Here is a 57671-nt window from a genome sequence, read left to right on the forward strand (position 1 = left end):
GGCGATGCCGTCAGCGACCGTGCCGACGCCTCGGCGACTCTCCTGATGGAGACGGTGCGGGGCGACTGGCATGACGGCATCCTGGCAGCCTGCGGCATCGACCGGACGCGGCTGCCACGCCTCGTCGACAGCACCACCGTCTCGGGCACGCTGCGCAGCCCGCTGGCGCGCCGGTGGCGCATGCCGGCAGGAACGCCGGTGGCGGGCGGCGGCGGCGACAATATGTGTGCAGGCGTCGGCGTGGGCGCCGTGCAGCCCGGCACGGCCTACATCAGCCTGGGAACGTCGGGCGTGTACTTCGTCGCCAACAACCGGTTCGTTCCAGCGCATAGAGGCGGCATGCATACCCATCGTCACGCCGTGCCCGGTCTCTTCTGCCAGCATGCTGTCGTCTTGAGTGCCGGCAGCGCGCTCGCCTGGATCGCCGGCTTGCTCGGCCGCGACATTGGCGGGCTGATCGCCGAACTCGATGCACGGGAACTGTCGCCAGACACCACGCCGGTCTTCACGCCTTATCTTGCCGGCGAGCGCACGCCACACGACAACCCCCTGCTGACCGGCACATTCTCGCGCCTGACTCACATGACGGGGCCACTTCATCTTGTGCAAGCCGTTCTGGAAGGCGTGGCAATGGCCATGGCCGATGGTCACGCCGCGCTCACCGGCGCTGGCGCCAGGATCGATCGTGTCTTCCTGACCGGTGGCGGCGCTCGAAGCGCGTTGTGGACGCGCCTGATCGCGGCCACGATCGGCCGGCCGCTTCATCTCGTCGCCGATCAGCGCTCCGGCCCTGCGATCGGTGCGGCGCGTCTGGCGCGTGCCGCCATCGGCGGACCGTTGATCGCGCCAGCAGCGAACCAAGCTTCGGTGGCCGTCATTCCGGTCGATGCGCGACTGGCCGAGCAGCTCGACCGCAAACGATCGTTGTTCCACGGCCACCTGCGGGTGACGGCGACATGAATCTCCGGATCCCGCGTCGCCGCCTGCTCGGCGGAGCCCTGGCCGCCAGCACAGTCGCCTGTCCGATCGGCATCGCGCGCGGGGCTCCGCTTGCTTTCAGCACCGATCCCTTCACGCTGGGGGTCGCGTCCGGCAGTCCACGCGAGACCAGTATCGTGCTGTGGACCCGCCTCGCACCGCGTCCGCTGGAAGGCGGTGGCATGCCGGACCAGCCGGTCGCCGTCGACTGGCAGATCGCGGAAGACGACAGGTTCACGCGCCTGGCCGCGCAGGGCACCGAGCAGGCCGTCCCCGCCCTGGGCCACGCCGTACACGTCGAGGCCAAGGGTCTGCGGCCCGGCCGGCCCTACTGGTATCGCTTCCGCGCGGGCTCGGCCCTGAGCCCGATCGGCCGTACGATGACGGCGCCGGCGGCGGGTAGCTCGCCCGCCCGGTTCCGCTTCGCCTTTGCTTCCTGCCAGCAGTACGAGCAGGGCTACTTCGCCGCCTATCGCGACATGGCGGCGCGCGACCTCGATCTCGTCGTGCATCTCGGCGACTACATCTACGAGAAGTCGTGGGGGTCGCGGCTGGTGCGTCACCACGAGGTCGGCATCCCGACGAGCTTGTCCGAGTTCCGCGACCGTTACGCGCTCTACAAGCTGGATCCGGACCTGCAGGCGGCCCACGCCGCCTTCCCATGGCTGACGATCTGGGACGACCACGAGGTCGCCGACGACTACGCCGACGATCGCTCCTACACGACGCGCGATCCGGCCCAGTTCATGAAGATCCGGGCGGCCGCCTACCAGGCCTACTACGAACACCAGCCTCTGCCGGCCTCCGCCCGCCCGCGCGGCCCTTTCGCCACGATCTACGAGCGCTATCGCTTCGGCGACCTGCTCGAACTGATGCTGCTCGACGATCGCCAGTATCGCTCGGCGCCGGCCTGCGTCGCCGGCGGTCGCCCGACCACCGTGCCCGATTGTCCGGAGCGTACGTTCGAGGCGCGGACCATGCTCGGCCAGCAGCAGGAAGCGTGGCTCGATCGCCAGCTCGGCTCGACGCGGGCCCGCTGGACCATCGTCGCCCAGCAGACGCTGATGGCCGAGCTCGCGCGCCACACGGAGGACGGGCAGCGGTTCTGGATGGACGGCTGGGACGGCTATCCCAATGCGCGCCGACGCCTGCTCGACTCGATCGCCGCGCACAAGCCCGCCAACCCCGTGGTCATCGGTGGCGATCGCCATGCCTTCTTCGTCGCCGACCTCAAGCGCGACTTCGGTCAGGCCCGCGAGCCCGTCATCGCCAGCGAATTCGTCGGCACGTCGATCACCTCACAGGGACCAAGTGCGGCCAGCATCCAGGGCGCGCTCAAGGCCAATCCGCATCTCAGATACGCTCGCGGCGACAAGCGCGGCTATGCGACGGCCGATCTTACGCCGGCGCTGTGCACGATCGGCTTCGAAGCGCTGGCCGACGAGAAGCAGAAGGACGGGGCAGTCGGCCGCCTGGCGACCTTCGTCGTCGAGGACGGCGTGGCGGGTGCCAAGCCTGCGTGATTCGATCATGAGCGGGCGACATGCCTCCTCGGTCTGAGCGAGCGCGGGTCATGCTCTTTAGACCGCGGACCGGACGCCCGCGGTCTAAAGAGCATGAGCGACACGGAGCATGGCGCGCTGCCCGCGAGGCTATTGCTGCAGCACGCCGAGCCCTCAACCGGGTGATCTCCTCGACCGATGGGAAGCGGCCCGCGCTCGACATCATCAGCATTCCGGGCGAGCCTTCAATGGTCGAAGGGCCGAGGCACAGTAGGCTGCTTGGCCTCGCAGCGGGGACGCGGAGATAGCGATGATGAAAACGATCAGCGGCGGCTGGAACGAGGCGCCCGGAGCCGTCACCCTCATCGACGCGCACCACCATCTCTGGGACCTGAAGGCGAACCGCTATCCCTTTCTCAGCGACGCGCCGGAGCCGCACTTTTTTCTGGGTGCATACGATGCGATCCGGCGCAACTACCTGCCGGAGGATTATCTGCGCGACTCGCGCGCCCACAACGTGCTGACGACGGTGCATTGCGAAGCCGAGATGGATCGCACCCGACAAGTCGCCGAAACCCGGTGGCTGACCGAGATCAACCGACGCCATGGCTTCCCCGGCGCCATCGTCGGCCATGCGTGGTTCCACACCGAGAATGCGGAAGAAATCATCGCGGCCCAGGCACAGTTTCCCCTGATGCGGGGAATCCGGTCGAAGCCGGTCACGTCCCTTCGCCCCGATGCCATGACTCCGGGAGCGCCCGGCACGATGCAGGACGACAAGTGGCTGCGCGGGTTCGCCCTGCTCGAGAAATACCGGCTGTCCTGGGACCTTCGCGTGCCGTACTGGCACCTCGCCGAGGCGGCCGACGTTGCGCGCCAATTCCCGCGCACGCCGATCGTTCTCAACCATACCGGCTTTCCCTGGGACCGCAGCGAGGATGGCCTCGCCGCCTGGCGGCGGGGCATGCAGGCGGTGGCGCACCAACCCAACGTCCACGTCAAGGTCTCCGAGTTCGGCCTGAAGGATGCCGCCTGGGACTATGAGTCGAACCGTCGTGTCGTCCTCGAAGCGATCGCGATCTTCGGCATCGAGCGCTGCATCTTCGCCACCAACTTTCCAGTCGCTGGCTTGAGGATCGACTACGACACCCTCGTCCGTTCCCTCGACCGCATGCTCGCAGGTCATTCGCAGTCGGATCGGGACGGCTTCTTCTGGAAGAATGCCGCGTCTTTCTACCGCCTTTCGCTGCCGCCGAGCGAGGCGCCCTAGGCAGCCCCGCAGCAGTGTGGTGCGTCCTCAGGCATCCAGCGCGTGAAACGCGTGCGGCCCGGAAGACTAAGAGACTTCGTCCGACCGCCGCACGGCCGCACGGCCCGGATAAGCACCGTACAGCGGTGGCAATGGGCCCGGCCTGGTTTCCAGCGCTGCCTGCCTGCTCCACAGGCGCAGCGCCTTGAGGGCGACGTCCGTCAGTTGCGGCAGGAAGCTGGGGCGCAGCAATTCCTGGTCGAAGACGCCCATGCGCCGGTTGTTCTCGCTGTAGCAGTCTTCGAGGAAGCGCCGGAAATTGAAGCCATCGAGGAACATGCTGACCTGCAGGGCAGACAAGGTCTTGCCGTCGTTCGCCTCCTGGCCGCGACGTGCCATCCTCGCCAGGCGGCGCACCGCCCGCAGGTAGTAGCGTCCGCTCACCAGAGGCGACACCGCTCGTGCAAGCCAACCCTTGCGGACTTCCGTGTAGGCCATCCAGTTGATGAAGAAGACGATGTGGCGGGTTTCCTCGTACATGAGCGTCGAGAAGATCTGCATGATCTCCCGGGGAAGGAAATCCGATTGCCAGGCGATCTTGAACAGGCCGAAACCCACGAACGAGTCGAGACATTCGCCGAAGCCGAAATCCTTGAAGCTGGTTTCGATGTTCTCGCCGAGGTCCCCGATCGGCCGCTCCGGGGCATCGAGGCCGTACCTATCCCGCATCACGCGGATCAGGTTGGCATGCCGCGTCTCCTCCTCGCCCTGCAGCGCCAGCGCCGATTTCAGGACTGGATCGGTGATGGTCTCGGTGAAGGCTGCGACGATCGCCCCGGCACGACGCTCGGAGTAGTAGACTTCCTCCCAGAACGGCACCTGCCGCAGGCGGTGCAAGGCCGCGCCGTCAAGGACAGGCCACGGCAGCGTCTCTGGGTCGTAGTCGATATAGGTCTGCTCGAAGCGCGAGCAGAAAGCATCGCGATGCTCCTGCGATCCGATTTTCATGCCAAGCAAGCCCCCTTCGTCCATTCAAGGCCACGATCCCCGCTTTGTCCATTACAGCCACCCCCGCCAAACGCATGGGGTTGCAAAATCGGCAAGCGCACCTATTGGTTTCCTGCCAATTCACGCATCAATCCTCGAGGCGCTTTTTGTCCACTGGCACGTCGCTGATCGGACGCATTGTCGCGGTCAGCATCCGGCATTCCGTTCTTGTGCTGCTTTCTGCGCTCGCGCTGACGGCGGCGGCTCTCGTCTACATGGCCGGAAATTTCGCCATGACCGCCGAGACCAGTCAGTTGATCTCCCCCAAGCTGGATTGGCGCAAACGCGGGATCGAATTCGACAAGGCATTCCCTCAGCTGCAGAACCTGACCATGGTCGTGGTCGACGGCGTGACGCCGGAGCTTGCCGATGACGGAGCCAGGCGGCTCGCCTCGGCGCTGCGCCAGCAACCTGATCTCTTTCACAATGTGCGCCAGCCGGACGGCGGCCGGTTCTTCGAGCGCAACGGCCTGCTGCTATTGTCCATCGATGACGTCAGGTCGGCGACGGACGCCCTCATCAAGGTGCAGCCGCTCCTGTCGGCGCTGGCCGCCGACCCCAGCCTGGTCGGGGTGATGAAGATGCTCGGCGTCGTCCTGAAGGGCATCCAGGATGGCGACGCGAAGCTGCAGGACATAGAACCCCAGCTCACGCCGCTGTCGGCGACCTTCGAGACGGCGGCGGCCGGAGAGCCTGCCTACTTTTCCTGGCGGACGCTCGTTACCGACAAAGCGACCGCTCCGCGCGACAAGCGACGGCTCGTTCTCGTCCAGCCGGAGATGGATTACAGCCAGTTGCGGCCGGGCCAGCGGGCGAGTGACGCGATTCGCGCGACAGCGCGATCGCTCGGCCTCGATCCCGCCCATGGCGTGACCGTGCGGCTCACCGGCCAGGTGCCGCTGGCGGACGAGGAGTTCGGCTCGCTCGCCGACGATGCGGGCCTGATCACGGCTGCCATGGCAGCAGCGCTTCTGGGCATCCTGTGGCTGGCCGTCCGCTCCACCCGCATCACGATTGCGATCCTCGCGACCACGCTGATCGGCTTGATCATGACGGCCGCCATCGGCCTGCTGGCGGTCGGGCGCTTCAACCTGATCTCCGTCGCCTTCATCCCGCTGTTCGTCGGCCTCGGTGTCGATTTCAGCATCCAGTTCAGCGTGCGCTGTCTTGCCGAGCGGCTGGTCCGGCCGACCCTCGAGGCGGCGCTGGTGATGACCGGCGCGGCCATCGGCAAGGCGCTGGCCCTGTCGGCCGCAGCCATCGGCGTGGGTTTCTTCGCCTTCCTGCCGACCAGCTACTTGGGCGTGGCGGAGCTGGGGACCATTGCCGGCCTCGGCATGATCGTCGCCTTCGCGCTGACCATCATCCTGCTGCCGGCCATCCTGATCCTGCTGCGCGCGCCGCAAGCCGGGATGGAGGAAGTCGGCTTCACCATGCTGGCTCCGGTCGACGCTTTCGTGCATCGCCATCGCCGCGCCGTGCTTCGCGGAGCATTCCTTGCCGCGATCGTGGCCTGTACCCTGCTGCCGCTGCTGCATTTCGACTTCAATCCGCTCAATCTCAAGAGTCCCAAGGTCGAGTCGATGACGACGCTGCAGGACCTGCGGCATGATCCCGACTGGAGCCTCGACGCCATCAATGTTCTCGTGCCGTCGCTTGCCGACGCGGTGCCGATGACGCGCCGCCTGGCTGAACTGCCGGAAGTGTCCGGCGTCGTCAGCCTCAACACCTTCCTGCCCGAGCATCAGAAGGAAAAGCTGGTGCTGATCGGCGATGCCGTGGACGTGGTCGGGCCCGTTCTCGACGTGGAGCCCGCCCAGCCGGCAACCGACGCCGAGCTGCAGCAGAGACTGGGGGCAACAGCAACCGCGTTGCGGCAAGCCGCGACGCACAGCCCGGACGCGGCCGCCGCCGCCTCGGCCCGTCGTCTGGCCGACGTGCTCGACCGCCTCAAGGCTGCCACGCCGCAGGTTCGTGCCGCTGCCGCGGCCGCCGTGGTGACGCCGCTCAAGATCATGCTCGACCAGGTGCGAGACCAGCTGAAGGCTCGCCCGATCTCCCTTGAGAACCTGCCGCGCGAGCTCATCGCCGACTGGGCGGCCCTGGATGCGCGCGCCCGGCTGCTGGTCCTGCCGAAGGACGACCACGACAACGCCTCTCTTCGCCGGTTCGCACAGGCAGTTCAGTCCGTGGCGCCGGAGGCGACCGGCTGGCCGATCTCCACCGCGGCCTCGGGCGAGAGCATCGTCGATGCGTTCCTGCAGGCGGGGGCTTACTCCTTTCTGGCCATTGTGATGCTGCTGGCTGCCGTCCTGCGTCGCACGCGCGACGTCGTGCTCACCATGACGCCCGTCATGCTGAGCGGCCTCCTGACGTTCGGCACGTGTGCGGCGCTCGACCTGCCGCTGAACTTCACCAACATCATCGCCTTGCCATTGCTGTTCGGCGTCGGCGTCGCCTTCAACATCTACTTCGTGCTCGCCTGGCGCGCCGGCGAGACGGCCATGCTTCAGTCGAGCCTGATGCGGGCCGTGGTCTTCAGCGCCATGACGACGGCGACGGCCTTCGGCGCGCTTTGGCTGTCGAGCCATCCCGGCACCGCCAGCATGGGCCGGCTGCTGATGATCTCGCTGGCCTGGGAGCTGCTCGTCACCTTGCTGTTCCGTCCGGCCCTGCTGGCGCAACCGGCGCAACCATCGACCCGGAGTGTCGTGGCGACGGCTTAGATCGGTATTTTCTCGGAGCAATCATTCTCTTTCCGACCGCGAGCGTCCCACTCGATCATGAATTCGAGCGAGTGGAACGCTCGCGGTCCGAAAGACCACGAATCCGATTCTTCGTTGCGTGCCGCCGCCCCGCAGCTCATCGCTTGGCGCGAACTTCCAGCTCGGTGATCAGCGGTTCGACCTGGCCGCCGTGGTTGCGAATGTAGGAAACGAAATCGCCCCTCTTCGTCATCATCATGCTGACGCCCTCGGATTTCACGTCGACGATGCGCGGGCCTTGACCATCATTGCGCACCTCCCACTGGAGCGCGACCGGAGCGCCGTCGGTCTGGTTGAGCGTGCTGTCGACAATGGACACGCCGTTTCCGCGGGCGTTGACGCGGCCTACCGTCACTGTCTGGCCGCGGTATTGACCGAAACGCTCCGCATAGGCGCGCGCCTCGGCGGCCGCGTTGGCCTTGAGGAAGCGCTCCCGCTGCTCGGGAGTGGTCTGGTTCCAATAATTGCCGAGCGTCTGGCGACCCATGTATGCGAGGTCGAAGTGGGCCTCGAGCACGCGCCTGATGCCGGCCTCGCGCGCCGCGCCGACGTTGGCTCTGGCGGCCACGATCACCTGGTCCGCGGCCCTCTGGACGAGTTGGGCGGCGGGTTCCTGCTCGGCCACGGCCTGCCCGGCTGTCACGACGGCCAATCCAGGGCCAGCAAGAGCGATGGCGGCTACGCCGGTGGCCAAACGCAGCACGCTTCGACGATAGGCGAACGACGACACTGATCTCTCCTTGCAGGCAATTCCTGGCCGCGGCCTTGCGGGTCATGTAGATCCCCGCCGCCCCGGAACAAGTGGGCGCGGCATCCTTACGCCCCAGCGCGCATACGCTGCAATACTCCCTTGGACTGCGTCGCAACTGGGGCTTAATGGCGGCTCGGAGATGGCAACCCGCCGCCCGCGCTGTCGAGCGTGCGGGCAGGCATCTGGATCGTTTTGGTGACCTCTCGGGAGGTAGATGCAAGGAGGCGAGACGCCGTATCCGCAAATCTCGAGCCGCCGTGCCCTCCCAATACCCGCACCAGTCCGCACGGGCCTTGCCGGCGTTGGCCTGGAAATCGTTGCCGTGGATCGGACCTCTCGGCGGAAGCTGACAAACCGCTTGAAGAACCACAGGCGCGTCGTCCATACCCGCGGCCCGATGATGATATCTCTCACATCCGATTGAGGAGGTGTTTCTTGGCGGCTTCCATCCGGGCGCGCATCGCCGAAGAACTCGGGGTCAAGGAACAGCAGGTCCAGGCCGCTGTCGACCTGCTCGACGGCGGAGCGACGGTCCCCTTTATCGCGCGTTACCGCAAGGAAGCCACGGGATCGTTGGATGATGCGCAACTTCGCACGCTCGAAGAGCGGCTGAGGTATCTGCGTGAGCTCGAGGCGCGGCGCAAGGTCATCGTCGCGTCTGTCCGCGAACAGGGAAAGCTCGATGCCGCACTCGAGGCGGCGATCATGGCTGCAGACAGCAAAGGTCGCCTCGAGGACATCTATCTCCCCTACAAGCCCAAACGCCGCACGAAGGCCGAGATCGCCAAGGAGGCGGGCCTGGAGCCGCTCGCGGACCTGCTGTTGAGAGAGCCCCACGCAGCACCCGCTGTCAGCGCCGAGCCTTACGTCTCGGCTGACGGGAATGTTGCCGACGTGGCGGCGGCTCTCGAGGGCGCGCGCGCCATCCTGACCGAACGCTTCGCCGAGAATGCCGACCTGATCGGCGCCTTGCGCGAGGAATTCTGGACGAACGGGCGGCTCGTTTCCAAGGTCCGCGAGGGCAGGAACGAGGCGGGCGCCAAATTCAGCGACTATTTCGACTTCTCGGAAGCCCTCGCCAAGATGCCATCGCACCGGGTGCTGGCGCTGTTCCGCGGCGAGCGGGACGATATCCTCGGCCTGACGATCGAACCGGACGATCCCGCGACGCGTCTCCCCGCGACGCAGGCAGTCGTCAGCGCCTACGAGCTGCGCATCATGCGGGCCTACGGCATCTCCGACCAGGGACGGCCGGGCGACAAATGGCTCACCGAGACGGTTCGCTGGGCATGGCGCACCAAGATCATCATCATGCTGTCGGTCGATCTCCGAACGCGCCTGTGGACGGCGGCCGAGGAAGAAGCGGTGCGGGTGTTCGCCTCCAACCTGCGCGACCTGCTGCTCGCCGCTCCCGCCGGCGCGCGGCCGACGCTCGGGCTCGATCCTGGCTTTCGGACCGGCGTGAAGGTCGCGGTGGTCGACGCCACCGGCAAGGTGTTGGCGACCAGCACGATCTATCCGCACGAGCCGCAGCGGCGCTGGGACGAGGCACTCGCCACCCTGGCGAGGCTCGTACGCGAGCATAAGGTCGAGCTGATCGCGATCGGCAACGGCACGGCCTCGCGCGAGACCGACAAGCTCGCGATCGAGTTGCTGAAGGGGCTGGCGGAGCTCAAGCTGCACAAGGTCGTGGTGTCGGAAGCCGGTGCGTCGGTCTATTCGGCTTCGGCCTATGCGTCGGAGGAACTCCCCGGCCTCGACGTGACGTTGCGCGGCGCGGTGTCCATCGGGCGCCGACTGCAGGATCCGCTCGCCGAGCTGGTGAAGATCGATCCGAAGTCGATCGGCGTCGGCCAATACCAGCACGATCTCAGCGAGTTCAAGCTGTCGCGATCGCTCGATGCCGTGGTCGAGGACTGCGTCAACGGCGTGGGCGTGGACCTGAACACGGCGTCGGCGCCGCTGCTGGCGCGCGTATCGGGCATCGGCCCGGCGCTGGCGCAGAGCATCGTATCCCATCGCGATACGCACGGCGCATTCCGGACCCGCAAGGCGCTGAAGGACGTGCCCAGGCTCGGTCCCAAGGCGTTCGAGCAGTGCGCGGGCTTCCTGCGGATCACCGCCGGCGACGATCCGCTCGACGCCTCGGGCGTGCACCCGGAAGCCTATCCGGTGGTGCGCCGGATCATGGCGGCGACCAAGAGCAAGATCGGCGCCCTGATCGGCAACGCTCCCGTCTTGCGGGCGCTCTCACCGAGCGCGTTCGTCGACGACAGGTTCGGCCTGCCTACCGTCACCGACATCCTGCACGAGCTGGAGAAGCCGGGCCGCGACCCGCGTCCGGCCTTCAAGACGGCGGAGTTCAAGGCGGGCATCGAGACGCTCAACGATCTCGCGCCGGGCATGGTGCTCGAAGGTGTCGTCACCAACGTCGCCGCATTCGGAGCTTTCGTCGATGTCGGCGTTCACCAGGACGGGCTGGTGCATGTGTCGGCGATGTCGAGGAGTTTCGTGAAGGACCCGCGCGCCGTGGTGAAGCCGGGCGATATCGTGCGCGTGAAGGTCCTCGACGTGGACAAGCCCCGCAAGCGCATCAGCCTGACCTTGCGGCTCGACGACCAGGCTGGCAGCCCGCCAGCGCGGTCCGCCCGCGCCGAAGGCGGCGGCGCTTCCCGGCGCGACCAGGCCAGCGTGCAGCCCGGCAAGGCCGGTTCCCCGGGCAGCGCGATGGCCGACGCCTTGCGACGGGCCGGCTTTGGCCCGCGCAATGGCGGGCGATGAGCGATCGCCCCCGAGGGCAAGTCAAAGCCACGTCCCGAGGAATGCCTCCACCACCGCTGCCGCCTCGTCATTGGCCGCCGATCAACGCGGCAATCTCCTCGATCAGCGAGGCCGGACTTGTTGGCTTGGTATGGACAGTCAGTGCCGGGTAACGCTGGCGAAAGTCGGAAGGCAAGCCCGCGCCCGTCTGGATGGCGAGCGGAATGCCGCGTTCCAGCAGGACGTCGAGCACTGGGACCACGTCGCCATCCCTGAGATTCACATCCAGGATTGCGCCGGCGACCTCACCGCGGGCGAGCAACGCAAGGGCCTCCGTCGCGCTTCCCACGGGCCCGACAACCCGGCCCGCGGCGTCCTCCACGGCCATCGCGAGATCGAGCGCGATGTAGGGCTCGTCCTCGACGATCAGGATCGGCGGGGCGTTGGCGTCACTCAGCGGCAGCGTCGACAGCCGTCACGGCACCAATCGTGTCCACGTCGAAGGGCGTGGTCTGGTAGATCTCGTTGATCCAGTTGCCGAACAGCAAATGACCGTGGCTGCGCCAGCGGTTGCGGGGACGCAGCGCCGGATCGTCGGACGGGAAATAGTTCAGCGGCAGTTGGCTGGCGCCGTCGCGCTCGTACTCCCTGGCAAGCGTCTTCGTATCGTATTCGAGATGGTTGAACATGTGCAGCATGCGGCGACGCGGATCGTCGATGAGGCAGAGGCCGCTTTCGGAGCTCTCCGCAAGGATCGTGAGCCCGGCGGTCGCCTGGACATCGGCCCTGACGTTCTCGGTCCAGCGTGAGACGGGAACGTCGAACACGTCGGCGAAACCCCGCAGGTAGGGCGACTCGGGCACGAGATTGCGATGCGCGAACACGCCGAACGCCTTGCGTTGCAGCTCGTGCTTGGGCGTGCCGTGGAAATGGTAGAGGGCAGCCTGGGCCGCCCAGCAGAGCGCCAGGCAGCGATGGACGTTTGTCTGCGTCCAGTCGAGGATCGAGCGGAACTCGCGCCAGTAGCTGACCTGCTCGAACGCCAGCCGCTCGACCGGGGCGCCGGTGATGATGAAGCCGTCGTAGCGGTTGGTGGCGACGTCGCTCCACGGCCGATAGAAGGTCGCCATGTGGTCGGCGGAGGTGTTTCGAGCGACATGATCGGTGATCCGCACAAGCGTCAGCTCGATCTGCAGGGGTGTCGCCGCGAGCAACCGGGCAAGCTGCGTCTCGGTGCTGATCTTGTCCGGCATGAGATTGAGCAGCCCGATCCTGAGCGGCCGGATGTCCTGGCGGATCGCATCCCTTTCCCGCATCACCGCAACGCCTTCCGCTTCCAGCACGCGGCGAGCGGGCAATGTGTCGGGGATCTTGATGGGCACTTTGCGTCGTCCTTCCTCTGGGTCGACGCTCGCAGCCTGGTCCGCTCGATTGCCGACTTGGGCCACATCCTCCTGCGGAGTGCCACCTTGCCCGGATCGGCCGGTTGGCGTTGGGCGTCGCCCCAACTCTTGATGCGGGAGGGTTTTAGGTCCGCGCCGCGCCTATGGCAATGGCGCGCGGCGCCCCAGCAGCGCGCTGGTGCAGCTCGCCGGGAAGGGCTGCTGCCTCAAGGCAAGGCAGGATGCGTCTCGATCCAGTGACGGGCGATATCCTGACGCCGGGCAATCCAGACTCCCCGCAGCGAGAGGACGTGGTCGAGCAAGCGTTCCAGGGCGACGAAACGTATCGGGTTGCCGATGATGCGCGCATGCAGTCCGATCGACATCATCTTGGGGCGTGAGGCGCCTTCGCGATAAAGCACGTCGATGGCGTCGCGAATCATCTGCAGCCAGTCGTCGGCCTTGGCCACGTTGCCGCGATAGAACATCTGGTCGTTGGTGGCCATGCTGTACGGCACCACGAGGTGCGGCCGCCCGGCGACCTTCATCCAGAACGGAAGGTCGTCGGCATAGGAATCAGAATCGTAGAGGAAGCCGCCTTCCTCGGCGAGCAATCGACGCGTGTTGACGCTGGGCGCGTAGCGGCAATACCAGCCGTAGGGTCGGCGGCCGACCGACTTCTGGAACGACGCCACCGTCCTGGCGATCAGCGCCCTCTCCTCTTGCTGCTCGAGGTCGAAATGGTTCATCCAGCGCCATCCGTGGCCCGCGATGTCCCAGTCGGTCTTGCGGATCGCCGCGGCGGCAGGCGGATTCGCCTCGATCGCCATGGCGCAGCCATAGAGAGTGAGAGACAGGCTGCGTTCGGTGAAGGCGCGATGGATGCGCCAGAAGCCGGCGCGCGCGCCATACTCGAACAGCGATTCCGCGCCAAGGTCGCGGGTCTTGATGCCGCGCGGCGGGCCGGCCTCGGTCAGCGTCGTTTCGCTGAAGGAATCACCGTTGGCCACCGAGTACTCCGACCCTTCCTCGTAGTTCAGGACGAAGTTGACGGCCAGCCGTGCATCGCCGGGCCATCGGGCATGCGGCGGCTCGCCGCCATAGCCGACCAGATCGCGTGTATGGCCCATCGTCCCTTCCCCTTCGTGCAAATCGATCGAGATCGCGCAGCGCGCAATCCCAACCCCGATCATTCTGCCAGATAACCGCCATCGACGACGATCGTCGTGCCCATGGTCCAGCGCGCTTCGTCGCTGGCCAGATAGACAACGGCGCCGGCGAGATCCTCCGGCGCACCGAGCCGACCGGCCGGGATGCGGTCGACCGTCCATTGCCGCATCGCCGGATCGGCAAAGCGTTGCTCGGTGAAGCCTGTCAGCACCGGCCCCGGCGCGACCGCGTTGACACGGATGCCGTGCGGCGCGAGGTCGAGCGCCATGCCCATGGTGAGCGATCGCAGGCCGCCCTTGGAGGCGAGATAGGCTGCCTTGTTGCGCACCGCCGCGTGGGCGAGCTGGGAGGTGACAAAAACGATGGCCCCGCCATTCTTGGCTTCGACCATGCGGCGGCTGACGGCCTGTCCGATCACGAAGGGCGCCGTCAGGTTGACACCGAGCACACGGTCCCAGTCGGCGCGGCTGTGATCGAGGATGCTGGCCGTCGCCGTGGTTCCGGCGCTGTAGACGAAGGCGTCGAGCGCACCGAAGGCAGCGAGCGGCGCCTTCACCAGGGTTTCCGCCGCCGCCGATACGGTCACGTCGATCCCCAGCGAGGTTGCGCGCCCGCCGGCCTGCGTGATCGAGAGGGCTGTCGCAGCGGCTGCCGCGCCGTCGAGATCGGCAACGACGACGTTCGCTCCCTCCTTGGCCAGCAGCCGCGCGCTCGCGCGGCCTATGCCGCCGCCGGCGCCCACGACCAGCGCCGTCTTTCCCTCCATCCGACCCATCGTCGCACTCCTTCGTTGCGGTCCAGGCGCGCGCTACAGTCAGGCGCGCGCCCGCTCCACGGTCTCTTCCTCGATACGATAGTAGGTTTCGAGGCCGATCAGGCGCTCGATGCCGATCCGCGACTCGCGCGCCGCCGTCTCGTCGATCCCGGCGAGACCGGACTGGCGGAAGCGGAGCATGACGTCGCGCACGGCCATGTATTGGGCGATGACCACGCTGATCGCATCCATGCAGGCCGCGTAGCCGAACTCGGCGAGCTGCTGCGCGGTCAGGATCGGCCGTCCCGTGCGGTTGCCGGTGCTGTTGACGTAGATCAGCGGCGCCTTGCAGTCGCGCGGCGCGTTTGCCGCCTCTTCCAGGGTCTTGGGAAAGATCATGACCATGTCGGCGCCGGCCGCGGCGAAGAGGTTGGCGCGCCGCACGCCCTCGGCATAGCCGTCGGTCTGCATGGCATCCGTCCGGGCGATCACGACGAAATTCGGATCGCGTCGCGCTTTGACGGCGTAGGCGATCTTGGTCGCCATCTCGTCTGCAGGGATCACGTGCTCGCGATATTCCCGATGATAATGGGCCCGCTTGGGAAAGACCTGATCCTCGATGTGGACGGCCGCGACGCCGACATGCTCGAGCTCGCGCACCGTCCGCATCGAATGCATGGGGTCGCCGAAGCCCGCGCCACCGTCGACGATCAGCGGCACGTCGACCGCCTGGGTGATGCGCCGCGCCAGCTCCACCACCTCGCTCATGGTGAGCAGCGGCTCGGTGATCGTCGTGCCCGCGCCCATGGCGTAACCGCCGAGCGCCACCGCCTCGAAGCCCGTTTCCTCGGCGATGCGGGCCGCGAACGGGTCGGGGCACGATGGCATCAGCAGCAGGTCGCCGCGCGCGATCCGCTGCCTAAGGCGGGCGCCATTGCTTCTTTCCATGTCAGCTCGTTCCTCTGCTGTTGGCGGCGCGGCGCTGGGCCATCGGCTCCGCGACCTCTTCCATCTGCGCGGCGCGCTGCTGGGGCGTGCGGTACGGCCCCTCGTCGCGCCGCGAGAAATAGACCACCTGCTGGTAGCGATCGGTGCGATAGAGCACGCGCACGAACTGGAACGGCCGGCCATCGCGCGCGAAATGCGTCCGCTCCAGCACCAGCAGCGGCTCGCCGATCGCGACGTCCAGCACCTTCGCCACGCTGCGGTCCGCCAGGGTCGCCGACGCAACTTGGCGGCTGCGGAAGGCGGGAATGCCGCAATACTCCTCGACCAGCAGAACCAGCGACCGCTGGTCGAACAGATGGCGCGGCAGGCGCTCGCCGATCTCCTCGGGAAAATACAGGCTGGAGTAGGCGAACGGTCCTTCCCGGGTCGACCGCGTCGCGCGCACGTTCAGCATGCGGCCGCCCGGCGGCACGCCCAGGACGCCGGCGATGCGGGCATTGCGCGCCGCCGTCACCGTCTGCACGGACTTCACGGCATAGGAACCGGAAAAGCCGATATCGATGATGTCCTCGATGCCGCCGATGTTCCATTCGCCGCCGCCGCTGCCGCCGCGCTTGAGGAACGTGCCGCGCCCGGCCGTGCGCTCCACGATGCCCCCGGCGACCAGGTTCTGCAACGCAGACCGAACCGTCTGCCGGCTGACATTGAATTCCAGCACCAGCTCCGCCTCGGTCGGCAGGCTTTCCCCGACACGGTAGACGCCCTCGGCGATACGCTGCCGGAGCGTGTCCAGGATGCGGGCATAGATCGGGACGAACGTTCGGGTCATCATCCCCCATCGGCAGCACGTGGCTCGAGAATTGCCATGGCGATGCCGCGAGGGTCAAACGATTTGTCCGGACAAAGATCGAAATTGTCCGTATAAAGTTGTTGCGGTCGATTTTGCCGGCACGTTAACGTAGCCGTCGACGGCAAGTGATCTGGCTGCTGGTACTTGGAGTCGCGGACATGGATCTGCGGGGAAGCGTCGCCCTCGTGACGGGCGCACAACAGGGCATCGGCCGGGCCACCGCCGTCGCGCTGGCTCGCGAAGGCGCCGACATCGCCCTCAACTATCTCGACGACAAGGCAGGCGCCGGGTCCGGCGCCGAGCTCTGCCGCAAGGAGGGACGCCGCGCGCTGATCGTGCAGGGCGACGTCGCCCGCCGCGACGATGCGGCCCGCATGGTCGCGGAGTGCGTTGCCGGCCTGGGCCGCATCGACATCCTGGTCAACAATGCCGGCGTCTTCCCGCGCGTGAAGTTCCTCGACATGACCGATGCCGACTGGGACTACCTGATCGACATCAACCTCAAGGGCGGCTTTCTGTGCGCCCAGGCCGCGGCCCGGCAGATGGTGGCCGAAGGCCACGGCGGCGCCATCGTCAACCTCTCCTCCGGCGCGTTGCGCGGCGCCAAGCTCGGCGTGCATTACAGCGCCAGCAAGGGCGGGGTCGTGTCGATGACGCGGGCGATGGCGCTCGAGCTTGCGGCACACGGCATCCGCGTCAACGCGGTCGCGCCCGGCCTCACCGACACGGCCCAGCCGCGCTACGAGCACAGCGACGAGGAGCTGCATGCGCTGGGCCGCGCCCTGCCGCTCGGCCGCCTCGGCACGCCCGAGGAGATCGCCGACGCCATCGTCTTCCTGGCGTCGTCCAAGGCCCGCTTCATCACCGGTCAGGTGCTGCACGCCAACGGCGGCGGCTATATGCCCTGAACAGCTATGCGCCGAGTTTGGTCACACGAGTGGGGTGTCACATGAGCAAGAAGCATAAGATCTCGACAATCGGCCGCCGTCAGGCCATCGCCGGAGCAGGCGGCCTGGCCGCCTCGTTGGCGGCCGGCCGGGCGTTCGGCCAGTCGGCGCCGGCGGTGAAGGGCAACGCCTCCAAGGTGCTGTTCGGCATCGGCCTCAGCGCGCCGTTCCTGGCGTTCGTGCCGTGGGTCGACAAGGGCATCGCCGCCAAGCACGGAATCAACGCCGAGTACAAGATCTTCGAGAGCGGGCTCGGCGGCGTCGAGGCGGTCGTCGCCAACAACGGCCACATCTGCGTCGGCAGCGAGGTCAACATGTCCCGCCCTCGCCTCAGCGGCGGCAGCATCGTGTCGGTCGCGCGCAGCTTGGTGGCACGCCGCGACCAGGGCATCGGCGTCGGCCCGGGCATCGAGAAGCCGGCAGACTTCAAGGGCAAGACCTTCGCCGTCATCCGGACCACGGGCGCCGACTACCTGCTGTCGCGCTTCCTCGAGAAGCACAATCTGCGCGAGGGCACGGGGCCGGACGAGGTGAAGATCATCACCGTGCAGCCGGCGGAATGGATTCCCGCCATCCAGCGCGGCGATCTCAACGGCTTCTTCGGCTGGGAGCCGTGGCTTTCCAAGCTGCCGCAGATCATCAAGGGCGCCAAGGTCTACGCTTGGGCCAGCGACGACAACCTCTACAATCAGTGGCTGTTCACCGCCTTCCGCGAGGACTGGGCGAAGCAGAATCCGGAGCTGGCCGGGGCCGTCTACAACTCGCTGGCCGACGCCACCGACTGGACGCTCGCCAACAAGGACGAGGCGATCGACATGTGCGCCAAGAAGTTCCGCCTGAACAAGGCCGACTTCGCCCAGCAGGTCGCCGGGGTCGACTGCGTGTTCGACACCAAGCGCGAATACTACGACCGCTACAAGGTGATGCTGACCTGGGCGATCAATCGCGGCTACCTCAAGATCGACAATCTCGACAAGTTCGTGACCGAGGCCTACTACCCCGACATCGCGCGCAAGTACGCGCCGTCCCGCACCGACTTCTAGGTAGGTGCGCGTGGCCGGCTCCTACATCGACTTCAGCCAGGTCGACTTCCGCTACGATGCCGGCCTCGGGGTGCCCAACTGGATCCTGAAGGGCCTCGACCTGACCATCGAGCGGGGCGAGTTCTACGTCCTGCTGGGGCCGTCGGGCTGCGGCAAGACCACCGCGCTCAACCTGCTCGCCGGCTTCGAGCATGCGAGCGGCGGATCGCTCACGGTCGGTGGCCGCCCGGTCACCGCGCCCGGAGTCGACCGGGTCGTGATCTTCCAGGGCGACGATTCGCTGTACGGCTGGCTGACGGCGCAGGAGAACGTCGAGTTCGGCCTGAAGCTCGCCGGCGTGCCGGCGGCCGAACGGCGCCGGAGGGCGCAGCAGCAGCTCGATTTCGTCGGGCTGGGCAAGCAGGGCCATAAGTTCCCCTCGCAGCTCTCGGGCGGCATGAAGCAGCGCATCCAGATCGCCCGGGCGCTGGTCTGCGAGAGCCCGATCCTTCTGATGGACGAGCCTTTTGCCGCGCTCGACGCCCAGACGCGCGCCATCCTGCAGGACGAGCTTACGACCATCCAGCAGCGCACCGCGAGCACGGTGCTGTTCATCACCCACGATATCGGCGAGGCGATCATCCTGGCCGACCGTGTCGGCATCATGCGCTCCGGCCCCGGATCGGCCCTGAAGGAGGAGATAGAGATCGCGTTGCCGCGACCGCGCCGTCGCGGCGATCCGGCATTCGGCGAGCTCTACGACCGCATCCACGCGATCCTTTCCGAGGAGGTGACCCGCGTGCTGCGGCGCGAGCAGGCGAGCCAATGAGCTCCAGCTCCGACGTCCTGGCCACGACGGCCCGTTCCACCGATGGCGGCGGCGCGGCGCGGACGAAGGCGGCGGTCCTGAAGCGGCTGGGCGGCACGGCCTCCCTCGTGCTGCGCTATGCCGTTGCCGCCGCGGCGATCGGGCTGGCGTGGGAGCTGTTCAGCGTCCGTTTCGATTCGCCGGTGCTGTTTCCCGGACCGGCCAAGACGGCGGCACGCGCCGTCGAGCTGATCGAGGAAGGCCGCCTGCAGGCTGACATCCTGGCCAGCCTTCAGCGCATCCTGATCGGCTTCGCCATCGGCAGCCTGGTCGGCGCCCTGGCCGGTCTGGCGATGGGGTCGTCGCGCCTGATCGCCGATCTCTTCCGTCCGCTGGTCAATTTCTTCCGCTTCATCGCGCCCACGGCATGGATCGCCACCGCCATGGTCTGGTTCGGCCTGGGCGAGGCCAGCAAGATCTCGCTGATCATCTACTCCACCATGTTCGTGGTGCTGCTGAGCTCGATGATCGGCGTCGGCGCGGTCGCCCGGAACAAGATCCGCGCCGCCCGCTGCCTCGGCGCCACCGACCGGCAGATCTTTTTCCTGGTGACCCTGCCTGGCGCCCTCACCTACGTGCTGACCGGCATGCGCATGGCGCTGATGAATGCCTTCATGACCGTCGTCGCCGCCGAGATGATCGCCGCCGAGGCGGGGTTGGGCTACCTGATCTACAACTCGCGGCAGTGGATGGAGACCGATTCGATCTTCGTCGGCATGCTGACGCTCGGCATCGTCGGCCTGATGGCCGATCGGCTCTTTGTCCTCGTCAGCCGCACCCTGCTGCGGCGCTTCAGCTTCCAGTGAGGGACATGAGCGCGACCCGGAAATCATTCTATCGCGGCGCCTCCTGCATCGTCGTGTTCCTGATCCTGTGGGAGGCCGGCGCCCGGCTGTTCCTGGTGCCGGCCGTGCTGCCGGCGCCGACCCAGATCGCCGCCGAGCTGATCTCCTACGCCTCGACCGGCAAGCTGGGCTACGACCTGCTGATGAGCGGCCAGCGCGTGCTGGTGGGGTTCGCCATCGGCAGCCTGCTGGGCGCGACGCTCGGCCTGCTGCTTGGCTCGTTCAAGGCCTCGCAGTGGCTGCTCGAGCCGCCGCTGCAGTTCTTCCGCTTCATCCCGCCGATCGCCTGGCTGACGCCGGTGCTGATCTGGTTCGGCATCGGCGAGAACGGCAAGTACGTCCTGATCGCCTACACCACGACCTTCATGGTGATGATCAACACCTTCGCCGGCGTCGTCGGCATCCGGCAGAACCAGCTGCGCGCCGCGCGCTGCCTCGGCGCGACGCGCTGGCAGGTCTTCCGCCTGGTCATCATCCCAACCGCCCTGCCCCACATCCTGAACGGCATGCAGATCGGCATGGCCAACTCGCTGCAGACCCTGGTGGTCGCGGAAATGCTGGCGGCCAACGAGGGGCTCGGCTTCCTGATCATCAACAGCCGAATCAGCCTGTCGACAGAGCTCGCCTATGTCGCCATCTTCCTGCTCGGCGTCATCGGCTTCCTCGCCGATTCGAGCTTCCGCGCCTTCGCCGCCCGTGTCGCCTGGAAATACAAGCTTGCCTGAACAGTCCCCCCGCCAGCCTTCCGGTCCCTTCGCCAACACCGTCACGGTCGGCGACGTCGCCGCCTTCGTGACCAGCAAGAACGCCGGCCCTTACAAGCTGGCGCTCGACATCGTGTTCGCGACGGCCGCCGACTACGAGCGTTTCGTCGGGCAAGCCGGCCTCGATCGCGAGGCCGTCGCCGCCATCTACGGCATCCCGCTGGCCGACGTGCTCGACGTCATCCATTTCGCGCCGGCCTTCGCCGTCAAGATCGCGCTGCGGCGGCGCATCATCGCCGGTGCGCCAGGCGACAGCGACGTCTACGGCGCGCAGCAGCACGTTCCCCTCATGCAACACCGGATCGCATGGTAATGGCCCCCGACAGCCTCACCGTCTTCGCCCCGCAGGGAATGCTGGGCTACGGCATTCCCGAGCGCTCGATGCGCCTCGGCATGGACCGCCGGCCCGACGTTCTCGCCGTCGATGCCGGATCGATCGACCCCGGCCCGCACTATCTCGGCGCCGGCGTTTCCTTCACCAACCGCCGCTCGGTGCGCAAGGACCTGGAGATGATCCTCGATGCCGCGCACGCGCATCGCATCCCCGTCCTGATCGGCAGCGCCGGCGGCGCAGGCGGCGACGCCCATCTCGACTGGCTGATCGAGATCTACCGCGAGATCTGCCGCGAGCGCGGCTACAGCTTCCGGACGGCGCGCATCAGCGCCGAGATCTCCCGCGACTGGCTGCGCCGGCGGCTGGCCGACGGCGCCATCTCGCCGCTCGACCACGACGAGGCGCTGACGCCGGGCCATCTCGAGCGGGCGACGCGAATCGTCGGCCAGATGGGCTACGAGCCTTTCATGCGGGCCATCGAGGCCGGCGCCGAGGTCGTCATCGCCGGCCGCACCTTCGATCCGGTGATGACCGGCGCGCACGCCCTGCTGCGCGGCTTCGACCGCGGGCTCACCGTGCACATGGGCAAGCTGCTGGAATGCGGCGGCGCCGCCGCCTATCCGCGGCACGGCTCCGACGGGCTGCTGGCCACCCTGCACCGGGATTCGTTCACGGTCGAGCCGCCCAACCCGGACAAGGTATGCACCGTGGCGTCGGTCGCCGCGCACTCGCTCTACGAGCGCGCCAACCCCTACCACATGGAATTCCCCGGTGGCGCCATCGACCTGCACGCCACCCGCTTCGAGCAGGAGAGCGAGCGCGTGGTGCGCATCTCCGGCACGCGCTACATCGAGGCGCCCGACTACACCATCAAGCTCGAGGGCGTGGAATGCATCGGCTACCGCACCATCGCCATCGCCGGCGTCCGCGATCCCATCCTGATCTCGCGCTTCGACGACTACGTGGCCAACATCCGCAACCGGGTGGCGGAGCGCTACCCGCCCGACGGCTACCGCCTGACCATCCACAGCTACGGGCGCAACGGCGTCATGGGCCCGATCGAGGCCGCGCGCGCCGAGCAGCCGTTCGAGCTCGGCCTGGTGTTCGAGGTCATCGCCGACGATCCCGAGACCTCGGCCGCGGTCCTCGCGCTGACCCGGTCGGCGGCGCTGCACGTCACCTATCCTGGCCGCAAGGGCATTGCCGGCAACCTCGCCTTTCCATTCTCGCCGTCGGATATCCCCGTCGGTCCGGTCTACGAATTCACCATCCATCACCTGGTCAAGACCGAGGATCCGTGTGCGCCCTTCGCCATGGACCTCTTCACGCCCTGATCTCCCCTCCGCCGGAAGCCTCCCCTTTCACCGGACGCCCCTCTCACCGAACGCCCCCTTTCACCGAACATTAGCCCCATGCCCGACCAGCCGATGTCCGACGCAGCCGCCCGCGACTATGCGAGCCTCTTCAATCCGCCCTTCGCGCTGGACCGCAGCAAGGTCGCGCTGGTGGTGGTCGACATGCAGTATGCCAGCGCCTCGCGGCGCGACGGCCTGGGGGCGCTGCTGAAGGCCAAGGGCCTCGAGGACCGGGGCACCTACCGCTTCGACCGCATCGAGCAGGTGGTGACGCCGACGATCCAGCGCCTGCTTGCCGCCTTCAGGCGCGAGAAGCTGCCGGTGATCTATCTCACGGTCGGCTCGGAGCTGCCGGACTTCACCGACATGCTGCCGGGCATGCGCCGCTTCGCTGAGGCGATCGGCAACACCGAGGGCGCCAGGGAGCATCGCATCCTGGACGATCTGAAGCCATTGCCGGGCGAGGCCGTGGTGAACAAGACGACCATGAGCGCCTTCCATTCCTCCGGCTTCGAGCGGCTCGTCCAGGCGATGGGACGCAGCCAGCTCTGCTTCACCGGCGTCTCGACCAACTCCTGCGTCGAAGGCACGGCGCGCGACGCGGCCGACCGCGGCTTCCAATGCGTGATCGTCGAGGACGGATGCGGTGCCGCCGCCGCCGAGCTGCACGACGCGACCTGCCGCAACTTCGCCCGCCTGCTCGGCCGGGTTGCGACGTCACAGGAGGTTCTGGAAGAGCTCGCCGTCGCCTGACCGTGGATACGGTGGCGGCGGGTGCTATCTAACCCGGCAGCGGCGGGCGATTGCCAATCACGAAGCGGCGGATGCGCGCGTCCCCTTGCTCGAACAAGGCGCGACCACCGCCAGACATCGGATGGCAGGATTGTATCGCTGGTGCCCCCGGTCGGACTCGAACCAACACTTCCGTGAGGAAACCTGATTTTGAGACTGGCGCGTGCCCAATGATTTCAAGAGGTTAACCTTTCGGGGCTCGCTTGGGGCTCGGATAAACTGGTGGAAAAAATATGGCATACTCTCCTATTGCGTGTGTTCCGACATGGACGTCATGAAGCGTTATGATGCGGGTCTGGGGGAGGTTCGCATGGCTGACCTCATTGGGTGCCAGGCAGCGCAAAGATGTCCGCTACCGGACCAATAACGGCCTTCGTTCGCGTCCCTTGCCATGTCGCAGAAGGGCCAAATGCGGATGTCCGGCACGTCAGAGCATAAAGGAGCGCGGACGCCGAGATCCGCCCAGCCGTGTGGCCTGCCAATGGGCGTCGTTCCCCCGGCAAAATTGCGCGCCGTCAGTGGCCGCTAGGGGCGGATTATCCTGCTTCGAGGCGGCATCGATGTTCCTCGTGAGCGGACCAGCGCAGTAGTTCCGCGCGAGAAATTCTAGGAATTGCCGGTCCTGGGCATCTCGGGCATGAGCGAGAGCACGTTCGACGGCTGGGCACTCGAAGGCGCCGCCAACGGGCCCACGACCGCCGCGTCGGTCGTGGCCAGCGCCGTCCCCGGGGCGACGACATCCGGTATGCCGCCGTCTTCGACGACCTATCCGCGGCCAACGTCCTATCCCGGATCGCCGCCTCCCGTCATCTTTCCGAACACGCGTCCGGTCATCGTGCCTGGCTTCCGCCTCCACCGTCACCGTCACTGATCTGGACGGGGGCAGGTCGAAGGGATATTGGCAGGGTGCAGTGAGTGTGCTGCTCAGATTGAACTTGTCTTCTGAACTCGGGGGGGGATGGGGGAACACCCAGGCGCTGCGCCGGGCAGCGCAGCGAACAAAGCAGGCCTCTGTTGGCGGTTAGCTCCCCCATGAGATTATCAAGGCTAGCCGTCTATTGGTAATCCCTGTTCCTCCTCGCTTCGAAAAGTTCCGAGGCGCATGATAAAGGGCAAGGCAAGCGACCCGGCACTTTTTCCAAAACCAGGCGGACTACCAAGTGCAACACGTGCCCACTGATGAGCGCTATCGCGCCCGCCGTGGCCGGCGCAGATAGGCTAGCTGCGCCCAAATCATCGGGGGCGCCCAACAACAACCCGCGCAACGGAGGGGCTCAAGCAAGGCGTAGTTTTACGTTTCCAACGCGAGCCTGATTTCGTATCCGAGATGGGCCGCGCATAAGCGCAGGCTGCTCGACGCAGCGACAGCGCCCTGTAGGGCTCCTGGCCCGACGTGTCAGTGTAGCCGGTCGGCGGGTCGACCGGCACCGTTACCTCTCGTTGTCAGAGAGCAGTCATGATGTTAAGGGTATTCGGGCCAACACTAGGGGGAAAAACATATGTTGAAGAAGTTCCTGATCGCATCGGCAGCCGCGCTGCTGCTGGCGGCATGCCAACAGCAGCCGCAGATGGCCAGCTCGGCACCTGTTACGTCAGTGAGGCAGTTGTTCGTCGTGTACTTCAACACCGGTCAATCGGACATATTGCCTGATGGGCAGGCGAAGATCGACCAGGCCGCCGCAACCTTCAAGCAGGGCGGCACCAACGTGCTTGTGAAAGGCCATGCCGATCGCGTAGGCGATCAGGGGATGAACCTGCGGCTTTCCATGGCGCGCACGGCGGCCGTGAAGGCCGCGCTGATGGGCGCCGGCGTGCCGGAGTCGGCGATCCGGTCGGGCAGCCTGGGTGAGGAAAGCCTGCCGGTCCCCACCGCCGACCAGGTCCCCGAGCGGCTTAACCGCAGTGTTCACATCACGGTCATTGGGCGGCCGGTCATGAGCGACAAGGACTATTGCGCCGCGCTTGCCAGGAAGTGGCGTTCGTTGTCCCGGACGGGCGCACAGGGTCCGGCGCCGCAGGCAATCGCCCAGTGCGATGCCGGAAACTACGACGCGGGCATCACGGTTCTGGAGCAGGTCCTGACGGACGACAGGATCGTGTTGCCGTCGCGCTACCTGTAACCTGATCCGGCACGAGCGGATGACAGAGGGCGGTCCTCCTGCGAGGGCCGCCTTCTTTATTCGCGGTCGATCATCTCGCTGTCCTTTCCGAAAACTCTGTCCGCGCTGGAAGCGACTGCAATCGATCATGCAGTCGAATGCCGTGTCGATGGCATTGCGGAAAGCAGCCAGCATGTCCGCTCAGGGTCAATCGTGTCGCTTTTGCGATGTTCGCGTAGTGTCCGATTAGCAGGCAATTTCGGACATACCGGCACTCGGTTGATGGGCTGCGCGCCGGCCGTGAATCGAGGTTCCTCGCGGAATGTGGCTGGCCCATGGAGATTGCCCGGCTCAACAGGGCCTCGCGAGTATCCCTCATAGTGCGCCATAGCGCATCGTCACAACCCACGTGCTGAGCCAGGCGCGTTAGGCTGAAGGAGCGGCCTGGCTGAACCGTATGGTCAACATGGACGCTATGATGGTGCCCCCGGTCCGAATCGAACGGACACTCCACGAAGTGGAACATGATTTTGAGTCAGGCGATGGCTATCGTAACCATCTGATTTTCCTACACTTTTCCGGCCAAGTGAGTTTAGTGTGTAAGAAACTGTGTAAGTCTGACCCAAAATAACGCAGACGCGCTTTCTCATTAGCTCACCTAAGCCCTCGCGGTCCACATCTTTGTATGCAAGGCAAGCATCGCACGATAAGTTCTTCAAACAACGCACGTAACCAATAGGTACATAAAGGTCCTCGCTAGCGGCGCTCCTAATTCTACTTAGTCTCGGCGACGCGACAATGGCCTCGCCACGCCCCTGCAGTGAGAAATTGGGCAGGAGACGCTTGGAACTCACGTTCGGCGCGGTACCGTATACCCACGCAAACGGTATTGGCTCCCGTCTTGACACCGGAGGCTTGGTCTAGTTCGGGGACGGTGGCAGGGTAAGCCCATGGACTACGAAGATTGCGAGGACCTCAAAGACCGTTGCTTGTGCTCTGACTGCATCGGGGAAGCCTTCCTCAAGAGCGACGTTCAAACACACGGACAGGAAGCGATTTGCGACTACTGCGCGAAAAGCGGAAAGACCTTCAGGGTCGGCGCACTCTGCGAGCGGGTGGCGCAAGCGTTCGAACAGAACTACGCCCGCGCGTCCGATGATGACGGCGATCCCGTCATCTACGCCATTCAGAACGCAGCCGACATTCCAGAAGATGCAGCCAAGGACATTCAGCAGGTTCTAGAGTACGAGAACGAACCTGCTCCCGGAGACTATATAGGGGAAGAGAGCGAATTCAGCTCGGAACTGTTCTACGCCGAGCACTCCAATGACGGCGCCGACTGGCATCAACGGTGGCGAGAGTTCGAGAGGACCCTGAAGACAGAAGCACGGTTCTTCAGCCAGACGTGCGAGACGCGATTACGTGACGTTTTCGATGGCATTGAGCTGATGAAAACGGCCGCCAACGAGCCGCTTATTATCGATGCAGGCCCCGGCACCAAGCTCGACGCATTCTTTCGTGCCCGCGTCATCGAAGGGGAAGACGCGCAGAAGGCTGCGATCGAAAGGCCGGACCGAGAAATCGGTCCACCTCCTAGCCATCTAGCGAAGGACGGCCGAATGAACGCACGCGGCATCTCGGTTTTCTACGGTTCTGGAGACGTCAAGACGGCACTTGCCGAAGTTCGGCCTCCTGTCGGAGCCACAGTCGTGACGGCGCGATTTCGGGTGATACGGCCCCTGCAGCTTCTCGACCTCACGGCGCTAGGCTCAGTCAAAGTAACCGGAAGTGTATTTGATCCAGCCTTTGCGCCGAGGTTTGAACGTGTGACCTTTCTCAGGTCGCTAAGCCAGATCATGACACGGCCAGTCCTCCCATCAGACGAGGCATTCGCGTATCTTGCGACACAAGCCGTCGCGGATTTTCTCGCGTCGCGCCCCGCGCCCGCCATCGATGGAATTCTCTTTCCGTCGGTCCAGACTAAAAGCAATGCGTTAAATGTCGTTTTGTTTCAAAAGGCCGCCAAGGTAAAGCCGATTGATTTTCCACCCAACACCAAGCTCTGGTCATCGCTGTACGAATACTCGGATGAGGGCATTGCTCCCGACTATACGGTGTATGAAGAACTGCCTGCTCCTGACGAAAAACTGGACGATGACTTCCCCATCCCACTTTTTGGTCGCGGCCTATTGCATAGCCCCACTGACGACAATCGCGATGACACACTAGAAGTAGACGTGGCGGAAGTAGCGATACACTTTATCACTGGGGTTTCTTTTGATACTTCGGATGTCAAGGTCACTCGGCAAAGGTATCAGCAATACAAGCGACCTAAAAACACCCCATTCTAGCTGGGCGTCGTACCTCAGTATTCAGCTTCACAGGCACCTGCAAGTCAGTTTGGGAACAGCAAGCTAATCGAAAGTGGTGCTTCCCCGCGTTGGCCTGGCCTCAGGTTGGATTGGAGTGCCCCGCTCGCCATTTCTTGGTGACGAAAGCCTGGACGGCGGAGCGCACAGTCTGCCCGATGCCGTTCAGGTTATACGCAGCTAACTCAGAGCGGCTTTCAGGAAGCCAGTGCCGAGGCGGTGCGCCCGCCTTTTCACATGACTTGTAGAGTGCCTTCACCAGAGCTGGATCGTACTCGCGTAGCGTCTGTAGAGGGACAAGCCGTCGCGCTATGAGCTTCCGATACGTTTCTTCGTAAAAGCTGCGGGCGCTGCCTTCCGAACTATCGACGGCTCTCGATCGATCGCGGTCGACGTACTTCGGAACTCCCAACACCGCGAGATCCTTGGCTTCAAGGGCATGGCGTGTACGGCAGGTGTAAAAGCGGACGCCCAGTCGTTTCATGCGATCGTCGATTGCGGTTCTACGAACGTCAAGCTTGACAACGGTCGAGCCGACGCCTTCTTGATAACTGATGTCGACCAAAATGCCACGATAGCTCGCCACAACGTCTGCCAGATACTTGAAAAGCAGATAGTCGTACCATCTCTTCTCAAGACACGCACGGGGCAAGCACTCCGCCAAAGTCACTTCTTTAATAGCTCTCCGAAATTTCTCGTAAGGGTTTTGACGAAAATCGAGATCGACTTCGAGAGCATCGCTACCCGGGTCTTCTTGGATGTTATGCAACTTCGAGGCCGCTGCATCAACGATTAGCACAAGACACGGTGCCACTAAGTCTTCAATCACATTTGTCAGCTCGCGAGCGCGCCTTGCACCGACTGTAGCCATCGCCCGGTCGACGGAACTTTGAAGCTGCCTAAGGCGCTCCAACTGCATCTGCCGGGTTTTCAGCTCAAGGTCGTGTTTTTTCATGGCGGATATATTGTGCACTCCGAGTTTGTTATGCGTACCTGAACCATGCCCATGCAACAGTTGAAAACGAAGCCGGGCAGGGAGTAACTGATGCGCGGCTCTGGCGGTCTACGTTCTGAATCTCGGCGGGGGCTCGCGTCGTAATCGATTCAACACTTCCTCGATCTCATCATAGCCGTCTTCGATCTTTGGAAAGACTCTGCGGACGGTGGGTATAATGTATCCATGTAGTTCAACAAGCTCTTCGGAGTGGCGCCTCAAATTCTCCGTAGTGCTTTCAGTCTCTAGCTTCAAAGCCTCAAAAAAATCGTCGGCGCGCGCTTCAAGAGCAGCAACTTTCTGCTCAAGCTTTGCTAATCTGGCGAACACATCATCCATGCAACGATATTACAACCTGTTATTACTTTCATCAAACAGAATACATTTGAAACTATTAACGGTAGCTATCATCCACGCATATCCACTCTGCGCCGTTAGATGGTTAACATATGCATACTTCTTGAAAGTATTTACGTCTGCTATTGTGGTTTTAAGCAAAAGCAACAAATAGCGGGCTGGCTCTTTCTCATGTCTAGTTTTTTAAAGACCCATGCAGATACGACGTTAGTCGACGAATTGTTCATGAGCTCCGCTTTGGAGTTCGGCGCTCTGCTAAAAGATCGCTACGTGCGCGATCGCGATCAGTATCGAGAGCTGCTCGGTGCTGCCAGTCTGCTCGACAGGGACGCCTTTGCGCGTACCCATTTCGCTGATTATCCCGAAGTCCGCAACCAAGTCGACGCTGTTCTCCGCGACGAGCTGAGAGCAGAGCGACTACGAATGACGACTTCGGAAACTCACCTGCTCGGGAGCAAGGATATTTGGGGATACGAATATTCTGAGTCGCTCCCGAAAACTGCGCGAAGAGCGAGCGACCTCGCATTGGCGTTGCACAGTGCCAACCTTCACCCTCCCGCATACGCAATCAGCAACAAGAATTGGGAAGCCAATTGGGGTGAACCGAATGCTCGACAGCGCAATTTTGTGCTGGTGGGCATTTTGTCAACGGGAGCCGATGCACAGCAACGGCTCGCGGATGTCATAGTGGGGAGGCTGGGAAGGCCACCCCATAGCCTTCGCGTCAACCTTAGCGCCATCGACCCGGCGTAGAATCTTTACGCCGAGCCTCACCCGGCGGCTCGACCTTTCTTCGCCCTGGCTTGCCGCTTTGACGTGACTGGCGCTCCAGACCTTTCGCAAAGCGGCACGATCCGGCGTAGACGGCCCTTCAGTTCCTTCGCGACGTAGGTCTCGATAACTGCCGTCGCGAAGCTGTCCGGTGTGTGGTTCGCAACAAACTCTCCTCCTGCCCCGAGGAAACTGCGATAGCCGGTGTCGCTGAGAAAGGGCTTGGTCGTCTCCACGGCATGCGCCGCGAAGCCAAGCCATGACGTGTGAGCAGCCCCAATGCCGAACAGCCCCTCCATCTCGATGCGAACGCGCATAGCCTTCCAGCGGATCTCAAAGGATCCCGACTGTCCCCACAGCGGCACCGTCCCCTCCTCCGCTCGCGTGAGGCGGGCGAGCACATAGCCCGGCGCATCCTCGTGAGCGAGGATGCCGGCTTCAAAGCCATTGAGCTTGAAGGCGAGAGCGAGCGCCTCCCGACGCAGGCGAGCAACTTCGCCAGCGTCGCCCTTGAGCATCGCGGCGTGATGCGTTTCGATGAGGCGGCGGTAGTAAGGAACTGCCGCCTCCATGGTCCCCGGCAGGTGCGCATGGGCGACCCGCTCCGTCCGCGCCCGGTTGGCCGTTTCCGTGTCGGCCAGCAACGCATCGAAGGCGAGCTGGCCCGGCCCATCTTCGGTCCGGCGGGTCACGCGGCCTCTGCGATCTTGGTTTGCAGGCTTGTGAGATGGTCGGCGGCGCGCTGGGCATAGGCGGACGCGGTAAAGACGGCGCGCTTGTCGTGCTTGAGAACCTTGATCCACGACGCGATGTAGGCGGCGTGGTCCGGCATCACCTCCGGTGTGAGGCCGAGATCGGAGGAGAGAAAGGCGGCGCCGAGTTCTGCCACAAGCTCTTCCATGGCGTAGCCCTCGTCACCCCAGCGCTTGCGCCCGAAGTCTCGATTGAGGCGGGTTTCATGGCGGGTCCAATGGGTCGCTTCGTGAGCGAGGGTTGCATAGTAGCTTTCGGCGTCGCGGAAGGTCTCAAAGGGCGGCAGCTGAACGAAGTCTTGCGACACGTTGTAGTAGGCGCGGTTACCGCCATGCCGGATGTCCGCTCCGATCGCAGCGAAGAACACTTCTGCCCGTTCGATGCGTTGCACTGGGTCGAGTGGCTTGGTTGCCGGGGTGTAGAAATGTGCCGGTAAGCCGTCGACCTGCTCGACATTGAACACTGTGTAGCCTTTGAGGAAGGCGAAAGAGCGCTCCGTCTCCTCGCCCGCGGCCTCGTCATTCTTGGTTGCGGTCGCGGCATAGACGACGGGTGAACCGCGTTCACCCTTGCGAACCTGTCCGTTCAGCTCGAGCGCTTGACGGTAAGTGATCCAGATGGGGGCGCTGTAACCCTTCGCGTCGGCTTCGATCCAAAGAGAGAGGATGTTGATCCCCCGATAGGGAACGCGGTTGGCCCGCAAGGGCCTGCTGATGCGCCCGGCAGCATGTTCGGCATTCCACGGCTTGAGCCACGGCCTGACGCCTGCCTCCAGCTGAGCAACGATGGTGTCTGTGATCCGGGTGTGGACATCGGCCTTCATCGGAGCCTCCGTAGCCAAAAGGTTGCGCATGCAACCGACTAGCCACGCGGCAATGAGCGGGGGTGATGCGTCACAGGCCGGAAAGCGGCGGAATTGGTGCGGGCCGGAGCGCAGCGAGTACACGGCCGCCGCTTTCCGCCCGCAGGGCCTGGCCTTGACGCAACGGGGGCCGCAGGCCCCTCAAGACAAAGACAGAGTTCGGCCGAAGGCCGGCACCTTAAGCGCGAGGGATCGTCACCGAATGGCGAAGACGCCCCTCCCCTTATCTACCGAGGGGCGGCTTCGTGAGGCCCGCAACCCAACAACGGGCCGAATAGAGCCCGGTCGGTGAAGCCGACGCGCCCAAATTGCGACTAGTCGACAGGCTGAATGGAAGGCTATGGCCCCCGGGGCGTAAATGTCGAACTGAAGGGCTTGTCGGAGTGGTCTGCTGCCGGCTTTATTGGGGCCTGCAACCCCTTGCGGTTACGCTTCGAGTAGGCTTCCCATGCGATTCGCGCCATTCACGCGGCCGACCCTCATTGCTGCAGTCGAGCTGCTTGAACTGCATAGCCAGGCCAAATTCAATCAGGTGGTATTGCGGCTTGGGCTCGAGGACGAGCTTCCTTCGAGCACGGGTCTCAGCGTCGCAAAAAAATGCGATCTCCTCGGGCGCATCGTCCTCAAACGTACCGAGACGGTCCTCAACACTGTCGACGGCAGCATGACCTTGGGCGAAGCCGCGATCCGGGAAGCCGTCCAACTGGCTCAGCAGGATTCCGCGCAGCCCCTCCAAACGGCATTCGTGCGCGGACTTGCGCGCGACGGATACGTTGTGGGCTGGGACAGTCAGGGCCGCAACCCTTCGATCCGCGCGGCTCTTCCTGGCGAGATTCAGCTTCCGGAGACCGATGACGAGGTGCATCAGCTCCTCGAGAAGCTCGGCTTTGTCACGCCGCTAGGACACCTCGACCAAGCAATCGAAGCGCACACGCGCGGCGAGTGGGCCGCCTCCAACGGCCAGCTTCGAACGTTCATCGAGAGCCTGTTCAACGACATCGCGCGCAATCTGCGGCCCACGGAAATGGCGACACGTTCCACCTCGGAGAACCGGCGCGCGCTACTTGGCGAGATCGGCTTTCTCGCGACCGCCCGCAACGAGTGGACCTCGGACGGAAAGAACTACATCAACGGTCTCTTCAAAATGCTGCACACCGAAGGATCTCACCCGGGCCTTTCGGACGAAGACCACTGCACTTTCCGGCTTCACGTCGTCCTAGTGACGGCCAGGACGTTTTTGCGCCGCCTTGCGAACGGGCAGTAAAAGCGATGGCATTCTCCTCCCATGATCAATTGGAGGCGGTCGCCGGCGCATTTGACAGCACGATACTCGGTCTGACCGGGCCAGAAGTCGAGCACCTCCTCGCCTCCAGCACGATCGACGTCGAGGCCCCGCCACGGAGCGCATCTATCGGCGATTCATCGGGTCCACGACGCCGCGCATATCCTGCCACACGTTCGAGGATCGAGGTTCAGAGCGAGAGAGCTGAATGGAAAACGAGCTAGACCCCGATCGCATTGGTCGCATCGGCGAGCGAGAGTTCGAAGCGCTCTGTGAGCGCGCGGGTCTCTACTGCAACAAGAGCGCCACCGACGTCATGGGCTGGGATTTTATCGTCGAATTCCCGATGGAATTGAGCGGCCGGCCGTCGCTACCTCTCGACCAGCGCCCCATCAATGCCGCCCGGGTACAGTTGAAGTCGACGCTCGGCCGCACCGGCAATCGCATCCGTCTCAGCCTGTCCGCCATAGACCGGTTGGCCAAGGATCCCCACGCGGCCCTCATCGTCGTGTTTCGGCTGCGGGGAGACGGCGAACTTCAATCAGCTTATCTCGTCCATCTCATTGGGAAGGAGCTGGCTCGTGTGCTCAAGCGGTTGAGACTGGCCGAGGCTCGCAGCGCTCACGACATCAACCACACCGATATCAGCTACGACTATGAGAAAGTCGGGCAGCGCTTTGAACCGACTGCCGCCGGTCTGCTAGCGGCGCTGATCACGGCCTGCGGAAACAATCCAAACGCCTACACGATCGAGAAACAGCGGCAGCTTGCTGAACTTGGTTATGAGAACGGCCAGTTTGAGGCCGAAATGCTTCTCAAGATCGAGGGTCCGGAGCACTTCAGCAACCTGCTGCTCGGCCTCGCGCCGTTGAAACCGGAGCGCCTTCGTGTGTTCGACAACCGGTTCGGTATACGCCTGCCCTATCAAGGGACGCTGTTCGACGACATTGAAGAGTTGCGTCTAACGCCGCCTACTATAGGCCCCTGCGAGATCACAATTCGCGGACCGAGCTTCGGGCGGGCGGCGCGGTTTGACGCTCAAATGTTCATCGGACCACCGATGGCCGCGCCGTATCAAACAGAGCTTCTCGTCCGCTCTTCGGACTTCATCATGCGCTTGACCCCACCGGCGCTTAAATTCGAATGCGTCGACGCCATCGATGACATGGAACGTACTTTGGAGGAGTGGGCGGAGCTGCTTCGCGCGCTCACGCTCATGACCGCAGGGCGCGCAAGCCTGACAATCGCTGGAAACGACCGAATTCGCTCGATTACCTTCCCTGTGGATCAACCCATCACGGGACCGTACCTCGATGAACTGCCACTTTTCTCAGCCTTTGCGGATGGGTGGCTGCGCCTTCTCACAAATGCCGGCCTGCGCTCCAACGCGAGATTCAAGTTCGATGCGTTTTGGGAGGCAAATGAAGCACGGATGACCGTGGACATCCTTCTGAATCCCAAGTCGGAAGCCCGCTTTGAGTTCCCCTTCCTCGATATCGAAGGGACATCGCTTCCTCTGGAGGGGCTGTATTACAACAACGCAGCGTTTGCTGACACCAGTATCACCTTCAGCGCGAAAGTCCTGTTCGAGAAATCCGCTGATCCGGTGTGGGCGTACAGGTCAACGCACTTTGAAGCTCTGGATGTTCGGCCGAAAGTCGCCGACCTTGAAGAGTACGGACTAGACCAGGCTGCCGCCTCCAACCTCAAGCTGCTCATCGATCCAAGCAAGATCACAATGACGTCCCCGGGACGTGGGTGAGGCGCGTTTCCCCTCATGAGCAACGAACCGTGCCGCGGGAGCAGCGTCCAAAAGCCCCTCCGCAGAACAGATCCGCCGCTTCCCACCCGGAGTATTACCTCACTGGGGCCGCCGGCCCTTCGGCCCGGCCCGGCGCAGCCAGACGCGCCTGAGTGAGCCATCAGGAGTTTGGTGACCCATCTCCGAACCGGCCGCCGCCTCCGTCGCCAGACGGCATAGCCCGATGGCAGGCTGGTCTCGTGTGCAAAAGAAGCCGGCTTGACCTCGCCAACGGTTCTACTACTCTCGACCTTGGCCTCCAAGCACAGGCCGGTGTGCCCACCACGCGAAGCCATGCGGTGCTCTTTCGGAACAACTTTCATGCTGCCCTGCTTTGGGCGGACTTGATTGGCAGTGGGCACACGATCGGTCTGTGCATCGAAGGACTGGGCCATGACGCACCACAACGACCTGCAAATTCTGAAGACCATTGCCAAACGCCTGGCGCGGAGGAACCGGATTGCCCATCACACGGCGCTCGATGTGATCGCACGCCAATTGCGGCACGCGCATTGGAATGCTTTGACCGCCGCATGGGCGAAAGGCTGGCGTCCGGATCCGGCGGTGCTCAACGAATTCGTGCATTCAAAAGCCCAGCCCGACGCCGACGTGATGGGCATTCCTCTCCTGGGCATTGGGCTTGGCGTCAAGGAACATGGCACCATTGACGGGCATCCTTACTCGCTGGAGATAGATTTCGAGGTGCTCATGGCAGGAAACGGATGGTGCATATTGCTGGAGCATGCCCCTTCCGACAGTCCCGTGATTGAGATCTACGACCACAGCGACAACAATCCAATCCTGGACTCTGAATTCAAGGCTAAAGCACTCACGATCTGCCACGAAGCTGCAGACCGACTTCGGGCTCGCATCGCGGTAGACTGGCCTCGCCGCTCGACGAAGCCGGACCAGGAGGGTCGGGCGCAGCACCCGCTGTCAAAAGCGATTTCGAATGAGTGGCATTGCCTTCACTGCGATGGCGCATTCAGCGGCGCGCAGATGGCCGACAACATGTGGCACTGTCCACAGTGCAGCGCCACGCCCATCGACATATTTGCGGAACAAAGCGAAGACAGCCCTCACCGGAACCACCGGCGGGCGACCTCGAGAGGCCTCTAGGGCAAAGAAGAGGGCGTAGTGCTCGCGATGTTGTTACCCTTGCAAAGCAAGTTCGTACTCATCGGGTGCAGTAGGTATTGCGGCATAGTCGTCGCCTTTCGCACCGAAGATCTTCAACGGAAGGGCTGCCCGCGCTAGCGGATTGTGCGCGATGGCGACTTTGAAGCCTGGACGCCAGGCCCATTCAGATGTACATCCAATTACTGCGCTCACCCCCGCATAGTCTGGATTCAAGAAACTGTCGGTTGGTACGTCGGATTTATTCCGCTTTTCTATAGAAAAGCGGAGCGTATGCTTGCCCCGTCCGTCGATCTTCCCCTCACTCGTAATTGGAAAGCCGACAGGCCCTATAGGAAGGACTGCTTCTACGGCAAACGGAAATCGAGAGTTTCCCTCGGTGATGTTTCGACTTCGCACAGCATGCGGCCATCAATGGCGATGACATAGCAATCATTGTCGCGGACAATTCCTTGGCCTCGGTAGCCATGCGAGCGACGTCGACGTCCCGTTTGCCTGTCCACCGGGCCTTCGAGCTTATCATATTTCTCTTTAATTGCTGCAGTCCAGCGCAACAGGATCTCTGCGAAGGGGACTGACGACACTTCGGTCTTGATTGTCGACCAGTCGACCGGCTCGAGCCACTCAGGAGGCAAGCCTGTTGGTTCGGGTGCCGTACACTCGATAAAGACTCTGCGATCACCTATCGAGAAGCAGAAGTCGGGCCCCCTTGCGGCAGATGTAGGAGCATGGCCGCTTTCGACCAAAAGCCGAAAGACGATCATTTCCCAAATGCGCTGCCACATTCTCCGGTCGTCATTGCTGGTGATCTCTTTCTCGAAATGCGGATCAGCCAGCCCTGACCGTGAGTACTGCTCCCAGAGCCCAAGATGATATTCTTCGGTCCACGTTCCCTTGAAGCGGGCCGTCAGGAAGTTCGCGACACTCATACCGAGCCTTTCTCTTCTAGCGCGGCGTGGTGCTAGATCGCAAAATCCTCGAGCTTCTTCCCGCCCTTCATCGCCGCGACGAGCCATCTCGGGCGTAAGCCCCTGCCCGTCCATGTCTCGGTGCGATCGGCAGGGTTCCGGTACTTTGGCTTCACCTTGACACCCCTCATTGCGCTGCCGCGTCCAGCGCTGTGACTGCCCAGAGCCTCCGCAATGTCTGCGGTGGACAGTTTGTACCGCTTGATAACGTCCTTGAGTTGCTTCACCCCGGGCTTCTCAACATTCTTGAGCGCCTCAGCTTTCGCCTGGAGTTCCCGGATCTTCGCTTCGAGCAGCGTCAAAGAAGCGCGCCTAGGCATGAGTCAAGACTCCTTCTTTAATTGGCGTAGCGCTGGAACAAATGCCTATTCCATCTTGCTGCTGTCAACCATCAATTCGACTCGGTTTTAGAGTTTTGCAGGCTCCAGAAAGTGACCGTGTCATTCAGCTGCTGTCGCTGCAATGCCCGCCTCCACCCGCTGCCCGCCCTACCTGATCATTCTTCTACGTGAGTTCTGGCCGCAATGCTCTTCCCTTAGGTTGCCAGGAGACGGGTCCTGAAAGCGCGAAGCGCGCCAGGGAGGATCAACCCACCAGTGAACATGACCGCATACAACCCACAGGCGCTAGTCAAATTGAACTCGGCTTCCCCTGAAAGTAGTGGTAGGATGTCGAGTACGACCATGGAATGGGGTGGGGATCCATGTGGCTCAAGTCGAATGCCATGTACTGTCTGGCATCCTTCACACTTGTGGTCCTCTCTACTGCCTGCGGAGACTCCCTGTATGAGCCGAGGCGCGCGAGCTCTTTGGCAGACGCCGGAAGTTATCACCTATCGCTCGTGGCTACCATTCCCTTCGACGAGGTCAGAACTACGCTTAAGCCTAAGTTTGATCTAACTGCTGAGAACGCGCTGCAAAAAGTCCTACCGCCGACGGCTTACTACGAGGAGCGGGCACTTCAGGCGTTCACTGCTGCGTTGGGGGTTGGTTTTGGCTCCACTGTCACTACGGGCAGCCGAGAGACAACGGAGACAAACGGCAATTTTAGCACCAGCGGAAAGTCGAAAACGGAGCAAAAGCCTGGCGAAGCACCAAAGCCCGATCAATCCAAGGCCGGTCTGAGTGAGGCGACTGTCAAGGATGCTATACTAACAAGTGAAAAATCTGAGAAGCGGCCAACGACAAGCGAGCCTATTCTTCAATACAATGTAGCGACGGCGCTATTTCAAGAGGTCCGGCTGCTCGAAGCCTATCTCGACCATGTCGAAGACAGTTCCAATCTTTTTGCATACATTGTTCGTCTCAACGTGAGTTTGCAGCCATTTGCTAGAAACCAGCCTTACGACGCGTACGTCAGCATAGGCTTTTTTCCAAACGATGACTCTGCGGAGCTAAAGCTTCCAACTGTTGTGCCGCTCTTTGTCACCGATAGTATTGAGGGCACTCGATCCGCGCGCAGTTCGCAGCTTCTGACTCAGGTCGCGACCGCGTTGTCGGCTATTACCGGGGGCGGAACGGCAATATCCGGGTCAGCATCGTCAACTAGGGACAAGTTAAGATCTATCTCGGGCACTGACTTGAACGCGACAATGACGGTGTCACGAGCAACCGACAATGTGATCAAGGTTCGCTTGGGCGCGCCACAGCAACCGTCAGCTGGCTTCACAATGGTGCCGCGAAATCATACTATCTCGGTGCTCGTATTGGCTCAACGAACCGAATCCGCGCTAAAGGTTCAGGCCGTAAACGCATTGCGGGACGTTGAAACAGGTGGCCTGGTTCCTTATAGCCGCCCGGATGTCTATGATCCCGCACGTGCCGCTATCCGCAGGATTCTACAGAAGGACTCGCCCACGGCGCTGGAATCTGATCAAGCCATAAAACTGCTCGTTAGCTACATTCAACTTCGGGATCAAAAAGCGTTTCGAGATATGGTTGATAAGGCCTCAGGCGAAAAATTCCAGCAATGGAGAGCGCTTTGGACGGCTCTAAGCGAGACGAGTTCGGCAAGTGAGTTTCAAGGGCTGGCATTAACATTGCCTGTTGATCGTGCCCTTGCCGCCTTTGAAGAGCGCGTGAAGAAGCGCAAAGCGCCGCTCCCTCGAGCAAGCGAGGAGCCGAAACCGCCTAAGCCGCCGACACCAGTTCAACCGCCACAACCCACTCAACCGGCACAACCAAATCAACCACTTCAACCACTTCAGCCACCTCAGCCCTTGGACATCCGGCGCACATTTTGAGGCTAGAGTACCGCCTCTCCGTCGGCTCGACGAAAACAGCGATCAGGAATTCCAGTTCACCCAGCGCTGGTAGATCTCGAAGAATTCTTCGAGAGTGACAGCAATGAGCGACGGTTCCTCTTCGAGGAAGACATTGCGGTTTTGCAGAACCCGATAGTCGTCGGTCACAAAGTAGCTTGTTCGCGGGTCCAGTTGGTCGAACGGACGCGGACAATCGTCCTCGAGACGACGCCCTTGCAACAGTTCATGAAGCACTTCCAGAAGGACTTCTTGAAGATCAGGCGGAGCGCCAGCGGTGCCCCCAGTAAACTTCTTTTCGTCACTCCCGCCACCTACCATGACGACCCGAAAGGCGCCTGCCGCCCTTAGCGTCCGAAAGCGTCCGGCGAGTCTGGTTCGCACCCAGCCTTTGCGGGTGAGAACACCGGCATCAAGGGCAATGGTGCACTTGCGCGGATCGACAAGTGGCGGCGCTCTCATGTACTGGGTATTTCACCTTCATCGGCATGGCGGCGCGGCCGATAGGCTATACGCAGACGGCCGGCGCGGCCCTCCAGCGCAACGTCCTCCTTCCAATGCCATCCGTCGAGACTTCGGGCGGACGGCAAGCGCGCCATTACGGCGTCGGAAGTGACCAGCGTGGCATCGAACTCTTTGCACAGGCGTTCCAGCCGTTCAGCGACATTGACGACGTCGCCGAACAAGGTGAACTCCGCATGGCTGCCACTGCGGAGAATCCCGCCAACGGCTGTCCCTGCATGCAGACCAATCCCGGCCCGGAGCGCATGCTTGCCGTTGCGCTGGCGGTCGTCAGCCCATTGCTCCAGCGAACGTGCAAGCGACATGGCGCATGTGAGCGCCCGCTCAACATCGTCAGAGCCACTCCAGGGCTGGCCAAATACCGCCATCACGCCGTCGCCGATGAACTTGTCGACTGTGCCGCCATGCGCGAACACGGCGGACGTCACGAGCTGACGGTACTCTGCAAGGAGTTCGGCAACCTCCTCGGGCGACGCCACTTCGCCGAACCGCGTGAAGGAGCGCAAGTCGACGAACATGACGATGACCTGGCGACGGGCGAGCTCGAGTGACTCCCCCGTCTGTTGCAGTTGCGAAAGCACGTTCGGCGAGAAAAATCGGCTCAGGTTAGCCCGGCTGCGTTCAGTCGCGACGGCGTTGCGTAACAGGACATTGTGGTCGTGTGTGACCAGGCAGCAAACGAAAGCGGCGAAGCCGAAGGTGGTAGCGAGGCCCGCTTCTACCCAAAACAGCTTCCAATCGAGTTCGCTACCGGCTCCCTTGGCGATGTGGGCGTCGACCGCAACTGTCAATAGCGCCAGCCATCCCAGAATGACTACGGTGGCAAACAAGAGAATGAGGCGCGGGTTAAGCCGCAAGGCGACATGCGTAAGCAGCACGAAGCCAACTGCAAGCGAAGGTGCGGTCAGGCTGTGGTCGAGGCCACTGGCGGATGTGAACAGATGTTCATGAAAGAGAGCGACCACAAGGATCGCGTCGATCGTCACGAGAGCCGCTGCCAGCCAATGCGGTCCTCGCTTCATGGCGGCTAGCGCAAGTGCCAACGTCGTCACGAGTGCGTACCCGATGACTACGTTGGCGTGGATGAGAAAGTTCTCGTGATTGGGTGCTAAGGCAAGATTGACAGCGAGGATGGCCAAGACGATGAGCCTCAGCCAGGCTGATCGCCTCTCAACACGCCAACGCCGCTGAGTGTCACTCAGGGAAGACGTTTGCGTGGTCAGTCCGAGCACCGGTATGCGTCGCATCGGAAATATTGACTCTGTCGGCCGAGCGCTGCGCTCGGCCGAAAATGTTCCAGTGAGAGATCCATTGATCAGAACTTCACCTGACCCGACTTGCCCGCCGCGTTCTTGAGGACCAGCGTGACCTGGGCTCCGGACGCGATCGGGGCTTTTGCTTCTCCCTTGAGTGCGGCGTCGCCTGACACGGCGAGTTGGATGGTCTCGCGCGCGTTTCCCGATACGAGCAGCACCGAACCGCTGAAGCCTTTCGAGGAGACAGGCTTATTGGCCTCATCGAACAGGTTGATGGTCAGAACGTTGCCCGACATGACGAGTTCGGCATGTACGCCGGCAACGTCGTGCATGGGCCCACCATTGGGCCCCTTAACATTGCCGTGGCTGTGTTGGGCGGCGGCTATGCCGGACCACAGGACCAGCGCAATGACCGCCAGAATTCTCTTCATCAGCTCTCTCCTTGTTGAACAGGCTTTTCTCGGTTGAACAGCACATAGAGCGCAGGCAGCACGACGAGGGTGAGGATCGTTGACGACACGATGCCGCCAATGACGACGGTTGCCAGGGGGCGCTGAACCTCGGCCCCGGCGCCGGTTGCGATCGCCATCGGCACAAAGCCGAGGGAGGCGACCAAAGCCGTCATGAGGACTGGCCGTAGCCGTTTCATGGCGCCTTCCCGCACGGCCTGGCTGACGGGCATGCCGTCTGTGCGCAGACGCTGAATGAACGAAATAATCACCAAGCCGTTGAGGACGGCTACGCCCGACAAGGCGATGAAGCCGACGCCGGCGCTGATGGACAGTGGGATATCCCGTAACGCCAAGGCGGCAACGCCGCCGGTAAGCGCGAGTGGCACCCCACTGAACACCAGCAATGCATCGCCGACTGACCCGAGACTCATGCAGAGCAACACGAAGATCAGCAACAGAGCGACAGGCACCACGATGGCGAGGCGCTCCGACGCGGCTACGAGCTGTTCGAACTGGCCGCCCCACCCGATCCAGTAACCCGCCGGAAGCTTGACCTTGGCTGCGACCTCGCGCTGTACCTCGGCCACGAAAGATCCAAGGTCCCGGTCGCGCACGTTTGCGGTCACGACCACGCGGCGCTTGCCGTTCTCGCGGCTGATCTGGTTCGGCCCCGGAGCGACTTCGATTTCGGCCACGGCCGACAACGGCACGTAGGGCGCCGCTGTCCCGATGCCAGTCTGCACGATAGACTTGCGGGAGTTCTCGCTTGTCCCCGCGACAGGTTGCGGAATGGGGATCGGTAGCGAGGACAATGCGTCCACGTCGACCCGCAAGTGCTCGGGCAAGCGCATCACGATGTCGAACCGGCGATCGCCTTCGAAGACGAGGCCGGCTTCCTTGCCGCCCACGGCAATCTCTACCACCGCCTGCATTTCGGCGAGGCTGATGCCGTAGCGTGCCAGTGCCGCGCGGTTGGGCTTGACTGTTAGCATCGGCAGCCCGCTCACCTGTTCGGTTCGCACGTCGGCCGCCCCCGGTACGCTCTGCACGACCGACTGCACCTTGTTGGCAATCGACAACAGCGTGTCGAGATCATCACCGAAGATCTTGACGCCCAAGTCGCTGCGCACGCCGGAGATCAGTTCGTTGAAGCGCATCTGGATCGGTTGCGTGAACTCGTAGTTGTTGCCGGGGATCTCGGCCACGCGCTTTTGCATCGCGGCGACAAGATCGGCCTTGGGGCGTTTGGGATCCGGCCATTCACTCCGGGGCTTCAGCATGATGAAGTTGTCGGCCACGTTGGGCGGCATGGGATCGGTCGCAACTTCAGCGGTTCCGATTTTGGCGGCAATCTCCTTGACCTCGGGAAACTCCTTGATGGCCTTCTCAAGGGCTTCCTGCATCTGCACGGATTGGGTCAGGCTGGTGCCGGGAATGCGCAACGCGTGCATCGCGATATCGCCTTCATCCAGCGAGGGGATGAACTCCCCTCCCATGCGCGATGCCGCAACCCCGGTAACGGCTACCATGAGGATCGCGAGGCCGACCATCACGTAGCGCATGTGGATCGCGAACTCCAACGTCGGCGCATAAAGACGTTGGGCACCTCGCATGAGCAGGTTTTCCTTCTCCGCGACACGGCCGGTAACCAGAAGAGCGACTGCTGCCGGAACTGCCGTCATGGAGAGAATTGCGGCACCCGTGAGTGCCAGGAGCACCGTCAGCGCCATCGGCGTGAACATCTTCCCCTCCACGCCGGTGAGGGTAAGGATGGGAAGGTAGACGACGCCGATGATCAGCGTTCCGAAGAGGCTTGGTTTGATAACTTCCTGGGATGCACCGAGGATTGTAGCAAAACGTTCGGAGCGTGTGAGTAACCGTCCACGTTTGTGTTGTTCTTCGGCCAGCACCCGCAGGCAGTTTTCCACAACGATTACGGCGCCATCGATGATGATGCCGAAATCGATGGCACCAAGGCTCATGAGATTGGCGCTGATGCGGTTTTCCACCATCCCGGTGATGGTGAACAGCATGGCAAGCGGAATGACGCAGGCGGTCACGAAGGCTGCGCGGAAATTTCCGAGGATCAGGAACAGGACCACAACGACCAGGAGCGCGCCTTCGAGCAAGTTCTTCTCGACCGTCCAGATCGTCGCTTCGACAAGACGGGTGCGATCGTAGATCGCGCGGGCAACAACGCCGTCCGGTAGGGATTTCGCGATCTCGGAGAGCTTGGCGGAGACGCGTTGGGCGGCAGTTCGGCTGTTGTCGCCGATGAGCAGCATGGTGGTGCCGATCACGGTTTCCTTGCCGTCGAGGGTGGCTGCACCCGTTCGGAGGTCGGTGCCTTCCTTGACTTCGGCCACGTCGCTGATGCGAATGGGCAGGCCGCCGCGGGTGCCGACAACGATGTCGCGGATCTCCTCGACGTTGTTTACCTGACCTGGCGTTCGTACGAGGTACTGCTCACCGTTGCGCTCGATGTAGCCCGCCCCGACATTGGCATTGTGCGTCGTCAACGCGGCCATGAGGTCGCGGAAGGTGAGCTTGTAGGACATGAGCCGCGCGGGATCCGGCAGCACATGAAACTGCTTCTCGTAGCCGCCGATCGTATTAACCTCGACGATGCCCGGGACATTGCGCAGCTGTGGCTTGATGATCCAGTCCTGGATCGTCCGTAGATCGGTTGCCGTGTAGGGCTCGCCATTCGGCTTCCTGGCGTCGGGCTTGGCCTCGACGGCGTACATGTAGATTTCGCCGAGACCGGTGGAGACAGGCCCCATCGAGGTTTCGATGCCAGGCGGCAGCTTTTCCTTGGCCTGTTGGATGCGTTCGTTGACGAGCTGGCGGGCAAAATAGATGTCGGTGCCGTCCTTGAAGACCACCGTTACCTGGCTGAGACCGTAGCGGGACAGGGAGCGCGTGTACTCAAGCTTGGGCAGTCCCCCCATCGCGGTCTCAAGGGGAAATGTGATGCGTTGTTCGATCTCGAGCGGCGAGTAGCCCGGCGCCACCGTGTTGACCTGGACTTGCACGTTGGTGATGTCCGGCACAGCGTCGATCGGCAGACGCGTGAAGTTCCAGGCGCCAAGCGCGGCAACGGCGATCGACGCCAGGATCACCAGCCAGCGGTTTTCGATCGAAAAGCTAAGAATGCGGTTGATCATGGGTCAGTGCTCGTGGGCGGCGCCGCTCTTGCCGATTTCCGCTTTGACAACGAAGCTGTTCTTGGCGGCGTAGACATCGCCGGCGACGAGGCCGAACATGACCTCGACCCAATCCGCATCCCGCCCGCCGAGTTCGACTTCGCGTGGAGCGAACTTTTCGCCGTCGCGGACGAACACCACAGTCTTGCCTTCGAGCGTTTGCAGAGCACTTGTCCGGACGGCCACATCAACGGGCCGCGCCGAGAGAACGACGCGCCCGATTACGAACAGGCCGGGACGTAACCGCCCATCGTTGCGTACGACAGCGCGCGCTATGGCCGACTGTGTGTCGCTGGCTCCGATCGGCGACAGGTAATCGATCTTGGCATCGATCGGCGGGCCGCCATCGTCGATGTCGATGGATACGCCATCGCCGAGCCGCACGCGGCCGAAGTCGCGGCGATACACGGCAAAATCAATCCACATCGTCGATAGGTCGGCGATCGTGAAGATAGGCTTGGCCTCCGAGGCGAACTCTCCCAAAGTGCCATCGCGATCGATCACCGTGCCTTCGATCGGCGCTTTCAGCTCGTAGGTCGTGAGGCTCTGATTGCTTTCGATGGTGGCGAGAACCTCGTCCTTCTTGACCTTGTCGCCGAGGCGCTTGCGCATGCTGCGGATGACACCGGGAAAGCGCGGCGTCACCTTCACGAGTGCTTCCTGGTTAGGCTGGATAACGCCGTTAAGCCGCAGGATGTCGCGCAGTTCACGCGGTCCTGCGGTGAGGAGTTCGATACCAGCGGCGGCCACCTGCGCGTCGGTAAGCTTGACGCCGTCGTCGTGATCGTCAGCTCCCGCCTTCTCGCCGTGCCCTTCGCCCTTGTTCGCTGCTTTGTTCGCGCTGTTGGCAAACTTTGGATCGAACACGTAGTAGGCGGAGGCGCCAACGGCCGCGGCGCAAACAATGGCGACCATGGCGTAGCCGATGAACTTGAACAGCTTCTTCATCGCGTCCTCGCGGGCGTGAATGGCGTTGCGATAAGGCCCTCGATCGTGGCGACCGCCGTGTGGAAGCTCGTTAGTGCGTCATGTTCCAGGAGTTCGGCGTCGGCGACCGTCCGGTAGGCATCGAGGATCTCAAGGAGCGTGAAACGCCCTTGCCCATATCCCGCTTCGATCGTTGCAAGTGCCGATCGCGCTGCGGGCAGGATCGTCTTCCGTAGAAGGTCGAGTTGCTGGAGCTGGCTGGTCGCGGTGTCGTAGGCCTTGGCGACGACGGCCACGAGTGCCAGCCGGTTTACTGCGCGTTCCGAATGGACTTTCTGCGAGTTCTCCTGTGCCTCGCGGATGCCGCCCCGATTGCGATCGAACACGGGGATTGGCATCGATACGCCGAGGCGGATCGCACTCTCGCCATTCTCCTGGTAGTAGCGCCAACCGATGCTGGCGGTGACATCGGGAATGGGTTTGAGGCGCGCCACCAAGAGATCGCCATCGCGCTGGGCGCGGATTGCGGTCCACCGCATGAGCTGCGGATTGTCGTCGATCGCCTTGAGCAAGGTCTCCAAGGGTGCTGGACGCACGAGACGCCCCAGGTCACCGGACACAGTGGTGAAGTCCGGTGCGTCCCGGCCCATAAGCGCCGCAAGCTCGCGCTTTGCGACAGCAAGGGCGAGACGGGCGCGTTCGCGCTCGAGCCGGGTCAATCCCACTGCGGCCTGAACGCGTGACACTTCGGAGGGTGACGATGCACCGGCCTCGACCCGGCGCTGCATCAAGGGCACCAGCCGCTCGAGGGCTCCGGCCTGGCGGTCGAGCAGAATGATCCGTCGCTGCACCGAGACTGCGTCCACGAATGCCAACGTCGTCTGCGATAGGACCTCAAGTTTGGCGGATTCGCGCTCCCAGCGGGCCGCATCAAAATCGCCGAGTGCGGCGGAGACCCGCGCATCGCGTTTGCCGCCCAGTTCGATGAGCTGGCTGAGCATGAGCGTTGTTTCAGCGGCGCTGACATTGTCGCTGGGCCCCGGCGAGAAGTTATCGACTTCGAAGCCGATCGTCGGGTTGGGCATTGCTTTGGCCTGCTGGCGTCGACCATCAGCCATGCCGATGTTGCGTTCGGCGACCGTAATGCGCGGATTGGCGTTGACGGCTTGCTGCAAGGCTCTGGGCAAGGTCAGCGTGGCGTTCGCCTGCCCCTGCTGCGAGAAAGCTGGACCTGCCTGCGCCAACACGATGGCCGCACAGAACGCACCCAAGGTGCCGAATTTCATGACTAGATTCCGATCTAAAGCCATAGACGGCCGATCGGCGGGTTCGCCGATCGACAAGAAGCGGGCTTAGATCAGGACCTGGGGGGTGGTGCGGTTGGCGGTAGGCTAACGGTAGCGAGACGACGCGCCGGACCGGACGGTACTGCCTGACGAACGGGTTCCCAGTCCGCCGATGTCACGACGTTCTGAAAGGCCGCGGTTCCGGAGCAGAAATTGCAGCTCTCAAGACCGAGTTGCTCGTTCGCCGTCTGGCCGTCGTCTTGCGTCGCTGAGAATGCGAGATTGCCGGATACCGACGCGAAGTTCACGTCCAAGTGCATGACACTGGTCATGGCAATCGCGAGCGCGCAGAAGAACTGCACGATGCGCCTGCCCCCCAGAATTTGCACTAGTCTCAACTGAACAACCCTATCAGTCAGCGCGATGCTCTCGCCGCCCACATGTGGTCTACGAAGAGCACGTTACACTATCACGATGGCGACTTCGCGACAATTTTACCCAACGGGAGCTCTCACAAAGGCGATCGCTGGAAGGTCCCGGAGAAAGGCTTGTCCCCCAACAGCCCCTTCATCGTACCGGCTGCGTCATCGGCGGTGAGCTCGGCCGTACCTGTGCGCCCATCAGAGCAATTGAGAGACACTGAGCCGGTACCTTGAGGGTCCATATGCCAGATCCCGCTGCATTCGACGCCGCTGCTGTTGCGCATGTCGATGGGGCCGTAGTCACGCCCCTGGCCGGTCAATGACCCAACGAACTGTTCACCGTCAGAGGTCTGGGCGCCCATAGAAACGACCGTGCCACAGCCGCCCAGCAACAGCAGTAATCCGGCGCATAACACTGTCTTCACCACGAACCTCCAGGCAAACATCTTGACCCTAGTGTGGACTCGAGCTCGGCGTGTGGCAAGAAATCGCAATAGAGACGAATGCGCGCGCTTACTCGACCTTTGCGGCTATCTTGATCCCTGATGATGATCGGCGCGTTGTTTCGACGGCCAGCCGCTGCTAAGTCGGCGTCGATCAACCGACTCGTTACCAAGAGAGCCGCATGGCCCCGCGAGCGCGTTCACGTCGCAAATCATCAATTCGACAACGCAAGTCCGCGCGATCGAGAGCCATCGCCTGGCTTATCGGCATCGGGCTGCTCGCCACCGCAGGGCTGCTTTTCCATTTCGCCTTAGGCCGGATGGCTCATCCCAGAATAGATTCGAATGATGTGGCACAGGTTCAGTTCGGTCAGCAGGTTTACGCCAAAGCCTGCGTCAGCTGCCACGGCGCTTCGCTTGAAGGTCAGCAGAACTGGCAAACACGTCTACCCGAAGGGCACTTGCCGGCCCCTCCTCTCAATGCTTCAGGGCGCGCCTGGCGGCTCTCCGATCGCCTTCTGTTCGCAATCACCAAGCGGGGAGCGAGCGCCTATCCTGCTGGCTACAACACACAAATGCCGGCGTTCGCCCGAGAACTGACGGACGAGGAGATCGCGGCGGCTTTGGCTTATGTCGAAAGCCATTGGACTCCGGAAATGCGCGCCAAACATGCGCGGCGAAGCCTCGCATTCTGGGTCACCCAGGTGCACTAAATGCTTGAGGACAGGGCGTTGACGCTGGAGTTCGCGCGACCAATCGGCAATGAGTTCCTGAAGACGATCTTTCAACAACGTAATAGCATTACAGTTAGAGCAATCGGTTGCGGCCTTGGTGCGAACACATAGTGCAATGAAAATTTTGTTGCCAAGGCCGCACCGGCACGGCTTTATGGCTATGCCACAGCTCAATGATTAATCGCGTGATCACCACCGATCGCATTGGAGTATTTCGCCGGCTCCTTCCTGCATTGACGCTCATCATGATCGTCGTGTCGGGCCTCATTGGGCTTGTGCCGGGTGGCGTTGCATCGATATCGGACCCCGAAAGCGCGGTTGTTTCACCCGCTGGCTCGCGCGGGATTGTGCTGTCGAGCGCTCCCTTAGACGGCAAGCATGTGCAATGTCGCCTCTGCGACAACAGTGTCTATGACAAGGCGAGAGCAACATTGCTCTCGACGTCAGACGCTGTGGCTGAACCACCCTACAGTCTGCCCAATGGACCTTTGGCAGCTCCGCCTCCTCCGTCTCATGCGCCGCCGATCATTCGCACTGGATTGGCAGCGCCCTACGAGCCCCGCGGACCACCGTCATTCGCCTAACTCGCGCCGAGAGCGAAGCTCTTTGGCGCTGAAAGTGGGGTTGAAGGCGAGTTGAGGCTGCAAACGCAAGCGGACGCTCGTCGCAACTGACGAGGATTCCGCAATGCAGCATCCAAGCACGATCAAATCATTCATCGAGATTGGCGACTATTGCCCTCGCGGCGGTAGCGCCTACGGCTTGAGCTGCGGCTTGGGGACATATCCCTTCGAGGGTGATGCACGCCATGACATCACGTAATGCGCTGAAGTATCGGATAGAGGGCATGGATTGCGCATCCTGCGCGTCCAAAATCGAGAATGCCCTGCATCGCTTGCCTGGCGTAAGCGACATCTCGGTCAGTTTCGGTCAGGCATCCATGTCGCTACAGGTCGACGAAGGTCAGACCACCCGCACTGCAATTGAAGAGCGCATTCAAGCGCTGGGATTTGTAGCGACCGCGGACACGGCTGGTGCCGGTGGCACGCGTCGATCGCCCATGTCCGCAGCTCCGGCATGGTGGCGCCAAGCGCGCGGGCGCTTGGTGATTGGCACGGGCGTTTTGTTGGCTGCGAGTTTTCTCATCTCGCAGCTCGCGCCTGCTTGGTCGACCTGGCTCTACACTGCAGCGGCCTTGCTTGGCCTCATACCCATTGTGCGTCGGGCCTATGCCGGTGCCACCATGGGTACGCCATTCAGCATAGAAACGCTGATGAGCATTGCTGCCGTTGGCGCGATCATCATCGGTGCGGCGCCCGAAGCTGCCGTCGTTGTCTTTCTCTTTGCGACCGGCGAACTCCTGGAAGGAATCGCCGCCAGCCGCGCTCGAGCAGGCATCGAAGCGCTTATGGAACTCGTCCCCCGTACTGCGAAGCGGATGAACGGATCAACCATCGAGACTGTGCCCGTAGAAGATCTGGTGCCTGGCGATCTCGTCATGGTGCGGCCCGGTGACCGCGTGCCTTCTGACGGGGAGGTACGCGAGGGGCAGTCCGACGTAAACGAGGCGCCGGTAACCGGGGAGTCCGTGCCCGTTCCAAAGCAGCCTGGTTCGCCCGTGTTCGCTGGCAGCATCAATGCCGACGGCGAGCTGAAGGTGATCATCAGCCGGGCCGTCGCCGACAATACGATTTCGCGCATCATTCGAGCGGTCGAGGAAGCGCAAGCACAGAAAGCCCCTATAGCGCGTTTCATTGATGGCTTTAGTCGCTGGTACACCCCGGCAGCGATCGTACTGGCTTTGGTTGTGGTGATCGGACCGCCCCTTCTCTGGAATGCCGACTGGTCGACCTGGGTCTATCGGGGCCTTGCCGTTCTTCTGGTCGCTTGTCCTTGCGCGTTGGTGATCTCGACCCCTGCAGCTGTAGCATCGGGCTTGGCGAGCGGTGCACGGCGCGGACTACTGGTCAAAGGCGGCGCCGCGCTTGAAGTGTTAGGCAAGGTGAAGACTGTCGCGTTCGACAAGACCGGCACTTTGACGCGGGGCAAGCCGCAGGTGACGGATGTCGTCCCCTTCGGTGGCTCGGCCGACGAACTCGTTGCCAAGGCTGCTGCGGTTGAGCGTGGTTCCAGTCATCCGCTCGGTGTGGGCATCCTCGCGGCGGCCGCAGCGCGTGCCATTGAAATTCCCCGCACGGTCGGAGGAAGTGCCGCAACCCGGGGCAAGGCCGTCACGGCTCGGCTGCCATCCGGTTTCGTCTCGGTGGGTTCTCCGCGGTATGCAGCCGAACAGGTCGAGCTCGATAGTGAAGCCAAAAGGCACATCGAGGCGATGGAACGCCAGGGAAAAACCGTCGTCGCCGTCCTGGAGGCGAAGCGTCTGCTCGGCCTCATTGCGCTGCGCGACGAACCGCGCGACGACGCTCGCGAAGGTCTCGACCGACTGCGTGCCCTTGGCGTTGAGACGGTCATGTTGACGGGCGACAACGCCCGCACCGCTGCAGCGATAGCCGGTGCGCTCGGCCTTAAAGCGCGTGCGGACCTGCTGCCCGACGACAAGCTCAAGGCGATCGCGGAATACAAGTCATCCGGACCAATCGCGATGGTGGGCGACGGGATAAACGACGCACCCGCGCTCGCGGCTGCCTCGGTTGGAATTGCCATGGGTGGCGGAACCGATGTGGCGCTTGAAACGGCAGATGCGGCACTTCTCAAAGAACGCGTAACCGGTGTGGCCGAGCTGATCACCCTGTCGCGGGCGACGCTGGCCAACATCTGGCAGAACGTAACGCTGGCGCTCGGGTTAAAGGGTGTGTTCCTCGTCACGACGCTGTTTGGCGAGACACCACTTTGGATGGCGATCCTGGCTGATACGGGCGCGACAGTTCTCGTGACAGCCAATGCGCTCCGATTGCTGCGTTTCAAGAAGCAGTAGCAAACGAATGCCGGGTATCGCCGCTATGAAAAGATCGTACGGCCTTCGCGAAACTTTTTCCGTGTCGTCATTGACGAGACATATGGATCGTCACCATGTTGGGTTCGTGCTGCGCACGAATGTCCGATGGACTAAATCCCGGTCGATGCGGATCATTGCGGTCCTGTGTTCGCTCGCTGTTGCGTTGGTCACGGCCGTGCACATGTGCGGCCCCAGCGGAGCAGCGCGGATCATTGCTAGTCAAGTCGCGGTATCGGCTGCGAGCGATGATACAGCGCCAGCCTCTGATCGACTGGTCGTCGAGCAATGTCATGTGTGCACGGCGATCGCGGCTTCGCTTTCCGAAGGCAGCGATCCAGAGCATGGGCAAGTACCACTCGCGCACATAACTCGCCTGATATCGGCTCAGCTTAAAACGACAGGCCCGCCGCCTAAACTCTGATCATTTGTTCCTCGCGTTTGCCGCGTCCACCTGACGCGGCTGTCGAACAATGAGAGCGGAGATGACCATGCTTCGCCTGGTTGCCAGCGGGTCTGCATGCCCTTGCGCAACTGCTGATGCCTGTGCGCACCAGCTGCGGGAGGCAATACTCATCGGTCGTCACAGGCGCCACTCACAGTCGCGCTGTCGGTCAGCCTCAGTTCTTCGCAGCGATAGCTTGAACAAGCTGAACGTTGCGAACCAAACATCCATGCGGTTGGCGCATAGGCGTCTGACTTTCGCTTCTGCGCCATCCACCCCAGTGAACTCGAAGTAAGTAGAGATAACGCGTTGCCGCACAGCAAAGAGATTCTGCAGGCAACTTTCAAGGAATCGCAACTATGAAGAAGACTCTCATGATGATCGCATTGGCCTCTGCCGTCGCGAGCCCTACTTTCGCGCAAACGCCTGCTTCTGCGCCCGCAAACTCGGCGTATCAGGGTACGGTTGGTGACTGGGCGCTTGGACGTTGGACGGGATATCGATACCTGGATGATGCGAACTTTACGCGCCTCGTCACTGAGGATCGCGTTTTGATCGTTACGAAACTCCCTGACCGGCGGGTCGGCTGTCAGTGGGCTGTGCCCAATGAACTGGCGCGCACAGGTTGGGCGACGCGTTGCGAGATCACCGCGTCAAAGATAACGCTGCGCACCCCTGCAAACGCCGATGTCGTCCTGGACCGAGAGGGAGCAGACCTCGAAGGCCGATATATCGAGGCCGGTGCCCGCAACAGGGTGCACATGCATCGGGGTACAGCTCAGCATTAGGCTCGCTCCCGTCCTGAGAGGGCGCTAGCGCTTTTGTCAGGACAACCTGATCCGGAGTGTTCCGATGCCGGGTTCACTCCGGACGAAGCGACGAAACACGCGGTGGCCGCACTCACAGTTGCCACCGCTCGAACGAGCATGAGTTGTCCTCTGCGTCGAGCCGGAAGAAGTTTCGGTGGAGAGCAGAGCTGGGGCACTCTTGTGCTCTAAAGTGAAAGGGAAACAAACTTACTTGTGGCGAGATAACTTTCATTGCTTGCCGGTGAATATTCCAACTTTGCGGGCGGCACAATATTCTCAAGATATCTATTGACGAAGATCTTTTTCTGGCAGCATCCTTTAATGGTGTTTTATTTCCGCCCTCCGCCGGTTCGAGTTATCCTCAAGAGGTGGCTGGCGGCGCTTTGGTTGCTAGCGCTGGCGTTTGTTACGGCGTTTCATCCTAGCGCGCGCAGTGAAGCGTCGATACCCTTCAAGTCGCCGTCGGCGGTGTATGCGACGGAGGACCCCGCTCCGCCTTCAGCCGATCGTCCTGTGGTCGAGAGATGTCACGTATGTATTGCGATCGTCGTTCCCGCGGACCAGGCTCTCTTTGAAGTCCGCGCGCATGTCTTGCCGCTTCTGGCCGTGCGCCTCACGTCCTTCAAGCCTAAGATCGCTGGACCACCACCCAAAGCGTGATTGCGGGTCTTTTTCTCGGCTTTCGTAGCGCACTTGCAAAGCCGCATGCTCAGGCAGCGCGTTGAAGTAATACGCTTACGGCGTCCGTCCGACAGCGCGGAGGGTCGGGAAGCGCTACCCAAAGCGAAGTGTTCGTCCCGTGTTTCTATTGAGCACGGGCCAGCAGCGACGTGCGTAGAGATTGCTGGCGCAAAGTAGGCGCGAGGAACTCCAAAGTAGTTGACGGTGAGAAAAGTGAGAAGCGCTACCGAGCGCTTGTCAAAGGCAGATGATTTCAGATCGATGAGCGAGGAGTCGCGACGATGGAACAAGTAAATGGATCGCGTGAGGATGTGGCGCGGAAGGAAGTACCAGTCTGGTCGGAGCGAGTGTCCGCACACTCGACAGACTCGAGGGAAGCTATCGTGTTCGAGCATGTCGAGGTCAGCACCTCGATCGGTGCGGATCATCCGGCCCGCGCCGTCTGGTCCTATGTGCAGTACGTAGACTTGGCGGAGTTGTATGAACCGACGGCGCCGGAGATCGCCGGTCCGGGCCAACCGCCGCCTGGCGCGCGCATGCTTCTGGCGCTCTGGCTCTATGCCTGCATTGAAGGCGTTGGCAGTGCTCGACAGCTCGAGCACTTGTCCGAAGTGCATCACGGCTTCCGATGGCTGCGTGGTGGGGCTCCGCTTTCGTCCGATCATCTGTCGGATTTTCGCTGGCGGTCGGCGGTAGCGGTTGATCGTCTTTTGACGCAGGGCGTGGCCGCACTCTGGTCAGAAGGGCTGGTGAGCTTAGCCTCGCTGAGTGAGGATTGTATCCGCATCCGCGTATCGGGTACGAGTTCAAGCATTCGTCGATTGGCGATGCTTGAACGCTTGCTGGCTGAAGTTGCCGAGCGCGTCACGCGCCTGCGACAGGAAATTGATGCCGCACCACAGGTCTCAAGCCAGCGCTTGAGGGCCGCCCGTGAACGCAATCTACGCAGACAATAGGTGCAATCCACTACCGTGAGGGCATTGCTGCACCCGTGGAACGTGCATCGGGTCGCGGCAAGGCTGGGGGAGCCGGCCGCGTCGAGATCTGCGGTTGACAGCATGGTGATTGGAACACCTGAGGGATCGTTACATTCACGCGTGTCGGCGATCGGACCGACATCGTTGGCGGGCAGCCACTGTGAGCCCGAGCGAGGGAGGACGGGCGCGATCATGAAGCTCGGCGCGATGATGGTGTCGGATCGCAGATCGTCGGTGAGAGCCTGCCTACCCAGCTTGCGCAGGCTCTGCACCGAGTGACGATTTGTGATGACGCGTCGAACATAATCAGTCGAGGGCGTAGTCATTCAATGACAGTCCGTCAGGCACGTAGCCCAGGAAGGGAGGAAGAGCGGGTTTGCGCCCGCTCTTCCATTGATTTGTCAAAGTTGAGCCTAGAAGCGCAGGTCCATGCCGAGCAGGATGACCCACGAGTTGCCACTGACGAGATTGGTCGGGCCCGATGCCTGATAGAGCATTGCACCGCCGACCATCTTTACTCCGGGTCCGAGCGCATAGTTGACGCCGACTTCCCACTTATTGATGGTTTCCGATCCAAACAGCAGCGAGGTCGCCGGGTTACCGTTGAACGCCGTGCTGTTGACGCCCGGAATGCCAGTCGCCGATGCGATGTTAGTCGTGATGGCGTTGGTACCCGGCGCGATCGCGGCTGCGCTAGCCGACCCGTTGCCGTTGGTGTTGTAGAAGCCCGCCCACATGAACGACATCTGCCACGGCCCGGTCTCGTACATGACACCGGCGGTGTAGAAGCGGGTGTCGTTGTCGACCCCGGTGAAGTAGTTGGCGCCGAGGCCGTTGTTGTCCCAACCGATTGCGCCGCCGACGGTGAATCCAGCGTAGCCGAACTGCGCGCCGACCACCCATTGCTTCCAAGACGACAGGTTGGCACCCGTCACCATGTTTGCAGCTGGTGTGAACGGCATGTAGCCGGGGACGAACGAGGCATAGGCAAAGGCGCCGTACAGTGCGACCGTGAGATCACCGAACTTGTTCAGGTAGTTGGCACCGATGTCGATGAGATCTTGCCAAGCATAGTCGGCGGTCGGGCAATTGTTGATGTTCTGCGGAGCAGTGACACCACAAAGACCATTGACATTGCCTGGGCCAGTACCAATGCCCGCAGCATTGAACTGTGAGCCAAAGCCGTTGAGCTTCGGTGCGTAGCCAATGCCGATCTGCAATCCCTGAAAGCGCGGCGTGAAGTAGTTGATTCGGTTCAAGTCCTGCCAAGTGGGAGTGATGGTCGTGGCCATCGTCCGGCTATAAGCCTTGTTGTTTAGCAATACAGCTTGGTTCGCCCAGTTGTGGTTGTGCTGAATGGCGCCCCAACCGATCAGCGCAGACGGCGTGCCGTAGTACATTCGATAGGTCGCCGCGTCGCGTGCACCCAACTCGACACGTCCCCAGTCGCCGAAGGCATACAAAAAAGCTTCGTCGATGTAGGTGTAACCTATCACAGCAGTCGGATTCCATGCTTCAAGCTCGACTGTCAGCCCCACCGTCGTGCCGTTGTCGAGCTTTGTCTGACCGAGGAAGTGAATTTCGCCTTCCTGCGTAAACGCAAAGCCTTTGTAGGCTGTTACGCCCCCATTGAAGGCGTAGGTGGAGTCGATGCCACCGGCCATCGCGTAGAAGGTGTAGTACCCCCCGATTCCCATCTTGATCGGTTCAGCAGCCATGGCCGGAACGGTCATTGCTCCCCCGACGACCAAGGCGGTCGAACCAAGTAAAAGCTTCTTCATCATTCTCCCTCGATCATCAACGAGGGCAGAAATACTCAGGTTTAAGTTGCTTTTCTGGATTCCGGGATTTGCAGGATACCGTCATTCGTACCGTCACTTGGAATCGAGAAAACAGCGTTCCCACGCGCTTTTGTGACTGTTCTGTTGCTGCACTTCATATGCAACACACGATTGCAAATGCCCTGCACAGACGCAGGAAGGGTGTTTGGGAGGTGTGACGTTTTCGCTCAGTCACTCCGGGGGTGAACATTTTTCCAGTTAGCTCCGCCCGAGGGAGCCTGACTGGAAAAACCTAGTGGCCCCTGGTCCCGGGCGAGAGGGAGGGGCTTGGAGGCCCGGCCTCTGGGGGAGGAGTGCGCCAGGTGGACGGCGGTGGCCTCACCTTGCATGGAAGCGGACCTAGGCGCTCCCGGAGTAATGGGAGAGGCTTGGTCCGACTTCCGGGCGGTTCCCTGCTTCAGAATGAGCTGGTCTGGCTCTCTAGCCCGTTGTCAGCATTTGTCTTGGGCGGGAGCTCGGATGGCGGATAGAGCGTGGCCTTCCGCTTCTGCCCTTGAGCCCAGGCGTCGATCATATCCGCCCATTCTTGAAGCATATGGCGACGCTGCTCCTCATATTCGGCCTTGTTGTAGACGCCGCGCGAGGAGCGGCTTTCCTCGTGGGCGAGACACTTCTCGATCCAGTCCCGGTTGAAGCCGAGCTCGTTGAGCATGGTGGACCCGGTGCGCCGCAGATCGTGCACGGTGAACGGCTCGAGCGGTAGCCCCTCCTTCTTGGCTCTGGCAGCAACTGCGGCTGTGACCCGGTTGAACGTTGCCCGGGACATCGGAGCATCTGACTTGAAAGGCGATGGCAACAGATACCGGGACTGACCTGCGTGCTCTTTCAGCGTCCTCAGGATCCTCAGGGATTGCCGCGCCAGGTAGACGTTGTGTGCTCGAGAACCTTTCATGCGCTCTTTGGGGATCGTCCAAACCGCATTGTCGAAGTCGACTTCGTCCCAGACTGCATCTTGGAGTTCGCCTTTTCTCACCATGGTGAGCAAGATGAAGTGAAAACTCAGTCGGATCGTCGGCAACGTGGATACCATTTCCAACTGTTGGAGCAGGATACGGATCTCGGCAGGCGACAATGCCCGATCTTTCGGGACGAACGTCGCGATCGACGCCTTACCAACCTCATCAGCGGGATTAGACACCTTTTCACCATGCAGGATTGCGAAGCCGAAGATCTGTTTGACGATGTCTCGGATATGAATAGCCGTCGCCGGAGCACCACGATCGCGAACCTTGATGCAGAGAGATCGTAAGTCGTCGGCGGAAATCTCTGTTAGTAAACGGTTTTTCCACAAGGAGGCGATGTCGCGCTCATATATGATGCGACGCATTGTGCGGGTGCTTTCTGCCATTGGAGCCTTTGTGATCCACTGCCCACCAAAGTCTCCGAAACTTTTGGCTTCTTTCAGACGTCGTTTCTTGCGCTGCTTCTCTTGTGCCGGTGACTGCCCATCCGCGACGGCGCGGCGAGCGTCCAGACACTTCTCTCGAGCCTCGGCCAGGCTGGTGCCGTGAGGCCCATAGCGTCCGATGGTGAGGGTCTCCCGCCTCCCATTGAGACGGTAGTCGTAGCGAAAGATTATTGCGCCAGTCGGCTTCACGACCGCGTACATGCTGTCGCGATCCGAAACCTTGTAATCCCTGTCCCGCGGCCTCAGCCGCTTGAGGGTAGTAATCGTAAGCAAGCACGCCTCCGCTTGACGCCACCGAAAATGCGGGTCTCGAAGAGGAGGCAAGTTGGATAGAGCGTTCTGCTCATCACTAAGTTTCTTTAAGCAACTTTCTTTTATCTGGTTTGACGGTAACTTCCGGAACGCTGCGGAGGCAAGGGAAAAAGTACCGTCTTTCGTACCGTCACCTCACAAAAGCTTGAGGCGCGCAATTGCAAAATTCAGGACATATTTTGTTTATAAATCAGAGACTTAGAGATTCGGTCCACCAAGCGAATCATTCTCCCTCTCTCGTTGATCGCTGGCGCGTTCATA

Annotated in this window: 45 protein-coding genes, 1 tRNA gene and 1 riboswitch (1 of these 47 only partly in view); of the genes, 23 read left to right on the forward strand and 23 right to left on the reverse strand. The window is 62.4% G+C overall.

All coding sequences use genetic code 11. The annotated features are described in order from the left end of the window. The 3 genes from xylB to ACILR9_RS01585 all read left to right on the forward strand — a co-directional run. Positions 1-960: the 3' portion of a xylulokinase gene (gene xylB / locus ACILR9_RS01575; protein ID WP_395708119.1), read on the forward strand. Its footprint begins 489 nt before the window's first position; the window shows 960 of its 1449 coding nt (coding positions 490-1449); its start codon lies off the left edge, out of view; it ends in the stop codon at positions 958-960. Continuing rightward, entirely contained in the window at positions 957-2501 is a 1545-nt protein-coding gene (locus ACILR9_RS01580; RefSeq protein ID WP_395708120.1) for an alkaline phosphatase D family protein, read from the forward strand. Before xylB ends, ACILR9_RS01580 begins: the two co-directional genes overlap by 4 nt. 289 nt (positions 2502-2790) lie before the next feature. Then, a complete protein-coding gene (locus ACILR9_RS01585) occupies positions 2791-3750 on the forward strand; it encodes an amidohydrolase family protein (protein ID WP_395708121.1) in 960 nt (319 codons plus the stop codon). A 66-nt stretch (positions 3751-3816) separates the two neighbouring features. On the opposite strand, the gene ACILR9_RS01590 is transcribed toward ACILR9_RS01585, so the two are convergent. Next, a complete protein-coding gene (locus tag ACILR9_RS01590; protein ID WP_395708122.1) occupies positions 3817-4737 on the reverse strand; it encodes a hypothetical protein in 921 nt (306 codons plus the stop codon). A gap of 146 nt (positions 4738-4883) precedes the next feature. Here ACILR9_RS01590 and ACILR9_RS01595 point away from each other — a divergent pair, with 146 nt between their 5' ends. Continuing rightward, complete coding sequence (locus ACILR9_RS01595) at positions 4884-7502, forward strand: MMPL family transporter (RefSeq protein WP_395708123.1); 2619 nt, start codon at positions 4884-4886, stop codon at positions 7500-7502. Positions 7503-7638: 136 nt separating this feature from the next. Here ACILR9_RS01595 and ACILR9_RS01600 read toward each other — a convergent pair whose 3' ends face one another. Beyond that, entirely contained in the window at positions 7639-8271 is a 633-nt protein-coding gene (locus ACILR9_RS01600) for a phospholipid-binding protein MlaC (protein WP_395708124.1), read from the reverse strand. A 456-nt stretch (positions 8272-8727) separates the two neighbouring features. Here ACILR9_RS01600 and ACILR9_RS01605 point away from each other — a divergent pair, with 456 nt between their 5' ends. Then, positions 8728-11073 (forward strand): Tex family protein, encoded by a 2346-nt coding sequence (locus tag ACILR9_RS01605; RefSeq protein ID WP_395708125.1) that lies wholly within the window; start codon positions 8728-8730, stop codon positions 11071-11073. 67 nt (positions 11074-11140) lie between these two features. Here ACILR9_RS01605 and ACILR9_RS01610 read toward each other — a convergent pair whose 3' ends face one another. From ACILR9_RS01610 to ACILR9_RS01635, 6 genes are all read right to left on the reverse strand, one after another. After that, entirely contained in the window at positions 11141-11509 is a 369-nt protein-coding gene (locus ACILR9_RS01610) for a response regulator (protein ID WP_395708178.1), read from the reverse strand. Continuing rightward, positions 11502-12434, reverse strand: coding sequence for a homoserine O-succinyltransferase (gene metA / locus ACILR9_RS01615; RefSeq protein WP_395708126.1), 933 nt, complete (start codon positions 12432-12434; stop codon positions 11502-11504). The genes ACILR9_RS01610 and metA overlap by 8 nt, the downstream gene beginning before the upstream one ends. A 35-nt stretch (positions 12435-12469) precedes the next feature. Further along, positions 12470-12575: riboswitch (SAM-I-IV-variant riboswitch) on the reverse strand. 86 nt (positions 12576-12661) lie between these two features. Beyond that, positions 12662-13564, reverse strand: a complete 903-nt coding sequence (locus tag ACILR9_RS01620; RefSeq protein ID WP_395708127.1) for a polysaccharide deacetylase family protein — start codon at positions 13562-13564, stop codon at positions 12662-12664. A gap of 59 nt (positions 13565-13623) precedes the next feature. Next, complete coding sequence (locus ACILR9_RS01625; RefSeq protein ID WP_395708128.1) at positions 13624-14379, reverse strand: SDR family NAD(P)-dependent oxidoreductase; 756 nt, start codon at positions 14377-14379, stop codon at positions 13624-13626. Between the two features lie 39 nt (positions 14380-14418). Further along, the gene (locus tag ACILR9_RS01630; RefSeq protein ID WP_395708129.1) at positions 14419-15306 is read right to left on the reverse strand and encodes an oxaloacetate decarboxylase; all 888 of its coding nucleotides are present in this window, start codon (positions 15304-15306) and stop codon (positions 14419-14421) included. A 1-nt stretch (position 15307) separates the two neighbouring features. Continuing rightward, positions 15308-16135, reverse strand: a complete 828-nt coding sequence (locus ACILR9_RS01635) for a GntR family transcriptional regulator (RefSeq protein WP_395708130.1) — start codon at positions 16133-16135, stop codon at positions 15308-15310. A 179-nt stretch (positions 16136-16314) separates the two neighbouring features. On the opposite strand from ACILR9_RS01635, the gene ACILR9_RS01640 reads away from it, so the two are divergent. From ACILR9_RS01640 to ACILR9_RS01680, 9 genes are all read left to right on the forward strand, one after another. Continuing rightward, a complete protein-coding gene (locus ACILR9_RS01640) occupies positions 16315-17064 on the forward strand; it encodes an SDR family NAD(P)-dependent oxidoreductase (RefSeq protein WP_395708131.1) in 750 nt (249 codons plus the stop codon). A 41-nt stretch (positions 17065-17105) separates the two neighbouring features. Beyond that, a complete protein-coding gene (locus ACILR9_RS01645) occupies positions 17106-18146 on the forward strand; it encodes an ABC transporter substrate-binding protein (protein WP_395708132.1) in 1041 nt (346 codons plus the stop codon). 10 nt (positions 18147-18156) lie between these two features. Beyond that, positions 18157-18954 (forward strand): ABC transporter ATP-binding protein, encoded by a 798-nt coding sequence (locus ACILR9_RS01650; protein ID WP_395708133.1) that lies wholly within the window; start codon positions 18157-18159, stop codon positions 18952-18954. Beyond that, positions 18951-19799, forward strand: coding sequence for an ABC transporter permease (locus ACILR9_RS01655; RefSeq protein WP_395708134.1), 849 nt, complete (start codon positions 18951-18953; stop codon positions 19797-19799). Before ACILR9_RS01650 ends, ACILR9_RS01655 begins: the two co-directional genes overlap by 4 nt. A 5-nt stretch (positions 19800-19804) precedes the next feature. Further along, positions 19805-20563, forward strand: a complete 759-nt coding sequence (locus tag ACILR9_RS01660; RefSeq protein ID WP_395708135.1) for an ABC transporter permease — start codon at positions 19805-19807, stop codon at positions 20561-20563. Beyond that, positions 20556-20915, forward strand: a complete 360-nt coding sequence (locus ACILR9_RS01665) for a DUF4387 domain-containing protein (protein WP_395708136.1) — start codon at positions 20556-20558, stop codon at positions 20913-20915. Before ACILR9_RS01660 ends, ACILR9_RS01665 begins: the two co-directional genes overlap by 8 nt. Beyond that, positions 20915-22270, forward strand: a complete 1356-nt coding sequence (locus tag ACILR9_RS01670) for an acyclic terpene utilization AtuA family protein (protein WP_395708137.1) — start codon at positions 20915-20917, stop codon at positions 22268-22270. Before ACILR9_RS01665 ends, ACILR9_RS01670 begins: the two co-directional genes overlap by 1 nt. A 93-nt stretch (positions 22271-22363) precedes the next feature. After that, the gene (locus ACILR9_RS01675) at positions 22364-23044 is read left to right on the forward strand and encodes a cysteine hydrolase family protein (RefSeq protein WP_395708138.1); all 681 of its coding nucleotides are present in this window, start codon (positions 22364-22366) and stop codon (positions 23042-23044) included. A gap of 1538 nt (positions 23045-24582) precedes the next feature. Further along, on the forward strand, positions 24583-25203 hold the full coding sequence (locus tag ACILR9_RS01680) for an OmpA family protein (RefSeq protein ID WP_395708139.1): 621 nt from the start codon (positions 24583-24585) through the stop codon (positions 25201-25203). A gap of 458 nt (positions 25204-25661) precedes the next feature. Here ACILR9_RS01680 and ACILR9_RS01685 read toward each other — a convergent pair. Continuing rightward, positions 25662-25754: transfer RNA gene (locus ACILR9_RS01685), tRNA-Leu, on the reverse strand. Between the two features lie 378 nt (positions 25755-26132). On the opposite strand from ACILR9_RS01685, the gene ACILR9_RS01690 reads away from it, so the two are divergent. Beyond that, positions 26133-27533: an RES family NAD+ phosphorylase gene (locus ACILR9_RS01690; protein ID WP_395708140.1), complete on the forward strand. Its 1401-nt coding sequence runs from the start codon at positions 26133-26135 to the stop codon at positions 27531-27533. Between the two features lie 100 nt (positions 27534-27633). On the opposite strand, the gene ACILR9_RS01695 is transcribed toward ACILR9_RS01690, so the two are convergent. Further along, entirely contained in the window at positions 27634-28506 is an 873-nt protein-coding gene (locus ACILR9_RS01695) for a hypothetical protein (RefSeq protein WP_395708141.1), read from the reverse strand. Positions 28507-29127: 621 nt separating this feature from the next. Here ACILR9_RS01695 and ACILR9_RS01700 point away from each other — a divergent pair. Then, positions 29128-29655 (forward strand): hypothetical protein, encoded by a 528-nt coding sequence (locus tag ACILR9_RS01700; protein ID WP_395708142.1) that lies wholly within the window; start codon positions 29128-29130, stop codon positions 29653-29655. Between the two features lie 17 nt (positions 29656-29672). Here the strand turns inward: ACILR9_RS01700 and ACILR9_RS01705 are convergent, their stop codons facing one another. Together ACILR9_RS01705 and ACILR9_RS01710 are read right to left on the reverse strand one after the other, a co-directional pair. Continuing rightward, complete coding sequence (locus ACILR9_RS01705) at positions 29673-30365, reverse strand: hypothetical protein (protein ID WP_395708143.1); 693 nt, start codon at positions 30363-30365, stop codon at positions 29673-29675. Then, entirely contained in the window at positions 30362-31249 is an 888-nt protein-coding gene (locus ACILR9_RS01710) for an ArdC family protein (protein WP_395708144.1), read from the reverse strand. Before ACILR9_RS01710 ends, ACILR9_RS01705 begins: the two co-directional genes overlap by 4 nt. A 487-nt stretch (positions 31250-31736) precedes the next feature. Here ACILR9_RS01710 and ACILR9_RS01715 point away from each other — a divergent pair, with 487 nt between their 5' ends. The 3 genes from ACILR9_RS01715 (at position 31737) to ACILR9_RS01725 (ending at position 35490) form a co-directional block, all read left to right on the forward strand. Further along, the gene (locus tag ACILR9_RS01715) at positions 31737-32552 is read left to right on the forward strand and encodes a hypothetical protein (RefSeq protein ID WP_395708145.1); all 816 of its coding nucleotides are present in this window, start codon (positions 31737-31739) and stop codon (positions 32550-32552) included. 226 nt (positions 32553-32778) lie between these two features. Continuing rightward, on the forward strand, positions 32779-34332 hold the full coding sequence (locus tag ACILR9_RS01720; protein WP_395708146.1) for a hypothetical protein: 1554 nt from the start codon (positions 32779-32781) through the stop codon (positions 34330-34332). Positions 34333-34764: 432 nt separating this feature from the next. Continuing rightward, positions 34765-35490 (forward strand): hypothetical protein, encoded by a 726-nt coding sequence (locus ACILR9_RS01725; RefSeq protein ID WP_395708147.1) that lies wholly within the window; start codon positions 34765-34767, stop codon positions 35488-35490. A 365-nt stretch (positions 35491-35855) separates the two neighbouring features. Here ACILR9_RS01725 and ACILR9_RS01730 read toward each other — a convergent pair whose 3' ends face one another. Beyond that, positions 35856-36437, reverse strand: coding sequence for a hypothetical protein (locus ACILR9_RS01730; RefSeq protein WP_395708148.1), 582 nt, complete (start codon positions 36435-36437; stop codon positions 35856-35858). A gap of 32 nt (positions 36438-36469) precedes the next feature. Then, positions 36470-36796: an H-NS family nucleoid-associated regulatory protein gene (locus tag ACILR9_RS01735; RefSeq protein WP_395708149.1), complete on the reverse strand. Its 327-nt coding sequence runs from the start codon at positions 36794-36796 to the stop codon at positions 36470-36472. A gap of 383 nt (positions 36797-37179) precedes the next feature. Between ACILR9_RS01735 and ACILR9_RS01740 the strand changes: the two genes are divergently transcribed. Next, the gene (locus ACILR9_RS01740; protein WP_395708150.1) at positions 37180-38718 is read left to right on the forward strand and encodes a hypothetical protein; all 1539 of its coding nucleotides are present in this window, start codon (positions 37180-37182) and stop codon (positions 38716-38718) included. 42 nt (positions 38719-38760) lie between these two features. On the opposite strand, the gene ACILR9_RS01745 is transcribed toward ACILR9_RS01740, so the two are convergent. The 7 genes from ACILR9_RS01745 to ACILR9_RS01775 form a co-directional block, all read right to left on the reverse strand. After that, a complete protein-coding gene (locus ACILR9_RS01745; RefSeq protein ID WP_395708151.1) occupies positions 38761-39198 on the reverse strand; it encodes a hypothetical protein in 438 nt (145 codons plus the stop codon). Continuing rightward, positions 39195-40397, reverse strand: a complete 1203-nt coding sequence (locus ACILR9_RS01750; protein WP_395708152.1) for an adenylate/guanylate cyclase domain-containing protein — start codon at positions 40395-40397, stop codon at positions 39195-39197. Before ACILR9_RS01750 ends, ACILR9_RS01745 begins: the two co-directional genes overlap by 4 nt. Before the next feature lie 176 nt (positions 40398-40573). Then, positions 40574-40945, reverse strand: coding sequence for a hypothetical protein (locus tag ACILR9_RS01755; protein ID WP_395708153.1), 372 nt, complete (start codon positions 40943-40945; stop codon positions 40574-40576). Then, entirely contained in the window at positions 40945-44133 is a 3189-nt protein-coding gene (locus tag ACILR9_RS01760) for an efflux RND transporter permease subunit (protein WP_395708154.1), read from the reverse strand. Before ACILR9_RS01760 ends, ACILR9_RS01755 begins: the two co-directional genes overlap by 1 nt. A 3-nt stretch (positions 44134-44136) precedes the next feature. Next, positions 44137-45120, reverse strand: coding sequence for a divalent metal ion exporter adaptor subunit IhpB (gene ihpB / locus ACILR9_RS01765; RefSeq protein WP_395708155.1), 984 nt, complete (start codon positions 45118-45120; stop codon positions 44137-44139). Next, positions 45117-46385, reverse strand: a complete 1269-nt coding sequence (locus ACILR9_RS01770; RefSeq protein ID WP_395708156.1) for a TolC family protein — start codon at positions 46383-46385, stop codon at positions 45117-45119. Before ACILR9_RS01770 ends, ihpB begins: the two co-directional genes overlap by 4 nt. 511 nt (positions 46386-46896) lie before the next feature. After that, positions 46897-47232, reverse strand: a complete 336-nt coding sequence (locus tag ACILR9_RS01775) for a hypothetical protein (RefSeq protein WP_395708157.1) — start codon at positions 47230-47232, stop codon at positions 46897-46899. Between the two features lie 200 nt (positions 47233-47432). On the opposite strand from ACILR9_RS01775, the gene ACILR9_RS01780 reads away from it, so the two are divergent. The 3 genes from ACILR9_RS01780 to ACILR9_RS01790 all read left to right on the forward strand — a co-directional run bounded on the left by ACILR9_RS01780 (position 47433) and on the right by ACILR9_RS01790 (position 53828). Then, positions 47433-47963, forward strand: a complete 531-nt coding sequence (locus ACILR9_RS01780; RefSeq protein ID WP_395708158.1) for a c-type cytochrome — start codon at positions 47433-47435, stop codon at positions 47961-47963. Between the two features lie 829 nt (positions 47964-48792). Next, positions 48793-50919 (forward strand): heavy metal translocating P-type ATPase, encoded by a 2127-nt coding sequence (locus ACILR9_RS01785; protein ID WP_395708159.1) that lies wholly within the window; start codon positions 48793-48795, stop codon positions 50917-50919. A 2336-nt stretch (positions 50920-53255) separates the two neighbouring features. Next, complete coding sequence (locus ACILR9_RS01790; RefSeq protein ID WP_395708160.1) at positions 53256-53828, forward strand: hypothetical protein; 573 nt, start codon at positions 53256-53258, stop codon at positions 53826-53828. A 434-nt stretch (positions 53829-54262) separates the two neighbouring features. On the opposite strand, the gene ACILR9_RS01795 is transcribed toward ACILR9_RS01790, so the two are convergent. Both ACILR9_RS01795 and ACILR9_RS01800 read right to left on the reverse strand, forming a co-directional pair. Beyond that, positions 54263-55633, reverse strand: a complete 1371-nt coding sequence (locus ACILR9_RS01795; RefSeq protein ID WP_395708161.1) for a porin — start codon at positions 55631-55633, stop codon at positions 54263-54265. A 454-nt stretch (positions 55634-56087) separates the two neighbouring features. Then, the gene (locus ACILR9_RS01800) at positions 56088-57371 is read right to left on the reverse strand and encodes a tyrosine-type recombinase/integrase (RefSeq protein ID WP_395708162.1); all 1284 of its coding nucleotides are present in this window, start codon (positions 57369-57371) and stop codon (positions 56088-56090) included. Positions 57372-57671 lie beyond the last annotated feature (300 nt).

The organism is Reyranella sp. (assembly GCF_044224635.1).
Taxonomy (GTDB): Bacteria; Pseudomonadota; Alphaproteobacteria; order Reyranellales; family Reyranellaceae; genus Reyranella.

Bases quoted from the DNA above. Each gene is read 5' to 3' on its own strand.
- ACILR9_RS01580 (WP_395708120.1), top strand. From the start codon at position 957: ATGAATCTCCGGATCCCGCGTCGCCGCCTGCTCGGCGGAGCCCTGGCC.
- ACILR9_RS01585 (WP_395708121.1), top strand. From the start codon at position 2,791: ATGATGAAAACGATCAGCGGCGGCTGGAACGAGGCGCCCGGAGCCGTC.
- ACILR9_RS01590 (WP_395708122.1), bottom strand. From the start codon at position 4,737: ATGAAAATCGGATCGCAGGAGCATCGCGATGCTTTCTGCTCGCGCTTC.
- ACILR9_RS01620 (WP_395708127.1), bottom strand. From the start codon at position 13,564: ATGGGCCATACACGCGATCTGGTCGGCTATGGCGGCGAGCCGCCGCAT.
- ACILR9_RS01625 (WP_395708128.1), bottom strand. From the start codon at position 14,379: ATGGGTCGGATGGAGGGAAAGACGGCGCTGGTCGTGGGCGCCGGCGGC.
- ACILR9_RS01630 (WP_395708129.1), bottom strand. From the start codon at position 15,306: ATGGAAAGAAGCAATGGCGCCCGCCTTAGGCAGCGGATCGCGCGCGGC.
- ACILR9_RS01635 (WP_395708130.1), bottom strand. From the start codon at position 16,135: ATGACCCGAACGTTCGTCCCGATCTATGCCCGCATCCTGGACACGCTC.
- ACILR9_RS01640 (WP_395708131.1), top strand. From the start codon at position 16,315: ATGGATCTGCGGGGAAGCGTCGCCCTCGTGACGGGCGCACAACAGGGC.
- ACILR9_RS01645 (WP_395708132.1), top strand. From the start codon at position 17,106: ATGAGCAAGAAGCATAAGATCTCGACAATCGGCCGCCGTCAGGCCATC.
- ACILR9_RS01655 (WP_395708134.1), top strand. From the start codon at position 18,951: ATGAGCTCCAGCTCCGACGTCCTGGCCACGACGGCCCGTTCCACCGAT.
- ACILR9_RS01660 (WP_395708135.1), top strand. From the start codon at position 19,805: ATGAGCGCGACCCGGAAATCATTCTATCGCGGCGCCTCCTGCATCGTC.
- ACILR9_RS01670 (WP_395708137.1), top strand. From the start codon at position 20,915: ATGGCCCCCGACAGCCTCACCGTCTTCGCCCCGCAGGGAATGCTGGGC.
- ACILR9_RS01675 (WP_395708138.1), top strand. From the start codon at position 22,364: ATGTCCGACGCAGCCGCCCGCGACTATGCGAGCCTCTTCAATCCGCCC.
- ACILR9_RS01680 (WP_395708139.1), top strand. From the start codon at position 24,583: ATGTTGAAGAAGTTCCTGATCGCATCGGCAGCCGCGCTGCTGCTGGCG.
- ACILR9_RS01690 (WP_395708140.1), top strand. From the start codon at position 26,133: ATGGACTACGAAGATTGCGAGGACCTCAAAGACCGTTGCTTGTGCTCT.
- ACILR9_RS01695 (WP_395708141.1), bottom strand. From the start codon at position 28,506: ATGAAAAAACACGACCTTGAGCTGAAAACCCGGCAGATGCAGTTGGAG.
- ACILR9_RS01700 (WP_395708142.1), top strand. From the start codon at position 29,128: ATGAGCTCCGCTTTGGAGTTCGGCGCTCTGCTAAAAGATCGCTACGTG.
- ACILR9_RS01710 (WP_395708144.1), bottom strand. From the start codon at position 31,249: ATGAAGGCCGATGTCCACACCCGGATCACAGACACCATCGTTGCTCAG.
- ACILR9_RS01715 (WP_395708145.1), top strand. From the start codon at position 31,737: ATGCGATTCGCGCCATTCACGCGGCCGACCCTCATTGCTGCAGTCGAG.
- ACILR9_RS01720 (WP_395708146.1), top strand. From the start codon at position 32,779: ATGGAAAACGAGCTAGACCCCGATCGCATTGGTCGCATCGGCGAGCGA.
- ACILR9_RS01725 (WP_395708147.1), top strand. From the start codon at position 34,765: ATGACGCACCACAACGACCTGCAAATTCTGAAGACCATTGCCAAACGC.
- ACILR9_RS01730 (WP_395708148.1), bottom strand. From the start codon at position 36,437: ATGAGTGTCGCGAACTTCCTGACGGCCCGCTTCAAGGGAACGTGGACC.
- ACILR9_RS01735 (WP_395708149.1), bottom strand. From the start codon at position 36,796: ATGCCTAGGCGCGCTTCTTTGACGCTGCTCGAAGCGAAGATCCGGGAA.
- ACILR9_RS01740 (WP_395708150.1), top strand. From the start codon at position 37,180: ATGTGGCTCAAGTCGAATGCCATGTACTGTCTGGCATCCTTCACACTT.
- ACILR9_RS01745 (WP_395708151.1), bottom strand. From the start codon at position 39,198: ATGAGAGCGCCGCCACTTGTCGATCCGCGCAAGTGCACCATTGCCCTT.
- ACILR9_RS01755 (WP_395708153.1), bottom strand. From the start codon at position 40,945: ATGAAGAGAATTCTGGCGGTCATTGCGCTGGTCCTGTGGTCCGGCATA.
- ACILR9_RS01760 (WP_395708154.1), bottom strand. From the start codon at position 44,133: ATGATCAACCGCATTCTTAGCTTTTCGATCGAAAACCGCTGGCTGGTG.
- ihpB (WP_395708155.1), bottom strand. From the start codon at position 45,120: ATGAAGAAGCTGTTCAAGTTCATCGGCTACGCCATGGTCGCCATTGTT.
- ACILR9_RS01770 (WP_395708156.1), bottom strand. From the start codon at position 46,385: ATGAAATTCGGCACCTTGGGTGCGTTCTGTGCGGCCATCGTGTTGGCG.
- ACILR9_RS01780 (WP_395708158.1), top strand. From the start codon at position 47,433: ATGGCCCCGCGAGCGCGTTCACGTCGCAAATCATCAATTCGACAACGC.
- ACILR9_RS01785 (WP_395708159.1), top strand. From the start codon at position 48,793: ATGACATCACGTAATGCGCTGAAGTATCGGATAGAGGGCATGGATTGC.
- ACILR9_RS01795 (WP_395708161.1), bottom strand. From the start codon at position 55,633: ATGATGAAGAAGCTTTTACTTGGTTCGACCGCCTTGGTCGTCGGGGGA.